The following is a 57,671-nucleotide window of genomic DNA, read 5'->3' on the forward strand; positions in this document are numbered from 1 at the left end:
TACGACGCCTGGCCGGAGAAGCCGGCGGCCGGAGTGAAGACCGGGTTGCCGGAGTTCAGAGCGACGGTGCCGTGCGAGGGGCTGCCGACCGCGGTGACCGCGAGGCCGGATCCCGCGTCATTGCCGAGCAGGGATGCCCCGGCTGCGGTCACTGCCGTGTTGGCGGTCGTGGTGACGGAGTCGGCCGCGGCCGTCGGACGCACCGTGATCGTCACGGTGCTCGAGACTGTTGCGCCACTGGCGTCGGTGGCCGTGTAGGAGAAGCCGGCCGCGCCGGAGAAGTTGCTCGCCGGGGTGAAGATCGGGCTGCCCGCATTCAACACGACGGAGCCGTTGGTGGCCGAGCCGACCGCCGTGACCGTGAGGACCGAGCCCGCGTCATTGGACGTGAGGGTCGTGAGGGTCACCGGCGTGTTCGCGTTCGTGCTGGCCGCATCCGGCGCGGCGACCGGGAGCACGGTGACGGTGACGGTCGCCGAGGTGGTCTTGCCCGCGGCATCCGTGGCCGTGTAACCGTAGGACGCTTGGCCGGAGAAGCCTGCCGCCGGGGTGAAGATCGCATTGCCCGCGTTCAGCACGACGGAGCCGTTGGTCGCGGATCCGACGGCGGTGACCGTGAGACCGGAGCCCGCGTCGTTACCGACCAGTGCGCTGCTCGTCACGGGGGTGTTCGCCGTGGTGGTGGCCGTGTCGGCCGCGGCGACCGGAAGCACCGTGACCGTGACGGCGGCGACCGCGGTGAGGCCGGATGAATCGGTGGCCGTGTAGGCGAAGCTCGCGCTTCCCGAGAATCCCGTCGCGGGCACGAAGGTGGCGATTCCCGAGGCGAGGGAGACCGTTCCGTGCGTGGGCGCAGACACCGCGGTCACCTGCAGTCCGGACCCGAGGTCGTTGCCGACCAGGTCCGTCGCGGCGACGTCGACGGCGGTGTTCGCGGGGGTAATGGCCGAGTCGTCGACGGCGAGCGGACGCACGGTGACCGTGACGGTCGCGCTGGCGGTCTTGCCGGAGGCATCCGTCGCCGTGTACTGGTAGCTGGCGGCACCGGAGTAGCCGGGCGTCGGCGTGAAGCGCGGGTTGCCGGAGTTAAGAGCGACGGTGCCGTGGCTTCCGTTCGCGACGGCGACGACGGTCATTCCGGTGCCGAGGTCGTTGGAGGTCAGATCCGTGCCGAGGGTGGTGACCGAGGTGTTCGTCACCGTCGAGGTGGCGTCCGCGGTCGCGGTCGGGAGCACGCTGACGGAGACGGTCGCGGTGGAGGTCGCGCCCGCGGCATCCGTCACCGTGTAGTCGAAGGAGGCCGGGCCGGAGTATCCGGCGGCGGGGGTGAAGACCGGGCTGCCGGCCGTCAGGACGACGGTGCCGTGGCTGGCGCCGCCGACGGCCGTGACCGTGAGGCTGGTGCCGCGGTCGTTGCCGGTGAGGGCGGATGCGGCGACGCCGAGCGCGGTGTTGGCGGTGGTGGTCGCGGTGTCGGCGACCGCCTTCGGCAGGACCGTCACGGTGACGGTGGCGGACGAGGAGGTGCCGGTGGAATCGGCGACCGTGTACTGGAAGCTCGCCACACCCGAGAAGTTCGCGGTCGGCACGAATACCGGGTTGCCGCTCGCGTCGAGGGAGACCGTGCCGTTAACCGGGGAGGAGACAGCCGTGAGGTGGAGGCCGGATCCGCTGTCATTGGCCAGCAGGTCCGAGGCCAGGATGGTGGTCGTGACGTCGACCGTGGTGATCGCCGTGTCGTTGCCCGCTCCCGGCGTCACCGTGACGGTGACGGTGGCGGAGCTGGTCGCGCCGGCGGAGTCGGTGGCGGTGTAGACGAAGCTCGCGATGCCCGAGAAGCCGAGGGCCGGGGTGAACCGGGGGCTGCCACCGTTGAGAACGACGGTGCCGTTCACCGGGGACGAGACGCCCGTGACGCTGAGGCTCGAGCCGGCGTCGTTACCGAGCAGGGTCAATCCGAGCAGCGTGACCGGCACATTCACGCCGGTCGTCGTCGAGTCGGCGCCGGCGACGGGGAGCACGGTCACCGATACCGTGGCCGAGGTGGTCTTGCCGCTCGCGTCGGTGGCGGTGTAGTCGAAGGATGCCGCGCCGGAGAAGCCTGCCGCCGGGGTGAAGATCGGGCTGCCCGCATTCAGGGCGACCGTGCCGTGGCTGGCGGATCCCACCGCGGTGACGGTGAGTGCGGTTCCCACGTCGTTGCCGGTGAGGGTCGGGAAGGTGACGGGGGTGTTCGCGGTGGTCGAACCCGCATCCGTTGCCGCGACGGGCAGAACGGTGATCGTGACGGTCGCGGAGCTCGTCTTGCCGCTGCCGTCGGTGGCGGTGTAGCCGAAGGATGCCGTGCCGGAGAAGCCTGCCGCCGGGGTGAAGATCGGGCTGCCCGAGTTCAGCACCACTGTGCCGTTCACCGGGGAGGAGACCGCGGTGACGGTGAGCGCTGATCCCGCATCGTTCGCGGTGAGGGTCGACAGGGTCAGCGGGGTGTTCGCGGTGGTCGAACCGGCATCCGCCGCGGCGACCGGCAGAACCGTGATCGTGACCGTGGCCGAGCTGGACTTGCCGCTGGCGTCGGTGGCCGTGTAGCCGTAGGACGCGGTGCCGGAGAAGTTGTTGGCCGGCGTGAAGACGGGGCTCCCGCCGCCCAGGACGACAGTGCCGTTGGCCGGGGTCGAGACCGCGGTGACCGTGAGGCCGGTGCCCGCGTCGTTCGCCAGCAGATCGGAGCTGACGAGCGGGGTGTTCGCGTTGGTGGTGCGCGCGTCCGCGACGGCGGTCGGGAGCACGGTGATGGTCACCGTTGCCGTGGAGGTCGTGCCGGTGCCATCCGTCGCGGTGTAGAGATACGAGGCGGTGCCGGAGAAGTTGGTGGTCGGGGTGAAGATCGGCGATCCGCCGTTGAGGGCGACGGTACCGTTCGTCGCGGCCGAGACCGCGGTGACGGTGAGCCCGGTGCCGATGTCATTGGCGGTGAGGTCGCCGGTGGTGATCGCGACGTTCGCGGTGGTGGTGCGGGCATCGGCGACCGCTCCCGGCAGCACGGTCACGGTGACCGTCGCCGAGGTGGTCTTGTTGTTGCCATCGGTGGCGGTGTAGACGAAGGTCGCGACGCCGGAGAAGCCCGCGGTCGGGGTGAACGTGGGGTTGCCGCCGGCCAGGGAGACCGTGCCGTGAGTGGCGCTCGAGACGGCTGTGACGGTGAGGCCGGTGCCCGCGTCGTTGGCGACCAGGGTCGATCCGGGCACGGTCACCGCGGTGTTCGCCGCGGTGCTGGTGGAATCGGCGGCGGCGACCGGCAGCACCGTGACGGTGACGGTGGCGCTGCTCGTGCGGTTGGCGGCATCCGTGGCCGTGTAGGAGTAGGAGCCGACAGCGGAGAACCCGGCGGCCGGGGTGAAGATCGGCGCGCCACCGTTCAGGGCGACCGTGCCGTTCACCGGCGCGGAGACGGCGGTGACGCTGAGGCCGGTGCCCGCATCGTTCGCCGCGAGGGTGGAGGAGGTCACCGGCGTGTTGGCGGTCGTGGTGGCGGTGTCAGCGGCGGCGACCGGAAGCACGGTGACGGAGACGGTGGAGGAGGCGGTCTGGCCCGCGGCATCCGTCACCGTGTAACCGAACGATGCGGTGCCGGAGAAGTTGTTCGCCGGTGTGAAGACCGGGCTGCCGTTCGTGAGCACTACAGTGCCGTTGACCGGGGCCGCGACCGCGGTGACGGAGAGCGAGGTTCCGGCGTCATTTGCGGTGAACGTCGAGACGGTGACCGGGGTGTTCGCGTTGGTGCTGGCCGTGTCCGGTGCCGCGATCGGGCGAACGGTGACGGTCACGGTCGCGGAGGTGGTGCCACCGGTGGAGTCGGTGGCGGTGTAGAGGTAGGTGGCGGGACCGGAGTAGTTGGCGTCCGGGGTGAAGACGGCGTTGCCCGCGGTCAGGACGACGGTGCCGTGGCTCGGCGACGAGACCGCAGTGACTGTGAGGCCGGTGCCCGCGTCGTTCGCGACGAGGGCCGAACCGGCGGTCGAGACCGGCGAGTTCGCGTTCGTGGCGACGGCATCTGCGGCAGCGACGGGCACCACGGTGATGCTGACGGTCGCGGAGGTGGACTTGCCGGAGCCATCCGTCGCCGTGTACACGAAGCTGGCCGGGCCCGAGAAGTTGGTCGTGGGGGTGAAGATGGGCGAGCCGGCGTTCAGCGTGACGGCGCCGTTGCTCGCCGTGCCGACCGCGGTGACGGCGAGGCTGGTGCCCGCGTCGTTCGCGACGAGGTTGGACAGCGTGATCGCGGTGTTCGCGTTGGTGGAGCTGGCGTCCTCTGCCGCGATCGGCAGGACGGTGATCGTGACGGTCGCTGTGGTCGACGCTCCGGTGCCGTCTTTCGCCGTGTAGGGGAAGGATCCGGTGCCGGAGAAGCCGGGGCTCGGGGTGAAGATCGGGCTGCCGGCGTTCAGGACGACGGTGCCGTTGGTGGCGGCGCCAACGGCGGTGACGGTGAGACCGGTGCCCAGGTCGTTGCCGGTGAGGGCGGAGAGGGTGATCGCGGTGTTCGCATTCGTGGTCGCCGCGTCGTTGATCGCGGTCGGCAGCACGGTGACCGTGACGGTGGAGGTCGCGACCTGGCCGGACGCGTCGGTCACCGTGTACGCGAACGAGGCTGAGCCCGAGAAGCCTGCCGCCGGGGTGAAGACCGGGTTGCCGCCGGCGTTCAGGACCACAGAGCCGTTGACCGGGCTGCCCACCGCGGTGACGGTGAGGGTGGTGCCGACGTCGTTGCTGGTGAGGGATGCGGCGGGGATGGTGACGGCGGTGTTCGCGGTCGTGGTCTTGGCGTCCGGCGCGGCGGTCGGGGTCACCGAGACGGTGACAGTGGAAGAGACGATCGCCCCGCTGGAGTCGGTGGCCGAGTAGGAGAAGACGGCCGGGCCGGAGTAGCCGGCGGCCGGAGTGAACACCGGGTTGCCGGAGTTGAGCGCGACGGTGCCGTTGCTCACGGCGCCGACGGCCGTGACGGTCAGGCCGGTGCCGGCGTCATTGGCGACGAGCGACGCACCCGGGACGGTGACGGCGGTGCCGGCCGGGGTGGTGGCGACATCGGGGGTCGCGGTCGGAAGCACGGTGATCGTGACTGTCGCGTTGACAGCCTGGCCGGAGGAATCCTTCGCGGTGTACCCGAAGGATGCCGTTCCAGAGAAGCCCGTCGCGGGGGTGAAGATCGGGCTGCCCGCGTTGAGGACTACCGTGCCGTTGGTGGCGGAGCCGACCGCGGTGACGGTGAGGCCGGTGCCGGCGTCGTTCGCGGTGAGGGTCGAGAGGGTGACCGGGGTGTTGGCGGTGGTGGTCTTCGCATCGGCGACCGCGACGGGAAGCACGGTGACCGTGACCGTTGCGGAGCTCGTGCGGTTGGAGGAGTCGGTGGCGGTGTAGAGGAATGACGCGGTGCCGGAGAAGCCGGTCGCCGGGGTGAAGATCGGGCTTCCCCCGTTGAGGACGACCGTGCCGTTCGTGGCGGAACCGACCGCGGTGACGGTGAGGCCGGTTCCGGCGTCGTTCGCGGTGAGGGTCGAGAGCGTCACGGCGGTGTTCGCGGTGGTGGTGCGGGCATCCGCGGCAGCGACCGGCAGCACGGTGACGGTGACGGTGGCGGAGGTGGTCTTGCCGCTGCTGTCGGTGGCCGTGTAGGAGTAGCTGGCGGTGCCGGAGAAGCCGGTGGTCGGAGTGAAGATCGGCGACACACCGTTCAGCACGACGGTGCCGTTGACCGGGGAGGCGACCGCGGTGACGGTGAGGCCGGTTCCGGCGTCGTTCGCGGTGAGGGTCGAGATCGTCACCGCGGTGTTCGCCGCGGTGGTGGCGGAATCGGCGGCGGCGACCGGGAGCACCGTCACCGTGACGGAGGCGGAAGTGGCCTTGCCATTCCCGTCGGTGACCGTGTAGCCGTAGGCGGCGGTGCCGGAGAAGCCCGTCGTCGGGGTGAAGATCGGCGAGCCGCCGTTCAGCACGACAGCGCCGTTCACCGGGGAGGAGACCGCGGTGACGGCCAGTCCGGTACCGAGGTCGTTGCCGGTGAGGTCGGTGGAGGTGACCGGCGTGTTCGCGTTCGTGGTGCGAGCGTCCGAGACGGCGGTCGGGAGCACGGTCACGGTGACCGTGGTGCTGGAGCTTGCGCCCGAGGCATCCGTGACCGTGTAGTCGAAGGTTGCGATGCCGGAGAAGGAAGGCGCCGGGGTGAAGACCGGGTTGCCGGAGACGAGAATGATCGTGCCGTGGGTGGCGTTGGAGACGGCGGTGATGCCGAGCCCGGTGCCACGGTCATTCGCCAGGAGAGCGGATGCCGCGGTGGTGACCGCGGTGTTCGCGTTCGTGGTCGCGACGTCGGCGACGGCCCTCGGCACTACCGTCACGGCGACGGTCGCTGTGCTGGTGCGGTTGGACGAATCGGTCGCCGTGTAGACGAAGGATGCGGCTCCGGAGAAGTTCGCGCTCGGCACGAACACGGGGTTGCCGCTCGCGTTGAGGGACACAGTGCCGTTCACCGGGGAGGAGACGGCGGTGAGGGCGAGGCCCGATCCTGAGTCGTTCGCCAGCAGGGTCGCCGCCGGGATCGTGACTGTCACGTCGACGACGGTGCTCGTGGTGTCGTTGACGGCGCCCGGGGTGACCGTGACGGTCACCGTCGCGCTGGTGCTCTTACCGGCGGCATCGGTGGCGGTGTAGCCGTAAGAGGCGGTTCCAGAGAAGCCGAGGGCCGGAGTGAAGATGGGGTTGCCGCCGTTGAGGGCGACGGTGCCGTTGACCGCGGAACCGACCCCGGTCACCGTCAGGCCGGTGCCGGCGTCGTTACCGACGAGGGTCATGCCGAGGCTCGTGACCGGTACGTTCACGCCGGTCGCTGCAGCATCCGCGGCCGCGACCGGAAGAACTGTGACGGTCACCGTCGCGGAGCTCGTCTTGCCGCTTCCGTCAGTCGCGGTGTAGGAGAAGGATGCGGCGCCGGAGAAGTTGTTCGCGGGGGTGAAGATCGGGGCGCCCCCGTTCAAAGCGACGGTGCCATTCACCGCGCTGCCCACTGTGGTGACGGTCAGCGCCGTGCCCGCATCGTTGCCGGTCAGAGCCGATAACGTCACCGGGGTGTTCGCGTTAGTCGTGCCGGCATCCGGGGCCGCGATCGGGAGGACCGTGACCGTGACGGTCGCCGTGGTCGTGCGGTTCGAGGAGTCGGTGGCCGTGTAGCTGAACGATCCGGTGCCGGAGAAGTTCGCGCTCGGGGTGAAGATCGGCGAGCCGCCGTTCAGGGCGACCGAGCCGTTCGCCGGAGCGGAAACCGCCGTGACCGAGAGGGACGAGCCCGCATCGTTCGCGGTCAGGTTCGCGATCGTGAGCGGGGTGTTCGCGTTCGTGCTGCGAGCGTCCGCGACCGCGACCGGCACCACTGTGACGGTGACCGTGGAGGAGGCGGCCCTGCCCGCCGCATCGGTGACCGTGTAGCCATAGGAGGCTGTGCCGGAGAAGCCGGTCGTCGGCGTGAAGATCGGCGAACCCGAGTTCAGCGCCACGGTGCCGTTCACCGGGGAGGAGACCGCGGTGACGGTGAGACCCGTTCCGGCGTCGTTCGCGGCGAGGGAGGAGCTGGTCACCGGGGTGTTGGCGTTCGTGGTGGCGGTGTCGGCGACGGTGGTCGGAAGCACCGTGACCGCGACAGAGGCCGAAGTGGTCTTGCCCGAGGCATCCGTCGCCGTGTATCCGTACGAGGCGGCTCCGGAGAAGCCGGTCGTCGGCGTGAAGACCGGGCTGCCGCCGTTCAGGGCGACGGTGCCGTTGACCGGGCTGGAGACTGCGGTGACAGTGAGACCCGCGCCTGCGTCGTTGCCGGTGAGGGTCGCCACCGTGACTGCGGTGTTCGCGTTGGTGGTGACCGAGTCGTTCGCCGCGACAGGCAGCACCGTGACGGTCACCGTCGCGGTGGAAGTCTTTCCGGCCCCGTCGGCGACCGTGTAGGCGAAGGATGCCGTGCCGGAGAAGTTGTTCGCGGGGGTGAAGATCGGCGAACCGCCGTTCACCACGACCGTGCCGTTCACCGGGGAAGACACCGTGGTGACGGTGAGGCCGGTGCCCGCGTCGTTAGCGCGCAGGGCCGAGAGCGTGATCGCGGTGTTCGCGTTCGTGGTCGCGGTGTCGGCGGCCGCGACCGGCAGCACGGTGACCGTCACGGTGGCGGAGGTGGTCTTGCCGCTGCCATCCGTCGCGGTGTAGCTGTAGGAAGCCTGACCCGAGAAGCCCGCGGTCGGGGTGAAGACGGGGTTGCCGCCGCCCAAGACGACGGTGCCGTTCACCGGGGCGGAGACGACGGTGACGGTGAGGCCGGTGCCCGCGTCGTTCGCGGTGAGGTTCGTCGACGTGACGGCGGTGTTCGCGGTGGTTGTCGCGGTGTCAGCCGAAGCGATCGGCAGCACCGTGATGGTGACGATGGCCGACGAGGTCTTGCCCGCCGAGTCCGTCGCGTTGTACTGGTAGCTGCCGGTGCCCGAGAATCCGGCGGTCGGGGTGAAGCTCGGGTTTCCGCCGTTGAAGGCGATGGTGCCGTTGACCGCGGCGCTCACCGAGGTGACGGTGAGGCCGGATCCGCCGTCATTCGCGACCAGGGTGGCGCCGGGGATCGTGATCGCGGTGTTCGCATTGGTCGTGCCGCTGTCGTCGACCGCCTTCGGCGTGACCGAGATGGTGAGGATGCTCGAGGAGCTGCCGCCCGCCGCGGTGAGGGTGTAGCTCACCGAATCGGGACCGGAGTAACCGGCGGTCGGGGTGTAGGTGTACGCGCCGGTGGTGGCGGTGAGGGTGAGCGTCCCATGGCTCGGACCGGATGTCACGGCCACGGATTTGCCGGTGCCCAGGTCGTTCGTGAGCAGGTTGCCGGCGGCCGCGGTGTCCACCGGTGTCGAGAGTGTGTCGGCGACGGCAACCGGGGTGACCGTGATCGTCACGGTGGCCACAGCGGTTCCGCCGTCGCCGGTGAGCGTGTAGGTGAAGGAGTCGGTGCCGGAGAAGCCGGCGTTCGGGGTGTAGGTGCCCGTGCCATCCGCTGCGAGCACGACGGTGCCGTTGCTCGGGTTCGTGAGCTTCGCTGCGGACTTGTTGGTGCCCTTGTCGTTTGCGAGCACCGAGAGCGCTGCCGGGGTGCCGGCGGCGGTCGTGTAGGCGTCGTTGACGGCAAGCGGCGTGACCGTGATGGTCGCGGTCGCGGTCGATGTGCCGCCATCGGCCGTGAGGGTGTAGGTGAAGGAGTCGGTGCCCGTAAAGTTCGCATTCGGCGTGTAGGTGTACGCCCCGGGCGCGGAGAGAGTGAGCGTGCCGTTGGTCACGGTGGTGCCGAGCGCGACGGACTTGTTGGAGCCGTTGTCATTGATGGTGACATTGCCCGAGACAGCGGTGTTGACTCCGGTGGTGATGGTGTCGTTGACCGCGGTGGGCTTGACCGCGATCGACACGGTGGCCGTGGCGGTGCCACCATCGGCGGTGAGCGTGTAGGTGAAGACATCCGCGCCGGAGAAGGTTCCGGTGGGGGTGTAGGTGTACGCCCCGGTCGTGGGGTCGAGCACGACGGTGCCGTGGGTGGGTGCGGTGGTCACCGCGACCGATCGGTTTGTGCCGTGGTCGTTGGTGAGTACGTTTCCGGAGACGGCCACCGTCGACGTGGTGGTCGCCGAGTCGTTCGCCGCCGTCGGTGTGACGAGGATGCTGACGGTGGCGGTGGCCGATCCCCCGGTGCCGCTCAGCGTGTAGGTGAAGGTGTCGGTGCCGGTGAATTCCGCGTTCGGCACGTAGGAGCCCGTGCCATTGCTCGCGATCGTCACGGTTCCGTGGGCCGGATCGGTGAGCTTCGTCGCCGTGATGCTCGTGCCCTTGTCGTTGGCGAGCACGCTCACCGGCACGGCGGTGTTGACCGGGGTCGTGTACGAGTCGTTCACGGCGAGCGGGGTGACGGTGATGTTGACGGTCGCGGTGGAGGTGCCGCCGGTGGCCGTCTGCGTGTAGGTGAAGGAGTCGGTGCCGGAGTATCCGCTCGCCGGCGTGTAGGTGACGGTGCCGTTCGGCGCGAAGTTGAGCGTGCCGTGGGTCGGGTTCGTCGCGACCGCTGCGGTCTCGCTCGCCCCCGGGTCGTTGGCGAGCACGTTGATTGTCGCGGGGGTGTTGGTGGATGTCGCGATCGTGTCGTTGTACGCCTTCGGGGGCACGGTGACGGTGACGGTCGCGGTCGCGACCTGGCCGTACTGGTCCGTCACGGTGTAGGTGAAGCTGTCGGTGCCGGAGAAATTGGCCGCCGGGGAGTACGTCACGGTGTTTCCGACACCGGTGCCGGTGACGACGGCGATGCCGTTGGCGGGGGTGGACACCGCGGTCACGGAGAGTCCCGTGCCGGTGTCGTTGGCGAGCACGCCGATGTTCACCGGTGTCGCGGTGGTGGTGACCGCGGCCGGGTAGGTAGTGGATGCTGTGTCGTTGACGGCCTTGATGGCGGTTGGAGCGACTGTGGTCGTTACGCTCGCCGTGTTGTTCGAGAGGTCGGTGTCGGCTTCGTTGCCGGTGACCTTCGCGGTGTTCTTGAGGGTGGCGAATCCATTGGGAGCCGTGGCCTTCACGGTGATAACGACACTCGCACCGACGGCGAGCGCCCCGCTCGTACAGTCGAGATTCGATCCCGCGATGGTGCAGTTCGCGTTCGTGGACGTGGCCGTCACCGCGGAGATGCCGGTCGGCAGGGCGTCCTGAACGACGAAGCCGGAGCTGAGCCCGGGGCCCGCATTGTTGACGGTGATGGTCCAGGTGACCTGCGTCGAGACGAGCACGGCGGCCGGGCCGGTCTTCGTGATCGAGAGGTTGGCGGGAAGGCTCAGGCAGTTCGTCGCGTCACTGCGCGCGTTCGCGGGGGTGGTGATCGCCGTTCCGACGAGAGCGAGAGTCGGTGCCGCCGAGGTGGGGTTGGTCACAGCGACCTGGTACATCGTCGCGGCTGTCGAGATGAAGGCGAGGTTGCCGTTGTTCATCGCGAACACCGAGCCGTACCCGTTCACGGGGATGATCGTGGACGAGATCGTCGTGACATTTCCGGAGAAATCGATGCGGTAGAAGTTGTTGTTCGTGTTGTAGTCGTGGCCCCAGAGGTAGCCGTCCTTGACCGCGAGGTCGGCGAATCGGATGTTCGGGATCGTGATCGTCGTGCGGGTGAGGGCGGCGCCGGTGGCGAGGTTGGCGATCTTGTAGATCGCGGTGGTGCCCGCGTTTCCGTTGGCGACATAGTAGTTGCCGGCGCTGTCGAAGGTGCCGCTGTCCCACAGCGAGCTCGGCGCGGTGCCGAGAGCCGGGGAGGCGGCGAAGGTGGCCACGATGTTGCCGGTGCTGTCGATCCGCACGATCGAGCCGTTGATCAGCGTGCCGTAGAGGAAGTTGTCGACGGGGTTGAAGGCGAGGGCGTTGTAGTTGGTGGTCGCGGTGCCTTGATTCGGGCCGAAGGCGGTGAAGGTGGAGCTGCCATTCGAGTTGTAGGTGCCCTTGTAGAGCTGGGTGCTCGTGCCCGAACTGGGGCCGTACTGGGCGAAGAAGGTGGGAACGACGCAGTCGAACTTGAGTCCGGCGCCGTCGGCGACCGCAGCCTGCGGTGTGGTGACGACCTCGGAGACGACGGTGATTCCGAAGACGGCGATGCTGAGCGCAAGGGTCGCCGCAAGGAAGCGGGTGAGGAGCGCTGAACTTCGGGTCGCGATAGTCACGGGACTATGCCTTTCGGGTATTCCCCGACACGGGTGAGGCGTCGAGCAGAATCCACCTCCCTGGGCGGGGAAGCGAACAATTCGGGTGTGCTGCGGGCAGAGCGCGGCAGAGAGTCGGCCGACGTCACAGTCGGCCAGATAGCCCCCAACCACCCCCGAGCCTATTGACGCCGCCGCGCCGCGACACTCCCCAATGCGGGTGTCGTGTAATAACTTGCACAGTCTTGTGCAAGTTATTACACTGGAGCCATGACCACCGCCTCCCCACTGCGTGCACCGCGCCGCGATGCCGCCGAGAATCGCGAGTCCCTTCTCGCCGCGGCGCGCGTCGTGTTCAACCACGATCCCTCCGCCTCACTCGAGGCGGTGGCCGCTCAGGCGGGCCTCAGCCGTCGCTCGGTCTACGGGCACTTCGCCAATCGCGAGGAGCTGCTGCTGGAGCTCGTGACCACCGGCGCGCGCCGGGTGGCGACGGCGCTGGAGTCGGTGACCCATCCCGATCCCCTCGTGCGCCTCGCCCTGATCGCCTCGAGCCTCTGGCGCGAGGTGGAGAGCGTGCGCGTGATGGCGCTGGTGGCCGTGCGTGGCCCACTCGCGGTCCACACCGCCGCGACCCTTGGTGCCATCAGGGCGAACGTGCGTGCCGCGATCACCGAGGGCCAGGCCGACGGATCGATGCGAACAGACCTCGCGGTCGAGCGCCTCGCCCGGCTGGTGGAAGACACTGCTCTCGTCGTGCTCGAAGACTCGACGGAGCATCCGCTCGGCGCGCAGGAGGGCGACCGCCTCGCCATGCTGATGACCCTGGCTGTCGTCGGTCTCGGCTGGCGCGAAGCCGGCACCTTCATCGACGGGCGACCCGAGCTCGCCTGGCCCGCCGCCACCGAACCAGCCGCCGATCTGCGAGCAGACAGGGCGGGCCAGTGATGCGCATAGAACTCCAACAGGCCGCCATCGGGCGGGGGCTCGGCGCTTCTGTGCCCGCTCTCGACCTGATCGTCGACGGACCGGTTCCCGTCGTGGTGGCCGTCCAGACCGATGAACGCCCGATGCTGGTGTCGATGCTGCTCGCCGGGCGGGTTCGCTGCGACACCGGGCGCGTGCTCGTCGATGGCACGGAGGATGCCGACCGGCTTCGTCGCCGCACGGCCCTGGTCGACACCCCGATCGTCGCAGAGCCCGGCGCGGGAATCGCCCTCTCCACCATCGTCGCCGAGGAGTTCTCCTTCGCCGGATTGCCCACCTCCGGGCGGGCCGTACGCCGCTTTCTCGCCGATCACGGGCTGGCCGACTTCGCCCCCCTCCCGGTGCGCGCTCTTCCGCCGGCCGATCGCATCCGCCTCTTCAGCGAACTGGCGGTGCTGCGTGCGGGAGTCGACGGCATCATCGTCACCTCGCCGGAGCGCCACGGCGGCGCACCCGCCGAGTGGTTCGGGCACCTGGTGGACCTTGCCGACCGCGGCGTGACCGTGGCCATCGTCACCGACTACGCCACCGCCAAGATCCTCATCGGCCTGGGAGCGCGGGACGGCGCAACGCCGGAAACCCCACCCGACCAAGAACCAGCAGAAACAGAAACGGATCCAGAACCGTTGCTGGCCCCCACGGATCCCCCGGAAAGCGACCTGTCGTGAAGATCTCCCCTCTCATCCGCGCCGAATTCGCGCGCCTCACCTCCAGCCGAATCGGCATCGCATCCCTCATCGCCCTCATGACGGTGCCGCTCGTCTACGGCGGCCTCTACCTGTGGGGCAACCAGGACCCGTATTCGAGCCTCGACAAGGTGCCCGCCGCGCTCGTCGTGCAGGACACCGGAACCACTGTCGACGGCACGCGGACCAACTACGGCGAGAAGGCCGCGAAGTCCCTGTTGACAGACGAGAAGTTCGGCTGGGTCGAGGTCACCGCCGCGCAGGCGGCCGCCGGCGTGAAGAACGGCACCTACGACTTCGGCATCACCTTTCCGTCCGACTTCTCCGCCCGGCTCTCCTCCGCATCGGGTGACAGCCCTCGGTCCGCCCAGTTGAAGGTCACGACCGACGACACGAACAGCTACCTCTCCACGACCATCGCCAAGCAGGCCGCAGAGGCCGTGCGGGTGGAGATCGCCAAAGAGGTCGGCGCAGAGGCATCCCTCACCCTGCTCGCCGCGGTGGGCGACCTCCGCGACGGCCTGGTGAAAGCCGACGACGGGGCGAGCACGCTGGCGGATGGCGCGGCCTCTGCCGCGACCGGTGCGGCGTCTCTCAGCTCCGGCAGCTCGACCCTCGCCAGCGGAGCGGCGTCGCTCTCGAGCGGGATCTCCCGGCTCGACGCGAAGGCCTCGAGCCTTCCGTCTTCGGCCACACAACTCAGCAGCGGCGCATCGAGCGTGGCATCAGGGGCGGCAGCGGCCTCATCCGGCAGCGCGACGCTCGCCGGCAAGGCCACCCAGGTGGCGACCCTCGCCGCTGGCACCCGGTCCCAGGTGGCCGCCGAGCTGGCCGACGCGGGAGTGGATCCGGCCGTCGCCGCGACTGTCGACGCTCAGCTCGCCGGGGTCTCCGGCGCGACCGCCCAGGTCGGAGCGGGAACCTCGTCGCTCTCGACGAGTCTCGGCACTCTCGCCGCCGGCGCGGCGCAGGTCTCGGCGGGAGCGGCCACCCTGAAGGCCTCCGCGCCGGCCCTCTCCTCTGCGGTGCATTCGGCAGCGACCGGGGCCACGAGCCTCTCGAGCGGAGCCGGCGAGCTGGCGAGCGGGGCATCCGCTCTCGGCAGTGGCACGGCGGAACTGGCGAGCGGATCGGCGACGCTCGAGAGCTCGCTCTCCGACGCGGTGGCCAAGGTTCCCGTCACCACCGCCGCCGATCGCCAGGCGACAGCGGATCTCATCGCCAACCCGCTCGCGGTGAAACAGAGCGCGATCACGCAGGCGGCCAACTACGGAGCCGGCCTCGCGCCGTTCTTCCTCGCGCTGGCCTCATGGATCGGCATTTACGCGCTCTTCCTGCTGGTGCGACCGCTCTCGCGCCGGGCCCTGACCGCGGTGCGCCGCCCGATCCGCACCACCCTGGCCGGCTGGCTGACGCCCGCCATGCTCGGGGTCGTGCAGATGGTCGGGCTCTTCGCTCTGGTGACCCTCGCTCTGCACCTGCCCGTGGCGAACCCGGTGGGCCTCGTCGCCTTCATGGCCTTCGTGGCGATGACCTTCGCCGCGATCGTGCTTGCCCTCAACGTGCTGCTCGGCAGTGTCGGGCAGTTTCTCGCGCTGGTCTTCATGGTGGTGCAGCTGGTGACCGCCGGCGGAACCTTCCCCTGGCAGACCCTCCCTGGTCCGCTCGCCGCGCTGCACCAGGCGCTGCCGATGAGTCATGCGGTGGATGGCATCCGCCAACTCATGTACGGCGGTCTGAGCGCGAGCGTCTGGTCTTCGATCCTGCCGCTCGTGCTCTGGCTGGTCGGCTCGTTGGTGGTCTCCGTGCTCGGCGCGATGCGCCAGGGGCGGTTCCGCATCCTGCGCGAGCTGCGACAGTCGCCGATCGGGGCGTGAGCCACTCAGGCTGAGGCCCCGCCCGGGGCCGGGCCGCCTGAGGCCGGACGGCCTCAGAAGGTGGCGTGCTGCGTGATCCACGCGTGCATGGCGACGGCAGCGGCAGCCGAGGCGTTGAGGCTGCGGGTGGATCCGAACTGGCTGATCTCCACGATGTGCGACGCGGCGGCGATCGCCTCGGCACTGAGCCCCGGACCCTCCTGCCCGAACAGCAGGATGCAGGCCGGCGCGAATGAGAAGGTCTCGATGATTACGGAGCCGGGCACGTTGTCGATGGCGATGATCGGGAGGGCGGCATCCGCTGCCCAGCTGGCGAAGCTCGCGACATCCGGGTGGTACATCACGTGCTGGTAGCGGTCGGTCACCATGGCGCCGCGCTTGTTCCAGCGCTTGCGACCGATGATGTGCACGGTGTCGGCCCCGAAGGCGTTCGCGCTGCGCACGATCGAGCCGATGTTCATGTCGTGCTGCCAGTTCTCGATCGCCACGTGGAAGGGATGCCGCGACTCGTCGAGATCCGCCACGATCGCCTCCATCGTCCAATAGCGGTAGCGATCGACGACGTTGCGTGAGTCGCCCCTCTCGAGCAGTTCGGGATCGTAGAACGGCTCGGTGGGCAGCGCACCCTTCCACGGTCCGACGCCGTTGGTGGTGAGCTCGACGCTCGGGTTGGGCTCTGGCGATGTCACTCCGTCAGGGTAGCCGGGATCCTCCGCCGCAATTGCTGTTGGGAAGGCTGCTGACAAGCTGACGAAGAGACCTCGGCCCGTGGCCGGGGTCCTTTCTCGCGCTGCGCTCCACAGCTACTCTCCTGACAGACGAGGGATGATAGACGCGATGTTCACGCCCACCCGAGCCGCGGGACTTGAGTTCCTCGCCGATTTCCTCCCTCGTGCGGGACGCGATTACGCGCGCGACCGTAACCATGACCATGGACCGTCGCGCACCAACGTTTCCGGTCTCTCCCCCTACCTCCGTCACAGGCTCGTGGCAGAGCGCGAGGTGGTCGCGGTCGTGCTCCAGCAGCATCCGCTCGGATCGTGCGAGAAATTCGTGCAGGAGGTATTCTGGCGCACCTACTGGAAGGGATGGCTTGAACAGCGTCCTGAGGTGTGGCGGCGGTATCGCCGTGACCTCGCAGAACTCGAACTCCTCGGCGACTACCCGTCTGCCGACTACGAAGCGGCCATCGCCGGACGCACCGGCATCGACGCGATGGATGCCTGGGTGCACGAACTCATCGACACCGGGTACTTGCACAACCACACCCGCATGTGGTTCGCGAGCATGTGGATCTTCACCCTCGACCTGCCCTGGCAGCTCGGCGCGGACTTCTTCTATCGACACCTTCTCGACGGGGATGCCGCGTCGAACACGCTGTCGTGGCGCTGGGTCGCCGGGCTCCAGACCGCGGGCAAGACCTATCTCGCGACGGCGTCCAACATCGCTCGCTACACCGACGGTCGGTTCTCGCCCGTGGGGCTTGCGACATCGGACCGGGCGCTCGTGGAGGATCCACTTCCGTCTCCCCAGGGCATCGCGCCGGTGGAGTCCGCCGCGGTCGGAGGACGCGTCGGGCTGCTGCTGCATGAGGAGGATCTCGACGCGGTGAGCCTGCTCGACGAGCATCCGGGACTCGATGCACAACGGCTCGTAGCGGTCGCCGGATACGCGGATCCGGATGCTCGATCACCACTGGGCGCATCGCATGCTGTTCGTCGATTCACGACATCCGCGCTCGAGGACGGGGTCGCGCGGGCATCGGCTCACTTCGGACAACCCGGTCGGGTTCTGCAGGACGCCTTCTCGTCGACGGTGCTCGAGTGGGCGGCATCCGAAGGCCTCGATGCAGTTGCCGTGCCGTACGCCCCGGTGGGCCCGGTGGAGGAACGGATGCTGGCCCTCCAGGCCGCGCTCGCGTCAGAGGGCGTGGCCCTCACGTCGGTGCGGCGACGCTGGGATACCCTCGCCTGGCCGCATGCCGCGCGGGGCTTCTTCCCCTTTCGCGAGCAGATTCCCGGGCTGCTGCGCCAGCAGGGTCTGTAAACCCGAGGCTGCGGATTTCGCGCCCCACCGGGCGATTGTTGCCGTCACCCCAGCAGGGCCGCCACCACCACGAGCACCGGGATCGATCCGATCGTGGTGATGAGCACCGTGTCGCGGGCGATGATCTCCCCCCGGCTGTAGCGCGAGGCGTAGTTGAAAACGTTCTGGGCGGCCGGAAGCGCGGCGAGCGCCACCACCACGAACAGCGGATGCCCGTGCACGCCGAACACGAAACGACCGAATATCCACGCCGCCACGGGCATCCCGACCAGCTTGATCGCGGATGCCACCAGCACGTCGCGACGCCCGCTGCCGGCCTGAAGCAACTTCTGCCCGTGCAGGGACATCCCGAACGCGAGGAGCACGACCGGCACCGCTGCACCCCCCAGCAACTCGAAGGGCTTGAGCACCGCATCCGGCGGATGCCATCCCGTGACCGCCAGCACCACGCCGAGCACGGATCCGATGATGAGCGGATTGCTGATCGGCTTCAGCAACACCCTCCAGACCGACACGCGCCCGGTGGTGGCCACATCGAGGATCGTGAGCGCGATCGGCGCGAAGACGAGCAGTTGCAGCAGCACGACCGGGGCGGAATAGGCCGCGCTGCCCAGCACGTACACGGCGACCGGGATGCCGATGTTGTTGGCGTTCACGTACCCGGCGCCCAGCGCCCCGACGACCATCTCCGGCACTTCGCGGCGCCAGACGAAGCGCGCTATCGCCGTGTAGGCCGCGAAGGCCACGAGTGCCGCGACGAGCGACACCACGAGCAGGGAGGAGAACAACACCGAGACCTTCGCCGACTCCAGCACGGTGAAGAGCAGGCACGGCGACAGCACGAAGAACACGATCCGATTGAGCACGAACCCGGCATTGGGCCCGAGGATGCCGATGCGGCCCACGAGATATCCCACCGCGATGATGAAACCGATGATCGCGAATCCGACGAGTACCCCGCCCATGCCCCCCACTATCTCCGGGCTGCTGCGCGCGAGACCAGTCACCTTCAGGATAGGTGCGCTCGCTACGATGGGCGCATGACCGATCGCGGCGAAATCGAGTGCTGGCTCACCGACATGGATGGTGTGCTCGTCCATGAGAATCATCCCGTGCCCGGTGCATCCGCTCTGCTCGAGCAGTGGCGCGACCAGGGCAAGCCATACCTCGTGCTCACCAACAACTCCATCTTCACCCCGCGGGACCTGAGCGCCAGGCTCAAGGCATCCGGCCTCGACGTTCCCGAAGACCGCATCTGGACCTCCGCCCTCGCCACCGCCGATTTCCTGGCGTCGCAGGCGCCCGGCGGGTCGGCCTTCGTCATCGGCGAGGCGGGAATCACCACGGCGCTGCACGAGGCCGGCTTCATCATGACCGAGACCTCACCCGACTACGTCGTGATCGGCGAGACCCGCAACTACTCTTTCGAGGCGATCACCAAGGCCATCCGTCTCATCGTGGCCGGGTCCCGCTTCATCGTGACGAATCCGGATGCCACGGGCCCGAGCGCCGACGGACCCTTGCCGGCCACCGGAGCCGTCGCCGCGCTCATCACGAAGGCCACCGGCAAGGAGCCCTACGTGGTCGGCAAGCCGAACCCGATGATGTTCCGCTCAGCGATGAACAAGATCGGTGCGCACTCCGAGAACACGGGCATGATCGGCGACCGCATGGACACCGATATCGTCGCCGGTATCGAGGCCGGGCTGCACACCATCCTCGTGCTCACCGGCATCAGCGATCAGAACGAGATCGACAAGTATCCGTTCCGGCCCGACGAGATCCTCAACAGCGTCGCGGATCTGCTCGAACCGGGACCCATCGAGTCCGACGAGATCTGAGACGCCGCTCAGGCCGCTACTTGGCCGGGGTGCCCGCGACGCTGCCGGTGATGGGCTCCCCGCCGGAGCGGTTGACGAAGCAGAAATAGTCGTGCTGCCCCTTCGTCCACTCGTCCGCGGTCGCCGCATACGAGGCCTGGAACTGGATGTCGTTGTACGCCCCGGCTGTCGCCAGGTCGATCACGCCCGGGGCCGTGCAGAGCAGGTTGATCTGCGACTGAAGTGAATCCAGCCCGGGGTAGGCCGCCGTCGCTTCCCCGGGGAAGGTGCCACGGAACACCATCTGGGCCGGATGCGCCGCCGCGCAGTCCACGACGGTGAAGCGCAGGTCGAAGGGGGTGGAGTAGGGGTCGACGCACTCGCCCCCGCGCAAGTCGCTCCACAGGTGCACGCCCACGGCCGCCGGAACCCCCGGCACCGCTGTCGCGCTGGGAGATGCCGACGGCGAGACCTTCGGGGCCGCGCTCTTCGTGGCGGCGACCGGCTCCGAAGGGGGCGCGATCTTGATGCCGATCACGAAGAGGAGAGCGAGCACGAGAAGGGCGATCACTCCCCCCGCGATCCAGAACAGCAGCTTCTGGTCGCGGGTGAAAGGTGCGCGCGGCTCGCGTGGTGCTACTCGGCTCGGCTCACGCGCACTCTCACTCTCGGCGATCGGGTCTTCGGCGAGCGCTGACGTCTCGAAGCTGGCAAAGGGTCCGGCGACCGCGGCAGAGGGCGTCGAGGCGGGAGGCGATGCGGCGAAGGGGTTGAGCCTCCCCGGGATCGCACCGACCAGAGGCTCTCCCTCGTAGTCCTTGAATTGCGTCTCGCCGAACAGGGAGTCGATCGGAGTCGTCGGGTCGACGTCTTCGTCCGAGTCCGAGCTGAAGTACGGCTCAGGGCGCTGCGGCGATGCGGATGCCGCCGGCCGGGGCGTCGCCGGAATCAGTTCGGTGGCGGGCGCGGGTGAGTCAGGCAACTTCGGGGTGGTCGAGGCGGGCGCGGCCCTCCCGGGCGTGGCATCCGGCACGCTCGCACTGCCGAGTCCCCAATCGAAGGGGGAGGTGATCGGGTGGGGTCCGGTGTTCTTCCCGGTGCCCTCTCCGGTGTCGTCGCCAGCGGCCATCGTGCGATTCGCTACTTCGAGAGCCCGAGGTCGGCGAGGCCGATCGCAGCGAAATAGGGGTACCCGGCGGCCTCGATGACCTCACGAGCGCCCGTGTCACGGTCGACGACGACGGCTACGCCGGCGATCTCCGCCCCCACCTTCTTGAGCGCCTCGATGGCGGCGAGCGGGGATCCGCCGGTAGTAGAGGTGTCTTCGAGCACGATCACGCGCTTTCCGGCCAGGTCCGGTCCCTCCACCTGGCGGCCGCGCCCATGATCCTTGGGTTCCTTGCGCACGACGAAGGCGTCGTAGGAGAGCCCGCGGGCAGCACCCTGGTGCAACACCGCGGCGGCGATCGGGTCTGCCCCCATCGTCATGCCGCCGACCGCGGAGACCTCCGCGACATCCGCGATCAGGTCGAGCATGACCTGGCCGATCAGGGGCGCGACGCGGTGGTCGAGGCTCACCTTGCGCAGATCCACGTAGTAGGTGGCCTTCTTGCCGCTCGTGAGCGTGAAATCGCCGTGGAACACGGCTCCCTCGGAGATGTAGTCGATGAGCTGCTGTCTGGCGTCGGTCACGGCCCCGATTCTACTTGGCAGTTTCCGGCCGGGCTCCGTTGCGGGTCGAAGGGGCAGGCTTCCCAGCGATTAAAGTGGGCGCATGCGTGTTGCCACCTGGAATGTGAACTCCATCCGAACGCGAGCCGCCCGAGTGGTCGACTGGCTGGGGCGTGAAGACATCGACGTGCTCGGTATGCAGGAGATCAAGTGCAAGGAGAGCCAGTTTCCGTTCGAGCTCTTCGAGGAAGCGGGCTACGAGGTGCAGCTTCATGGCCTCAACCAGTGGAATGGCGTCGCCTTCGCCAGTCGGCTGCCCATGGACGATGTGCAGATCGGATTCCCCTCCGCTCCCGGCTTCAGCAAGACCGAGATTGAGGGCGCGCCGCCGCAGGAGGCCAGGGCGATGGCCGTGACCGTGGAGGGAGTGCGCCTCTGGAGTCTCTACGTTCCGAACGGACGCAGCCTCGACGACCCGCATCTCGCCTACAAGCTGGACTGGCTGGCGAAGCTCGCCTCGGACACGAGGGCGTGGCTCGCCGAGCATCCAGACACTCCGCTCGCCCTCATGGGTGACTGGAACATCGCTCCCTTCGACACCGACGTCTGGCCGACCTGGGACTTCGCCAACAGCACCCACACCTCGGCACCCGAGCGAGCGGCCTTCGCCGAATTCGAGACGATCGGGCTCTCGGATGTCGTGCGGCCCCTGGTGCCGGACGGCTTCACCTACTGGGACTACCAGCAGCTGCGCTTCCCCCGCAACGAGGGAATGCGCATCGACTTCATCATGGGCTCCGCCCCCTTCGCCGAACTGGTGACGGCGGCGAGCATTCACCGCGACGAACGCAAGGGCGACGGTCCGAGCGACCACGTTCCGGTGGTCGTCGACCTCGAGGTCGACGTCGAGGACGACGAGGATCGGCCGATGATCTTTTGAGTCCCGCGGGGTTGCCCGATCCGGCACGACGGGGCCGGTAGGGTCGGAGAGTGAGTGACAACCGAACCTCCAGCGCCGCCGGCGATAGAGACAAGTCGTCTTTCGCCACGAGCCCGGTGGTCAACCTCGTGTTCGAGCGGGTTCTGACCTCGGTGCACGAGGGTCGCCTGTTGCCCGGCCAGCGCATCAGCGATTCGGAGCTCGCCGAGCAGCTCGGGGTTTCGCGAACCCCCGTGCGCGAGGCGCTCCAACGCCTCCGCGACATCGGGATCATCGAGGCCTCCGCCAGCCGGTTCACGCGCGTCGCGCTCGTCACCCCGAAACAGACCGCGGATGCCATGGTCGTCTGGGTCGCGCTCTACAGCGCTCTCGTCAACGAGGTCATTCCTCTCGTGACGCCAGAGATGGTGGCCGCCATGCGCGCCGACCACGCGCTCTTCCTCGAGCACGTGAGCTGGGCGCTCGACCCGAAGCGGATGGCCGAACTGCGCGCGAATCCGCAACTCGTGCATGAGCACGTCGCCGAACTCGTGCCGCAGAAGATCGCCATGGCCAACGCCAAGTTCTTCAATCACCTGGTGGGACTCTCGCAGAATCCCTCACTCGTGCGCGGCATCAACTCCGTGGTGCACCTCATCCAGCTCGGCAGCCTCTACCTGCCCGACTATCTCGACTTCCGAGCGCTCAGCGAGTCCCAGCAGCTGCTCATCGCCGCCGCGCGGGACCACGACCGCGCAGCGGCCCAGGGCGCGCTGCGAATGCTCGGTCTGATCAGCGTGCCGACAGCGGCGCTCGAGGCAGAGGCGCAAGCCGAGCTCTGAGGTGTCCCCGAACGGGGGGTTCTGTCCTCCTTTCGGAGGACCAATATACTGCTAACGTATACCTACGCATGAAAGTGCGGAGTCGGTTTCGACGTCTGGAATTCCCACTCGATGCATCACCCGAATCGAGTGACGACGCCGAAATTCTAGCCACGTCGCCCCTTACCCAGGCGATCCAGCGGACTGGTCGCCCGAATGACCAGTCCGCTGACGTGCATCCGGGGAACGCCGCCCCCGCGCACGCCTCATGCGTCTCAGGGGCCCTCCTGTGCAACTTTTCCGCGCCGATGACAACCAAACGGCGCGATTGCGCAGATATCCTCGAGAGAGGCGCATTCGCGCCGTCTTGTCGTTTCTCTCGGGATCGGAGGTCGAACCATGTCATACGCCGCTTCAGCACCACAGAGCGCAATCGTCGGGGAGCCTGAGGTCCTCGAGGACGGCCCCGTCGAAACGAGCGCGGCGTGGCTCGAACTGAAGGCCGCGGTCGCGGCGCTCCGCCCGCTGCAAGTGCAGGACGGGAGCATCCCGAACAGCGCAGACCATGCGGATGCCCGCGGCCTGGTCGCCACCATCGCCGGCACGCTCCGCGCCTTCGTGCCGGTCTTTCCGCACGATGAGGCCTACCTGCATGCCGCTGCCCTCGACTTCGAACAGTGGGCGGCGTCCGGATTCGGCGTGCCAGACTTCTTCGACTCCCTCGCCGCCTTCCAGCCGCAGCTCCACCGCGTGGACGGCCTGCGTCACGTGGTCGTGTTCCCCATGTACACGCAGAATGGCAGCACGGACCGCCTGGTCGAGGCCGTGATCGTCGAGGTGATCTGGCCGCAATTCGTGGCCGCCCTCGAAGCTGGGGAGTACTCGAACGCGCTCTTCGTTCCCATTCGTTTCGTCGACTTCACCGCGGGCTACGACACGAACTCCGCGGTGCTGTTCCCCGAGACGATCGCCCTGCGCGCGGTGCCGACCTTCACCTGGGGAGCGATCTTCGCCGACCGGGAGGCCGCGCGGTTCCGCCGGGTCGTGCGCGAGGCATCCGCCGTCACGAAGCTCGACCTGCCGGCGGACGCGCTGCGGCTGCTCGACGATCAGCACCTGGCCGAAGAGACCTTCGTCATGTGGGACCTCATCCACGACCGCACCCATATGCGCGGAGACCTGCCCTTCGATCCGTTCATGATCAAGCAGCGCATGCCGTACTTCCTGTATTCGCTCGAGGAACTGCGCTGCGACCTCACCGCCTACCGCGAGGCGGTGCGCCTGGAGCGTGCCGAGGACACGGATGACGTGACCCGCGACCACGCGAAACTGGTGCAGTACACCGTGCTCTTCGACCGGATCTTCCGGTTCGCGATCACCGGCACCCGGGTGCGCAACTACGACGGGGTCGGCGGGCAGCTGCTGTTCGCCTGGCTGCACCAGCACCACGTGCTGCACTGGACCGATACACGCCTCACCATCGACTGGGCGGACGTGCCGGAGGTAGTCATCGCTCTCGGACGGGAGATCGAGGAGCTGTACTGGCGCTCGATCGACCGGCCGAAGACCGCGCACTGGCTGGCGGCCTACGAACTGGTGTCTGGCACCCTGACGCCGCATCCGGCATCGAACTGGGCGAAGCGGGACCTGCCGCTGGATGGACCGCCCAAGGGTTTCACCGATGCCGTGCTGCCCGACGAGTTCCCCCTGTCGATGTTCTACGAGGCGCTCTCCAAGAAGATGGCCGACGTGATCGAGTCGACCGCTGGCCTGACCGGCCGCAGCTAGCGGCCGCGGCGGCGGCCGGCACTTCGCGTCGACCATCCATGCCGTGCGCGCGTCATCATTCAGGAACATGTGAGGCGGACGATGCGGCTGGGCATCCCTGAGGTGCGCAGCCGCATCATCCGCCCCGTCTGTCCCGCATCGTCCTGAATAGCGGAAATGCTTCCGGCGCTAGCGCGTGACCACCGCGAATCCACCGGGCCTCAGCAGGATCGTCGACGAGCCCGAGATCACCCGAGTTTGCAGGAGTCGTCCGCCGGAGTCATAGGTGCGCACCGTCGTGCGCTCCCCCGCGGTGCCGACGCGGGTCGGTAGCGGAAGCACGGATGTCGAATGCACCAGTTCCGTCGAGGCAGAAGCACCCCCTAGCACCAGCCGCGAGACGAGCGGTCGCACGATCACGGCATCGAGCTGCACCGTTCCAGAGGTTGCCCGAACGGTGACGGTCGTCGCCCCGGCGCCGATCGGCAACGTGAGCGTCTGCGGCAGCAGCGCCCCCGGCACCGCGGTGATCCCCTGTGCGCCGACGCCGTCTCGGATGATGCCGAGCGGAATCCGGCCGGCCGTCCACACCGAGGATGCCGAACCCGGGTTGGGCTCGAAAGTCACCGGCTCGAGGTGCCGAGCACCCGATCCGGCCGGTATCGCCAGGCTCGCGGTCGACTTCGACGGCAGAGAGAGGTAGGCACCTCCCCCGAACTGCGACTCACCGGTCCAGGCCGAAGCCGGGGTGACGATCGTGCCGGTGGTGGCCGTCGCGGACTCGGCCTGCACCACGGTGAGACCGTCGTGCGAGACGGTGGCCGGGGTCGCGACAGCACGCGCCGCGACATCCGGATTCGCGTCGAGCGCGAGCATGGAGAGCAGGCCGTGAATCGTGCTCTCCGCCCCGGAATTGGGGTTCACCGTGCCGTCGGGTTGCACCCCGTCGAAGGTGACTCCCGTGGCGCGATCGTAGGTCGGCCTCCCGGAGGGATTCGCGCCGAAGAACCACGACCCGGCGATGCCCGCCAGCTGCCGGATGCCCGGCCGATCGCCCGCCGTGGCGACCGCGAGCAGCGACTGCAGCCGCGAATCGGCGCCGTAGGCGATCTGGGTGGTGTCGACCGGCGTCGGGTACCAGCCGTTGTCGGGGCCACCAGCCGCGAGCAGTTCTGTCGTGAACCCGACCGAATCGGCCACGGCGGGCTCCAGCAGCGCCGGGTTCTTCAGCACGGTGGATGCCACGGCGAGGGCCGCCGGCATCTGCGAAGCGTACGCGTGCCACATCGAGCGGGACTCCGCCCAGGGGAGGATGGCACCGTAGGGCCATTGGGTGGATGACCCGGCTCCCCTCTTCGAGATACCCTCGGCGAGCTGCGCGAGCGCGGTGCGGGAAGCGGTGTCGCCGGGGGCAGCCGCCGAATACGCGCTGAGGCCGAGGACGGCCTCGGCAGAGGCATCCGCCCCGTCGATGATCAACCAGGCCGGCACTCTGGCACCGTCCGCGATGGCGTAGGTGCCGTACTTGTTGAGCACCTCCCGGTCGAGCGCCGCGACGCCGAGTTGGAGACGCTGCTGGAGGAAGCTCGCGAAGGCCGGATCGGAGTCCTTGAAGTCGGCGTACCCCTCACCGAAGGCCCAGAGGCTGCGAGCGAGCCAGTAGCTCGGCCCGCTGTCGGAGGGATCGGGAAGCTCCACCGGCACAGGCGACGTGTTGAAGGTGCCGTCGGACTGCATCCAGAGCACGACGTTTCCGGCATTCGGACCGCTGGAGGTCTGGAAATAGGCGACGGATCTCAGCAGCTCGTACGCCTTGGTGCGGCTCGCGGCGGAACCGCTCTGCTTCCAGTCCCGCAGGTAGACGACGGCGGCGCGGGTGATGTCATCGGCGTTGTAGGCGCCCTGGCCGTAGTGTCCCGTTGCGGGGTCGAGTGGTCCACCACCGACACGGGCGAAGGTGCCTCCGGGCCGGGAGTCCGCGTAGGTCCATGGCATGGTGATGGCCGGCTCCTCCGCGAGGCGGTAGGTGCTGTGGCCGTCTACGGCACCGGGCGAGGCCGTGTCGAGCAGGAAATCGAGGTGCGCGAGGTTGGTGAGGCGTGCCGGGGCAGCTGAAGCGCCGGCCGCACTCGACGGGCTGGCAACCGCCGGGCTCGCGACAGCCGCAGCACCGACCATCGCGGTTGCAGCCAGTGCGACAAGCCAGCGCCGGGAGAGGGAGTTCGTCATCGAACGTGTCCTTTTCTGTGAGTTGTGTGCTTTCAGAATTCAGGAGGATGTGGTGCTGATGTGGTGGATGGTGCAGGTGTCGACCTCAGGAGGGCTCGGCAGCCCCATCCGTGCCGCGCCTTCCTGAATGATGAGAGCGGCAGGGCGGGGCTAGAGACGGTCGATGCGCGCGACCCCGATCTTGGAGTCGGCCATGCCGTAGAAGACGAAGAGCTGGCCGTCGATACGCTCGATAGCGGTGGGGAAGACCACGTTGGGCACGATTCCGCTGCGCTCGTCCTCCGTCTCCGCCGCCAGCAGCGGCTCGGTGGTGCGAGCGAGGATCTTCGTCGGATCCGCGGCATCCAGGATCATGCCGCCCGCGGAGTAGTTCACCTTCTGCTGCTGCGTGAACGCGTTGTCGATCTCCCCGGTGACACCGTGGTAGAGCACCAGCCAGCCTTCGTCGACGAGCACCGGCGGCGGTCCGCCCCCGATCTTCAGTTGCTCGAAGGGGGATTCCGGGGCGGCGAGCATGCGGTGTCCGCGCCACAGCACGATCGAGCGTATGTCTTCCATCACCTCGGCCACGGGAACGTAGCTGATCCAGATGCTCTGCCGATCGTCGGCGGTGCCGGCCGGCACGGTGCGAAGCTCCCCCGGTTTGATCTCGCCGAGGTCCCACATCGGGCGGTGGAGCACCGCGAAACTCTCCACCCCGTCGGGGGCGGTCACGGGCTCGGGAAAGAACACCGTGTCTTTGTTGTGGAAGAGATTGAGATCGATGTCGAGGGAGTCATCGAACTCGAAGAGCGCCGGGCCGAGTCTCGTCCATTCGCGCAGGTCGGTGGATGTCGCGATCGCGGTGCGCGGACCCAGCGGCCCGAACGCCACGTAGGTCATCACATGGAGGCCGAGCCGCGGGACGAACGTGACCCGCGGATCCTCGGTGCCGGAGTTCTTCGCGCCGCGCTCCCACGAGCGCTCCGGCTGCAACACGACTCCCTCGCGTTCCACCCCGACCGGCACTCCGTGCTCGATCACCACCCGCGCAAGACCGACCCGGCTCACGTTTCCGGTGGCGACCATGCGGGGAAGGAGGTAGAGCGTGCCGTCATCCGAATGTCCGGTGGCCGGATTCAGCACCCCCTCGGCCTCCAGCTCGTCCCCGGGGGTCGGAGACATGATCACTCCGGCGCGGGTGAGGGAATAGGGGAAGGGGAACATGGTCAACCTTTCACGCCCGAACCGATATTGGTCGAGACGAAGTACCTCTGGAACACGATGAAGAGCACGACGACGGGCGCCGCAAGAACGACAGCGCCCGCGAGGGTCGCGCCGAACGGGTTGGACGCGGAGGCCGCGACATTGGAGATGTAGTTGGCGAGGGAGACGGCCAGCGGTTGCAGGCTCGCCTCCTTCGTCACGAGGAATGGCCAGAGGAACTCGTTCCACGGACCGATGAACGTGAGCAGCACCACGGTGATGATCGCGGGGCGCACGAGCGGGATCGCGATGCGCCAGAGCAGCACAAGCTCACTCGCCCCGTCGATCCTGGCCGCCTCGAAGAGCTCTTTGGGCAGCTGCAGGAAGTACTGCCGGAAGATCACCACCGCCGTCGAGTTGATGAAGAACGGCAGGATCATGCCCAGGTAGTTGTCGGCGAGCCCGTAGTCGCGCGCGATGAGCACATACAGGGGGATCATCAGCAACTGGAACGGGATCACCTGCACCAGCAACGCGAGAGCGAAGGTGACCCCGCGGCCGCGCCACTGCAGCACGGCGAGCGCGTAGCCGGCCAGGAGTCCGAACACCATGGTGCCGAGGAGGACGCCCCCGGTGAAGATGCCCGAATTGAGCAGCCCCTGGAAGAGGTTGATGCGGTCGTTGATCTGCACATAGTTCTCCCCCGTGATGTTGGTGACGTTGGGGAAGGCTCCGGCGACCGAGGGATCGGGCTTGGCCTGCAGCGACCCGATCACCATGTAGTAGAACGGGAACAGGAAGACGAGGGCGCCGAGGGCGAGCACCACACCCCTCAGAGTGCGCTGGGGGCGTGACATCCGGGTGTGCGCGAAGTGGTCCGTGCGCTGTTTGGTGGCCATCAGTCGTTTCCTCCGGCGAATCGGTTCTGCAACCAGGCGATGACGAGCACCACGAGCACCAGCACGACCCCGATGGCCGCGGCGGTATCCGGATGCCCCTGCTGCAGCCCGTCCTGGTACATGATCAGAACCGGCGAAGCGGATGCCCCGTTGGGACCACCACCGCCGGTGAGCAGGTACGGCTCGGTGAACAGGTTCGCTCCGGTGACTGTCGAGACGAGCAGCACGAGCACGGTGGCCGGTCGCACGCCCGGCACGGTGACCGAGAAGAAGCTGCGCACGGCACCGGCGCCGTCGGTTGAGGCCGACTCGTAGAGCTCTTTCGGCACCGCCTGGAGGGCGGCGAGGTAGAGCAGGATGTAGAAGCCGAGTTGCTTCCACGTGACGAACAGGGCAATGGTCGGCATCGCCCAATGCGTGTTGACGAGCCAGGATGGGCTCGGCGCGAGCGGGCCGAGCACCTGGTTGACGATGCCGTTTCCGTTGAAGAGAAACAGCCACACGGCCACGACCGCCACGCTCGCGGCGAGGTAGGGCACGTAGAAGCTCACCCGCAGGAATGCCCTGAATCGGGTCACCTTGTTGAGCGCACTCGCCAGCAGCAGCGACAGCACGACCGTCAGCGGCACGTTGATCAACAGGAAGATGCCGACATTGCCGAAGGAACGGATGACCGCCGGGTCGGAGAACGCGGTGATGTAGTTCTGCAGCCCGACGAATGGACGATCGACCTGCGCGCCGGGGGCCGCGAAGAAGAAGTCGTGGAACGAGATCCAGACCGAATAGATCAGCGGATAGGCGAACACCAGGATCACGAACGCCAGATACGGTGCGCTGAACAGCAGCCCGAGCGGATGCTTGCCGAGAATGCCGCCCCGCTTGCGTTTGCGCGTCGGCGAGGCACCCGGCTCCGGTGGCCGCGAGGCCACCGGAGACGTCAGGGTGGTGGTCATGACTACTTCTGCTTCGCGATCGTGTCGATCTTCGACGCGGCGTCCTTCAGGGCGCTCTTCACATCTCCGTCGCCCGTGACCACTGTCTTGGTCCAGGCGTCACGGAAGGTCCGAAGCATCTCGACCGTGTTCGGTCCCGGCGGGACCTCGACGGTGCGGGAGGCCTGGTCGCCGAAGGCCTGGTAGGCGGGATTCTTCGCGAAGTAGTCCGCGTAGGTGGTCTGCAGGTCGCTGCGGAGCGGCATCTGACCCGTGATCTCCAGCAGCTTCTGGTCTTGCGCCTTGCTGGTCGAGAACTTGAGGACATCCCACGCCGTGCCCTGGTTCTTGCAGGCGGAGTAGAGGCCGATGTTCTTGGCGTCGCTGAAGGTCCACGTCTTGTCAGCCGCGATCCCATCCTTGGTCGGAACCGGCACGGAGCCCCAGTTCACGTCCTTGTAGACAGAGACGGCCCACGGGCCGACGATGGCCATGGCCGAGTTGCCAGAGGCGAAAGAGTCTCCCGTGTACTGCTCCGGGCTCGAGAGCTTGTCCTTGTACATCGTCTGCCAGAAGTCGGCGACGTCGAAGCCGTCCTGGGTGGCGAAGGTCGCCTTGTTGTCTGCGACGATCTGCTTTCCGCCCGTGGCCGCGGCATAGAGCGGATAGAAGTCGAACTGGCTCTGGAAGAACTCGCTCGTGGGCGCCGGCTGGATCGCGACCTTGGAGACTCCCGCCGCGACGAGTTTCTTCGAGGTGTCGATGAAGTCGGCGTAGGTCGAGAGCTTCGGGTTCTCAGGGTCGAGTCCCGCCTTGGCGAACATGTCCTTGTTGTAGAAGATCACGACGGGGTTCGACTTCCACGGCATCTGGAAGTAGTCACCGGAGGTGTTCTTGTACTGGTCGGCGACCTTGCCGCTGCGAGCTTCGATGTAGGACGCGCCATCCGAGATCTTGGAGATGTCGACGAGACCGCCCTGCTTCTCGAATTGGCCGACAGCGGAGGGGGCAGTGTTGTAGATGAGGCAGGGAGCATTGCCCGCCGCGATGGCGGCACCGATCACCTCTTCGCTGCTCTTTCCGGCCGGGATCTCCTGGCCCTTGACCTGCTCCTTCGGGTGGTCGGCGTTCCAGGCAGCGACCATCTGCTTGCCCCAGGCCACCTCCTGCTCGTTGTTCGAGTACCAGATCGTGATCGCACCCTTGCCGGTGGTCGAGGTGGTTCCGGCGCCGCTGCTGCAGGCCGTGAGGGCGAGCGCGCCGGCGAGCACCGTGGCGGCGATAACTGTTCTTCTTTGCACAGTCTTTCCTTTTCTTCGTGCGGCTAGAGAGCCGCGGTGGGGGTTGGGGGGATCGGAGCGACAGCGCTGGATTCGCGGATGACGAGGCGCGCCGGCGGAAGTTCGATGTCGTCGACCGTCTCGCCGGCGATCACTCGCAACAGCAGTCCAGCGGCTTGGCGACCCCATTCCTGCACCGCGGTGGTCACCGTCGTCAGGGAGGGGAAGAGGTGGGCGCCGATGTCGCTTCCGTCGAATCCCGTGATGGAGAGGTCACGGGGAACGGAGAGCCCCGCCCGCGCAGCCACGCCGAGGCCGGCGATCGCCATCACATCGTTCGAATAGACAATCGCCGTCGGCCGGTCGGCGAGCGCGACGAGCAGTTGGGTGGCGCGGGCCCCGCCGGCCGCGGTGAAGTCGGTCTCGATGATGAGCCCGCCGTCCAGGCCGTGCGAGTGCATGGTGTTCGTGAAGGACACGCTCCGGCGCACCCCGTGCAACATGCGTGAGGGTCCGGCGACGTGCGCGATCCGACGATGTCCGAGGGCGATGAGGTGCTCGACGGCCGCGACGATGCCCGGGGTGTCTTCGACGTTCACCGAGGGCAGATCAGACGGCACATCCGGATGCCCGATGGTGATCGCCGTGAGCCCGAGCCGAGCGACGAGCGCGATGCGGGGATCGTCGCGACGGAGGTCTGTGAGGATCACCCCGTCGACACGGTCGTGATCGGAGAGCTGGCGGTAACTTGCCTCTTCGTCGGCTTCGCTGCCGACGACGCTCAGCACGAGTGCCTGCCCCGCCGGCGCCAGGGCGGATTCGATGCCCGAGATGAAGGCCGGGAAGAACGGATCGCCCGACATCACCTCGGGGTCGCGTGCGATCACGAGTCCGAGCGCGAAGGACCGATCGGTACTGAGCGAGCGTGCCCGAACGCTGGGTCGCCACCCGAGCTCATCGGCGACGAGAAGAATGCGGTCACGCGTCTCCGGCGATACCCCGGGACGATCGTTGAGCGCGAAGGAGACCAGCCCCTTGCTCACACCGGCGGCACGGGCGACATCCGTGATCGTCGCGCGCTGTTTCGCCATGAGTACTCCACCCTGAGTGTTCGTGTCGCCGGCAGTGTTCTGAACCGGTGTCGTTCCGCGCCAGTCGGTGCTGGCCGCACGTGGGCCGCCGGCAGTCGTCTGAACCGGTGGCGCTTCGATCTCGGTCGTGCTTTTTCGTGCGTGGTGCGGATCGAATCGCACCGTCCGGCAGGTTTCTGAACCGGTTTAGTCAACCTAAACCCGATCGCGGGAGAAAGCAACCCCTCACGAACAGGTCCACTGGCAGGGCAGCCTCCCCCTCGCGGGGGATGCCGCTCGGTGCGGCGCGGACTAGCGTTGTCGGGGTGACCGAACCGTCGAGCGCCCGCCGCTGGAGCGAACCCCGGGGCGACGTCGACCGGGAATGGGTGCGACCCGGGCCCGAACGTCAGGAGTACGTGCGGGATGCCGCGCTCGCCGCGGTCCTGCTGGGAGCCACTGCTCTCAGCACGCTGCTCTCCCAGAGCGCGGGCTTCTCCGAGCATCCTTCTGCGATCTGGATCAGCGCGCTCTACGTGGTGATGTGCACGGCTCCGCTGGCGTTGCGGCGTCGGTGGCCGGAAGCGGTCGCCGTCGTGGTTGGCCTCGTGTTCGCGCTCTCGCAGATCCTCTCCGTACCGGAGATGCTCTTCGCCAACATCTCCCTCTTCATCGCCCTGTACTCGGTGGGCGCCTGGGGTCGCCATCGCCTGCGCGCCACGATCGTGCGCGTGGTGATCGTCATCGGGATGTTCGTGTGGCTCTTCACCGCGCTCGTCGCGCATGCCTCCGATCCCGGCTCCTTCGCGAACATCCCTCGCAACGGTGCGATCTCGCCGATCGTCGCCCTCGGCCTGCTGCAGATCGTGACCAACCTGCTGTACTTCGGCGGCGCCTTTTACTTCGGGGATCGAGCCTGGGCCGCCGCCCGCGAACGCTCGGCACTCGTTGCCCGCACGGCAGAGCTCGCCGCCGAACGGGAGCTCAACGCTGAGCGGGCGGTGTCGCTCGAACGCGTGCGGATCGCGAGGGACCTTCACGACATCGTCGCGCATCATGTCTCCGTGATGGGAGTGCAGGCGGGGGCCGCCCGCCGGGTCGTGGGTTCCGATCCGGAGGGAGCCGCGGCATCCCTCCGCTCCATCGAGTCGAGCGCCCGCACCGCCGTCGCCGAGCTCCACCGCATGCTCACGACCCTCCGGGACGATGAGCAACCGCCCGGCGACGCCCCGAGCACCCGCGGCCTCGACCAGCTCTCGACCCTGGTCGCGGATACCCGGGGAGCGGGCGTCACGATCCTCTCGCGCACGGTCGGCACCGAGCGCCCGGTGCCGCCCACCATCGGAGCGACGCTCTACCGGGTCGCGCAGGAGGCCATCACCAATACCCTCAAGCACGCCGGCCCGGGCGCCGAGATCGACCTCCGGTTGCGTTATCTCGACGACGCCGTCGAGCTCGAACTCGGCGATTCCGGCTCCGGCTCGGCCGTCGCCGCCCCGGGCACGGGCCACGGGCAGCTCGGCATGCGAGAGCGGGTGGATGCCGTCGGCGGCACCATCCAGATCGGCCCGCGCGCCCGGGGCGGCTACCTCGTGCGTGCGCGAATCCCCACCGGGGAGGCGGGGTGATGGCCGACCTGCGCGTGCTCATCGTCGACGACCAGGACCTCGTGCGCGCGGGATTCTCGGTCATCCTGCAGAGCGAGCCCGGAATCACGGTCGTCGGCGAGGCGAGGAATGGCGAGGAAGCCGTCGCGCGAGTGCTCGAACTTCGCCCCGACGTGGTCTGCATGGACGTGCAGATGCCCGTCATGGACGGACTCGAAGCCGCTCGCCGGATCGCCGCGCGGGCCCCGGGTACCGGTGTGCTCATCCTCACCACCTTCGATCGCGACGACTACCTCTTCGATGCGCTCACCGCCGGAGCGAGCGGTTTCCTGCTGAAGAACTCGACGCCCGAGAAGCTCATCGAAGCGGTGCAGATCATCGGCCGCGGAGACGCTCTCCTTGCCCCGGATGTCACGCGGCGGGTGATCGAGCGCTGCGCCGGTCGGTCGACGATTCCGCCGACGGCGAGCCCGGAACTCGACGACCTGAGCGGGAGAGAACGCGAAGTCCTCGGCCTGCTCGCGCGGGGGATGAGCAACTCCGAGATCGCACTCGCGCTCTACGTGGGCGAGGCGACGGTCAAGTCCCACGTCTCGAAGGTGCTGCAGAAGCTCGGCCTGCGGGATCGGGTGCACGCCGTCGTCTTCGCCTACGAGAACGGCGTCGTGGCGCGCACCTGAGACTCCCCCGCGAGGCGGAGCGGGAATCCCCCCGCGAGGCGGATGCCCCGCGCCGTGCCACCTCCTACGGTTGAGAGCAGACACGAGGGAGCACGATGCTAGAGGTAGACAGGGTGACCAAGACCTACGGCGGTCGAACGGCGATCAACGAGGTGAGCTTCACCGTCGGCGACGGGCGCATCACCGGATTCGTCGGGGGAAACGGCGCCGGCAAGACGACCACGATGCGCATCATCCTCGGGGTGCTCTCGGCCGATTCCGGCGCGGTGAGCCTGGGCGGGTCGAGGCTCAGCGGCGACGACCGGCGCATCTTCGGGTACATGCCGGAAGAGCGTGGCCTCTACCCGAAGATGAAGGTGGCCGAGCAGATCACCTACTTCGGTCGACTGCACGGCATGACCGCCCGCGATGCGGCGGCGAGCACGACCCGCTTGCTCGACAGGCTCGAACTCGGCGCGAGGGCCAACGACACCGTCGATGCCCTGTCCCTCGGCAACCAGCAGCGGGCACAGATCGCCGCAGCCCTCGTTCACCAGCCGGAGGTGCTGATTCTCGACGAGCCGTTCTCCGGTCTCGACCCGATGGGCGTCGACACCGTTCTCGGGGTGCTGCGGGATGCGGCCTCCGACGGTGCCCCCGTGCTGTTCTCCAGTCACCAGCTCGACCTCGTCGAGCGCCTGTGCGACGACCTGGTGATCATCGCCAACGGCGAGATCCGGGCGAGCGGTTCGCGCGAACAGCTGCAACGCGAGCACGGTCACGACCGCTACCAGCTCGATGTCGACGGGGATCTCGGCTGGCTGCGCGAGGTGCCGGGCATCACCGTCGTCGACTTCGACGGCGGCCACGCCCTCTTCGAGGCAGCGGATGCCGCAGCCGCCCAGTCCGTGCTGAAGCGCGCGGTCGCGGATGGCACCGTGCAGCGATTCGCCCCGCAACATCCATCCCTCGCCCAGATCTTCCGGGAGGTCATCCAGTGAGCACCACCGCCCCCTCATTCCTGCAGAGCACTCTTCTCGTATCGAACCGCGAGATCACCATGCGACTGCGCAGCAAGGCCTTCCTCATCTCGACCGGCATCCTGCTGCTCGCGGTGCTCGCCTCCATCGTGATCGGCAGCATCGTCAGCGCGAACGCCGAGCCGACCAAGATCGCCGTCCAGCGCTCGGTGGTCAATGCCCTGCCCGACCTCCCCCAGTTCGCGGTGACGGATGTCGACACTCGCGCCCAAGCGCAGAAGCTGGTGCGATCGGGCGCGGTGGAAGCGGCGATCGTGTCGAACTCCACGGTCTCGAAGCTCGGCATCACCGTGATCGGGCTCGATTCGCCGCCGACCGCCGTGATCGCGGCGGTCAGTGTTGCGCCAGACGTGAAGATCCTCGATACCTCGAAGAAGAATCCGCTGCTCATCTACTTCGTCGCTCTCGGCTTCGGGCTGGTGTTTTTCATGTCGGCCGTGACCTTCGGATCCACCATCGCGCAGAGCGTCGTGGAGGAGAAGGCGACGCGAGTGGTCGAGATCCTCATGTCGACGATCCCGGTGCGCACGCTGCTCGCCGGCAAGGTGCTCGGCAACAGCATCCTCGCCTTCGGCCAGATCGCGCTCATCGCCATCCTCGCCGGGGTGGGGCTGCTCGTCACCGGGCAGTCCACCCTGCTCGGCGCGCTCGGGCCGTCGATCATCTGGTTCGTGGTCTTCTTCGCTTTCGGGTTCGTGTTGCTCGCGGCGCTCTTCGCCGCCGCCGCGTCCCTGGTCTCCCGCCAGGAGGACATGGCATCGGTCACCACCCCGGTCACGATGCTCGTCATGGTGCCCTACGTGCTCGTGATCGTCTTCAACGACAATCCGATCGTGCTCGGCATCATGTCGTACGTGCCGTTCTCGGCGCCGGTCGGCATGCCCATGCGCATCTTCCTCGGCACCGCCGAGTGGTGGGAGCCACTGCTGTCCCTGGCGATCCTGCTGATCTCGACCGCCCTCGTCATCGCCATCGGCTCCCGCATCTACGAGAACTCCCTGCTGAGGATGGGCGGCAGGGTGAAGTTGCGCGAGGCGCTGGCGCGCTGACTGCGTCGGGCCCGAGCGCGGCCCACCGCGCACGTGCAACGCGCAATGGCAGACTGGACCCATGACCACGCTTCACGACACGAACTACCGCGGATTCGCCTCTGACAACTACGCGGGAGCCCACCCAGAAGTGCTTGCCGCTATCGCCGACGCCAATGGTGGCCACCAGATCGCGTACGGCGAAGACGTCTACACGGCTCGTCTGCAAGAGGTCATGAGGGAACACTTCGGCGACCAGGCCGAAGCCTTCCCGGTCTTCAACGGCACCGGGGCAAATGTCACGGCCCTGACATCCGTTCTTCCCCGATGGGGAGCCGTGATCGCCACTTCGACCGCCCACATCCACACGGATGAGAACGGAGCTCCCGAGCGCATCAGCGGGCTCAAGCTGCTCACCGTTCCGACCCCCGACGGCAAGCTCACGCCGGAGCTCATCGACCGCGAAGCGTGGGGCTGGGGCGACGAGCACCGCGCGCAGCCGCTCGCGGTGAGCATCACCCAGACCACCGAACTCGGCACGCTCTACTCCGTGGACGAGGTGCGGGCCATCGCCGACCACGTCCATTCCAAGGGGATGGTGCTTCACATGGACGGGGCGCGGATCTCGAATGCCGCGGCGGCCCTCGATGTGCCGCTGCGGGAGTTCACGACGGATGCCGGCGTCGACATCCTGAGCTTCGGGGGCACCAAGAACGGGCTGCTCTACGGCGAGGCGATCGTTCTGCTGAACCCGGATGTCTCGGACGGGCTCGTCTTCCTCCGAAAACTCAACATGCAACTGGCGTCGAAGATGCGCTTCGTCTCCGCGCAGCTGATCGCCCTGCTCAGCGACGACCTCTACCGCCGCTCGGCGAGCCACGCCAACGTGATGGCGGCCCACCTTCGCTATTCTCTCGACAACGCGATCGCCGATGGCCTGGTGAGCAACCTCTCCTTCAGCCAAGAGACGACCGCCAACGCGGTGTTCGCGGTTCTGCCGAACGAATCCTCCGACCGACTGAAGCAGAAGTTCCGCTTCTACGACTGGGACCGGGCCGCGAACGAGGTGCGCTGGATGACAGCGTTCGACACGACGGAAGCGGATGTCGACGCCTTCGTCGCCGCGATCGTTGAGGAACTCGGCCCCAACCCGTCGGTCGAGTAGCGCCGAGACCTCACCCGCCGGTTCCGCTGGCGCTCGCTACTCGACCACCGTGTGCGGACTACGGGCGCAGCAGCACCTTCACCGCGCGACGGTCATCCATGGCGTCGTAGGCCTCGGCCACATCGGCGAGCGGCAACTCCAGGTCGAAGACCCGTCCGGGAGTGATCGCTCCGGAGAGCACCTCCGGCAGGAGCTCCTCGATGTAGTTGCGCACCGGAGCGACTCCGCCCGCGACGCCGACGTTCGCGCCGAAGAGGGAGCGGATCGGCAGCTCTGATCCGCCGTTCGGCACGCCGACGTACCCGATCTTGCCGCCCGGACGGGCGGATCGGATCGCCTGGTCCATCGACTCCTTGGTGCCGACGCACTCGAGAACGCGGTCGGCCCCGATGCCGCCGAGCAGTTCCTTGATGCGGGCGACGCCCTCATCGCCGCGCTCCTCGACGATGTCGGTGGCGCCGAATTCGGTCGCGAGCGCCTGCCGGTCGGCGTGGCGCGACATGGCGATGATGCGGGTGGCCCCGAGTCGCTTGGCCGCGATGATCGCGCAGAGACCGACCGCGCCATCTCCGACCACCACGACGGAGTCGCCGGCCGAGACCCCCGCCGAGTGGGCCGCGTGATGCCCCGTGCCCATGACGTCGGCGAGGGTGAGGAGTCCGGGGATCTGCTCGGGGCTGGGCTGTTCTGGCGTCGCGACGAGCGTGCCGTCCGCGTTCGGCACCCGAACGAATTCGCCCTGGGCCCCATCGACGAAGTCTCCGTTGCGGTCATCCGCTCCCCACCAACCACCGGCGAGGCAGGAGGTGCTCACCCCGTTGAGGCAGTTCACGCAGGTCATGTCGCAGTGGTAGAACGGGGCGATCACGAAGTCGCCGACGCGGATCTTCGACACGCCCTCGCCGATCTCCGTGACGACTCCGACGAACTCGTGTCCGATGCGGTGGGCATGCTTGGTGGGGGTGACACCCCGGTAGGGCCAGAGGTCGGAACCGCAGACGCAGGCGGCGACGACCTTGACGATCGCGTCGGTGCCGGTGATGAGCTGGGGGTCGGCCACGTCTTCGAGTCGGATGTCCCGCTCGCCGTGGATCAGTGTTGCACGCATGCTTCCAGCTTATTTGGATGACCGGGTGCCCGATGACGTTCGGCGTCGTCCCGGCCGGCTACTCGACCGGCGCGTCCCCCTTGCGGATACTGAGCGTGTCGTTGTCGGAGTCGAGGTCGACGATCACGAAGTCGCCATCGCGGATCTCCCCACTGAGCAGCGCCGTCGCGAGCTTGTCGTCGATCTCGTGCTGCATCAGCCGGCGCAGCGGTCGCGCACCGTAGATCGGATCGTACCCGCGTTCCGCGAGCCAGCTGCGGGCATCCGGAGTCACCGCGAGGTCGAGCCGACGGTCTTGCAGGCGCCGGGTCAGCCGGTCGATGTACAGCTCCACGATCTGGGCGAGGTCGTCTTTGGAGAGGGCGCTGAAGATCACGATGTCGTCGAGGCGGTTGAGGAACTCGGGCTTGAAGGCCTGACGCACCATCGCGTTGACGGCATCCTCTTTCGCCTCCGCGCTGAGGGTGGGGTCGACCAGGTACTGGCTACCGAGGTTGGAGGTGAGGATGAGGATCACGTTGCGGAAGTCGACGGTGCGGCCCTGGCCGTCGGTGAGTCGACCGTCGTCGAGCACCTGGAGCAACACGTCGAATACACCGCTGTGCGCCTTCTCCACCTCGTCGAGCAGCACTACCGAGTACGGGCGTCGGCGCACGGCCTCGGTGAGCTGGCCGCCCTGTTCGTAACCGATGTACCCGGGAGGGGCACCGAGCAGGCGCGCGACGGAATGCCGCTCGCTGTACTCGCTCATGTCGATGCGCACCATCGCCTTCTCGTCGTCGAAGAGGAATTCGGCGAGGGCCTTGGCGAGCTCGGTCTTGCCGACGCCGGTCGGGCCGAGGAACAGGAACGAGCCGGTCGGCCGATCCGTGTCGGCGATGCCCGCGCGTGAACGACGGACCGCATCCGCGACCGCACGGACCGCGGGCTTCTGGCCGACCAGCCGCTTGCCGAGCTCGTTCTCGAGATTGAGCAGTTTGTCCGTCTCGCCCTGCATGAGACGCCCGACCGGGATGCCCGTCCAGGCCGCGACGACGGCGGCGATATCTTCCTCCGTCACCTGCTCGTTCACCATGCGCGGGCCGGTCGTCTCCATGGATTCGGCCGCGGCGATGTCGCGCTCGATCTTCTTGATCACTTCGTAGTCGAGGCGCGACGCGTCTTCGTAACGCCCCTCGCGCATGGCGCGGTCGAGTTCGATGCGCGCATCGTTGAGACGCATCCGCAGGTCGCCGACGCCCTGGAGCGAGGCCTTCTCCGCGGTCCAGCGTGCGTTGAGCCCGTCGAGCTTCTTCTGCATCTCGGCCATCTCGTCGCGGAGCTTCTGCAGGCGCGCCTTCGAGGCGGCATCCTTCTCCTTCTTGAGGGCGAGCTCTTCGAGCTTCATGCGGTCGATGGCGCGCTTGAGCTGATCGATCTCCACCGGGGAGGAGTCGATCTCCATCTTGAGTCGGCTGGCCGCCTCATCCACAAGGTCGATCGCCTTGTCAGGAAGCTGACGTCCGCTGATGTAGCGATTGCTGAGGGATGCCGCGGCCACGAGCGCGGTGTCGGCGATGGCCACCTTGTGGTGCGCCTCATACCGTTCCTTCAGGCCGCGCAGGATGGCGATGGTGTCTTCGACAGAGGGCTCGCCGACGAACACCTGCTGAAAACGGCGCTCGAGAGCGGCGTCCTTCTCGATGTATTCGCGGTATTCGTCGAGGGTGGTGGCGCCGATGAGACGCAGTTCACCGCGCGCGAGCATCGGCTTCAGCATGTTGGATGCGGCGACGGATCCCTCGCCGCCTCCCGCTCCCATGAGCGTGTGCAGCTCATCGACGAAGGTGATGATCTCGCCGTCGGCGTCGTTGATCTCCTTGAGCACGGCCTTGAGCCGCTCCTCGAACTCTCCGCGATACTTGGCCCCGGCCACGAGGGCGGCCAGGTCGAGGGAGACGAGCTTCTTTCCCTTCAGCGAGTCGGCGACATCGCCGGCCACAATGCGCTGGGCGAGCCCCTCGACCACCGCGGTCTTGCCAACGCCGGGTTCGCCGATGAGTACCGGGTTGTTCTTGGTTCGGCGGGTGAGCACCTGGCTCACGCGGCGGATCTCGGCATCCCGACCGATCACCGGGTCGAGCTTGCCGGTGCGCGCGATCGCCGTGAGGTCGACACCGTACTTCTCGAGAGCGGTCTGCTGCTCTTCGTCGGTGGCGGGAGCGCCCTGGAGGTTGGCCATTCGCGTTACCTTTCTGTGCGCGGATCGGAGGTACCCGTGCTGTTATCAGCGGATGCGGTCACGCGTCTCCGAGACGACGTGACCGTGAACTTGGTGTTGCGCACCACCTCACGGGTGGAGCCGATCACCGACTCGAGGGTCGGCCGGTACGCGAGGTGCGAGTTGTAGACGGTCCAGAGCTCTCCGCCGGGACGGAGCACGCGCGCGGCATCCCGGAACAGGCGGTCGGCGAGCCCGGTGTGCACGGTCGCGCCCACATGGAACGGCGGGTTGAGCACGATGAGGTCGGCGCTCGCGTTGGGCTGCGATTTCAGACCGTCGTCGCGAACAACGGTGACCCGATCGGCGAGCTCATTCGCCTGCACGGTAGCCAAGGAGGATGCCACCGCGGCGGCGGACTGGTCGGTGGCGATCACCGAGAGGGAGGGTCGCGATTTCGCGAGCATGGCCGCGAGGATCCCGGTGCCGCTGCCGAGATCGATGGCGGTGGTCGCATCCGCCAGCGCGCCATCGAGCACGGAGAGGAGCAACCGGGTGCCGAGATCGAGTTTCGCGCCGGCGAAGACGGCACCATGAGCGCATACCCAGAGGCCGAGCTCGTCGTTGTATTCCCGCACCGGGAATTCGCTCGTCGCAGCGAGAGGCTCCCTGGCGATGAGCACCCGGGACTTCTGGCGCGCGAGGGAGACATCCAGCCTGCCGAAGTGTTTCCTGAGCACGGCGTTCATCGTCAGCGAGAGATGCTTGATTCGACCGCCGGCGAAGACGACGACGGAGGGGTGGGCCCAGCGCGCGATCTCCGCGGCGATCTCATCGAGTTCGGCGAGCGAGCGCGGCACCTGCAGCAGCACGACCGTCGCGCCCGAGAGCAACTCCCGACCGAGCGGCAGGCTCCGCAGCTCCTCGGTGATCCCCCGCGCGTTGGCGGCGAGCGCGGCCTCTGACACCAGGGGATCCTGGAACACCCGCACCGCGGTGGCCCCCAGGTTCGCGGCGGCACCGATGGCGAGCGCGCCGTAGTGGTCGTTGATCACCACGACGGTGCCGGCGGGTGCCGCGGAGATGGCGTCGGATGCCTCGTCGAGAATCAGGCGGTCGCTGGCGTCGACCGCGAACAGGTTGGGAGCCTCTACGTCGGGCCAGCGGCGCAGCGTGTCCAGGTCGACGTCAGGCATTCGAACCCGTCAGGACGGCACCGGGGAGGGCGGCGGGACGCAACGCGTGCGCCATCCACCACCAGCTCAGCCAGCCGATCACGGCGTTGAGCGCCACGGAGAGTACGCCCGAGACCACCAGTACGGTCACCAGCGAGGATCCGCCCGACGACGAGTTCCAGTCGATCCCGCCGAGACCGACCCTCGTGAAGATCCCGCCGATCCCCGAGACGACCCAGGATGCCACGATCGCGACGCCGACTCCGGCCCAGGTGACCGCCACGGGGCGCCGCACCTCGTGCGCGGAGAGCACACGAGCGCTCACCACGATCGCGACCGCCATCAGCGCGACACCGAGGATGCCCACGAGCACCAGCGGCGCGATGAATGGGCGCAGATCCAATCCGGCGAGCACTCGGACGAGGCCGGAGTACCACTCGCTCGTGGACGAGCGTGCTGCACGCAGGATCAGCCCGATGAAGGCCGCCAGAAGCGCGATCCCGAGACTGAACGCGACCAGGGCGTAGCCGATGCTGAGCACGACGAACCCGACGGCCCCCGCGATGGCGGCGCCGCGCTTCGCCCGCGGAGTGAGGGGCGGTCGTACGGCGCGGGGTGCGGGGGGCAGCGCGGCGTAGCCGGGCGGCGGCGAGACAGTCATCGTCGGGTTCTCAATCGTGGTCGAGTGGTCGCCAGACCACGAGTTGGGTGTTGCGCTGTGCGCGGGTTCCCGCCCGCAACGACACAACCTCGCCGGTTCCTCCGCCCGCGAAGACCCGGCTGCCCGGGCGCGAGAGCAGCTCGTCGGCGAGTGCATGCTCCAGTTCGCGAAGGCGGTCGGAGAGTGCCGCCACCTGGTTCTCGAGCTGCAGTATCCGCTTGATGCCCTCGAGACTCACGCCCTCGGTTCCGAGGCGCGCGATCTCCCGCAACTGCATGACGTCCCGCATCGAATAACGGCGGGACTGCCCGGAGGTGCGTTGCGGGATCACGAGCTCGAGACGGTCATACTGGCGCAGCGTCTGCGGGTGCATCCCCGCGAGTTCGGCCGCGATCGCGATCGCGAAGACGGGATCGGTCGCTTCCATTGCTGTGCCTCTCCGCTCAGACCCGCGACTTGGCGATCAGGTCGGCGCGAGGATTCTCGTCGGGCTGCAGAGAGGCGAACTTCTCGAGGGCCTCGCGGGCATCCGTGGTCAGGTGCGATGGCACGGCCACCTGCACGGTCGCCAGCAGGTCGCCGACGCCCTTGTCGGTGGTCACACCGCGTCCCTTGACGCGCAGCACGCGCCCGGACGGTGTTCCCGCGGCCACCCGCAGTTTCACCGGGTCACCGCCGAGGGTCGGCACTTCGATGGTTGCGCCGAGCGTCGCCTCGGTGAAGGTGACGGGCACATCCACCCGCAGGTTGAGTCCGTCGCGTTCGAACACCGGATGCCGGCGCACGGTCACGGTCAGGGTCAGGTCACCGGGGGGCCCGCCGTCGTAGCTCGGCTCACCCTTGCCCTTGAGGCGGATCTTCTGCCCGTCGCTCACACCGGCCGGGATCTTCACGCTGATCGGCTTGCCCTCCGCGGGCTGGAGCTTCACGGTGTCCCCGTTGATGGCGGTGAGGAAGTCGAGAGTGGTACCCGCGGTCTGGTCGCGGCCCTTCGTTGGGCCACCGGCCCCGCGGAAACCGCCGGAGGACTGGCCGAAGCCACCCTGGCCGAACATGCCACTGAAGATGTCGTCGAACCCGCCGGAGCCGCCGGAGCGCTGGCCGCCGCCCTGGCCGAACATGCCGCCGAAGACATCCTCGAAGCCCGCGCTCTGGCCGGGAGCCCCGGAGGTGAAGCGGGGGCGACCGGGGCCCATGGCCCGCATCTGGTCGTATTCCTTGCGTTGTTCAGCATCGGAGAGCACCGAGTTGGCCTCGCTGATCTCCTTGAACTTCGACTCGGCAGCGGCGTTTCCCGGGTTGGAGTCCGGGTGGTACTTGCGCGCGAGCTTGCGGTAGGCCTTCTTGAGGTCTGCCGCGGTGACATCTTTGGAGACGCCGAGAACGGCGTAGAAGTCCTTGTCGAACCAATCCTGGCTGGCCACAGGCGCCTCCTTTCATACGATTTTGTTGGTCGAGCAGGCCGCCCGACGACCGAATCGAGACCGGATGAAGGATCTCGATACGGTCGCTAGGGCGACCTACTCGATCAGCAGTGGTTCTATTCTGCGGGAACTGCGACTGCCACCTTTGCGGGGCGCAGCAGGCGTTCGCCGAGCTTGTAGCCCGGTGCGATCACGTCGGCGACGGTGTTGACCGTCACCCCCGGAGTCGGCAACTGCACGAGCGCCTCGTGCTGGTGAGGGTCGAACACGTCGCCCTTCTCGCCGACGACGGTGAGCCCGAACTTCTCGAGACTCGCCCGCAACTTGGCCACGATGACGACCATCGGGCCCTCGGTGAGGTCGCCGTGCGCTTCCGCGAGCGACAGGTCGTCGAACACAGGAAGCAGCGACTTCACCACTTCGGCGATGTTCGACTCCCGGTTCGCTTCCCGGTCACGCTCGACGCGCTTGCGGTAGTTGGCGAATTCGGCCTGCACGCGCTTGAGATCGTCCAGGATCTCGGCCGCGGGGTCCTTCGCAGCTCCCGCTGCCGAGGCGCCCTTCGAACCGGCATCGGCGTCTCCGGCGAGGAAGGCGAGATCGTCGTCGGTGAACGAGGTCTCGACATCCGGTCCCTCGAAACCCTCGGAGGCGCCGTTGTCCGGCTCCTCCGGGTCGCCCTTGCCCTTGCCGGGCTTCGGATTCTTGTTGGCTGCCATCAGCGCTACTTCTTGCCCTTGGGCTTGGAGGAGTCCGGCTTGTCGGCGTCGGGCTCGTCTTCGACGACCTCGGCATCCACGATGTCCTCGTCGTCAGCGGCCGGTGCCTGCTCGCCTTCCGCGGCTCCTTCCGCCGAGGCGGCGGCCTGCTCCTGCGAGTAGATCGCCTCGCCCAGCTTCTGCTGGCTCTCGCTGAGCTTGTCGAAGGCGGTCTTCACGGCCGCCTCGTCTTCTCCGGCGAGGGCGCTCTTGAGGGCGTCGACATCGGCCTGCACGTCTGACTTGACGTCATCCGGCAGCTTGTCGGCGTTGTCCTTGATGAGCTTGTCGGTGGAGTAGGCGAGCTGCTCTGCGGTGTTGCGGGTCTCGGCGGTCGCGCGGCGTTCCTTGTCCTCCGCGGCGTGCTCCTCGGCCTCGCGCACCATGCGCTCGATGTCGTCTTTCGACAGCGACGAGCCGCCGGTGATGGTCATCGACTGCTCCTTGCCGGTGCCCTTGTCCTTTGCAGACACGTGCACGATGCCGTTGGCGTCGATGTCGAAGGTCACCTCGACCTGCGGGATGCCGCGGGGCGCCGGTGCGATGCCCTGCAGCTCGAAGGTTCCGAGGTTCTTGTTGTCGCGGGTGAACTCGCGCTCGCCCTGGAACACCTGGATCGCCACTGACGGCTGGTTGTCGTCAGCGGTGGTGAAGGTCTCACTGCGCTTGGTGGGGATGGCGGTGTTGCGCTCGATGAGCTTGGTCATGATGCCGCCCTTGGTCTCGATACCGAGGCTCAGGGGGGTGACGTCGATGAGCAGCACGTCCTTGCGCTCACCCTTCAGCACTCCGGCCTGGAGGGCGGCGCCGACGGCGACCACCTCATCCGGGTTGACGCCCTTGTTCGGGTCCTTGCCACCGGTGAGCTTCTTGACGAGCTCGACGACGGCGGGCATGCGGGTCGATCCACCGACGAGCACGACGTGCGCGACATCCGCGACCTTGATGCCGGCCTCTTTGATGACGTCGGTGAAGGGCTTGCGGGTGCGCTCCAGCAGGTCCGCGGTCAGCTCTTCGAACTTGGCGCGGGTGAGCGTCTCGTCGAGGTTGGCCGGGCCGTTCTCGGTGAGGGAGAGGTAGGGAAGCTGGATGCTCGTGCTCATGGAACTCGAGAGTTCCTTCTTCGCCTGCTCCGAGGCCTCCTTGAGGCGCTGCTTGGCGATCTTGTCACCCGAGACGTCGACACCGGTCGAGTCCTTGAACCGCTTGATCAGGTAGTCGACGACGCGCTGGTCCCAGTCGTCTCCACCGAGGCGGTTGTCACCGGAGGTGGAGCGCACCTGGATGGTGGAGAAGTCGTCGTCCTTGCCCACTTCGAGCAGCGAGACGTCGAAGGTTCCGCCACCGAGGTCGAAGACCAGGATGAGCTCGTCTTCCTTGCCCTTGTCGAGGCCGTAGGCGAGGGCGGCCGCGGTGGGCTCGTTGATGATGCGCAGCACGTTGAGTCCGGCGATCTCACCGGCCTCCTTGGTGGCCTGGCGCTCCGCGTCGTTGAAGTAGGCGGGCACGGTGACGACGGCGTCGGTCACGGCCTCACCCAGGTACTGCTCGGCGTCGCGCTTGAGCTTGGCGAGGATGCGCGCGGAGATCTCCTGCGGGGTGTACTTCTTGCCGTCGATGTCGACGGTCCAGTCGGTGCCCATGTGACGCTTGACCGACGAGATGGTGCGGTCGACGTTGGTGACGTTCTGGCGCTTCGCGGTCTCACCGACCAGCACCTCGCCATCCTTGGTGAATGCGACGACGGACGGCGTCGTACGGAATCCCTCGGCGTTGGTGATAACGGTGGGTTCTCCGCCTTCGAGAACCGAGACGACGGAGTTCGTGGTTCCGAGGTCGATACCTACTGCTCGAGCCATATGCTCTTTCTCCTTGTTTGTGCGGTGCTTCTTGAGGTCTAGTGATAGATCTGGGGTGAGACTTGAGTCCCACGTACTCAAGTTTGAAACCTGTGGATAACTTTGTCAAGTCGAACTGGCAAAACTTGAGTCGGTCTGGCTCAACTGTCAGTTTCGAGTCACGCGGCTCCGCCGCCTCACGACCGGCTCGACCGGGGAAGCAGGAGGCGGACCCTCCCAGAACGAGGTTCCTGATCCGGTATCGACCGCGCTCCCCCTGATGTTCTCCCTCGACCACTAACCTGTGCACATGACGGACAGCGCTCCTCTTCCTCCGACGGTTCCGAAGCCCGCCCGCACCGGCGCGATCGCCGTGGCAGGCCTCGACCTGCAGGAGGGCAAGAAGATCCCTCGCGGCTGGGTCGTGGCCTGGGCATTCTGGGACTGGGGAGGCGCAGCGTTCAACGCCGTCATCACGACCTTCGTCTTCACGGTCTACCTCACCTCGAGCTACTTCGTGGATCCGGCGATCGTCGCCGCCCGGGACGCCGAGAGCTCGCCCACCGGCGCCGCACACCGCGCGTTCACCGCGGCCGAGGCATCCCTCACCTCGAGCCTGGGCTTCGGGCTTGCGATCGCCGGCGTCATCGTCGCCCTCATCGCGCCGGTACTCGGGCAGCGGACGGATGCCTCGGGCCGCCGCAAGCTCTGGCTCGCCATCAACACCGGGGTGGTCGTGGTGATGACCGCCCTCATGTTCTTCGTCGAGGGAAAACCCGCGTTCTTCTTGCTCGGGGTCGGACTCGTCTCGGTGGGAACGATCTTCTACGAGATCGCCACCGTCAACTACAACGCCATGCTCATCCAGGTCTCCACGCCAAGGACCGTCGGCAAGGTCTCGGGGCTCGGCTGGGGTGCCGGGTATCTCGGCGGCATCGTGCTGCTGCTGTTCGTGCTTCTCGGCCTGGTGGGGCTCACCGCGGATTCCGGCGGGTTCTTGGGCATCTCGCACGACGATGGCCTCAACATCCGTCTCATCGCAGTGATCGCGGCCCTCTGGACGCTCGCCTTCTCCCTGCCGATCCTCTTCACCGTGCCAGAGATCAGCCGAGAGAATCGTCGTGACAAGGTCGGATTCTTCGAGGCATATGTCGTGCTGTTCCGTGACATCGCGAACCTCTGGCGCGAGAGCCGCAACACTGTGCTGTTCCTCATCTCGAGCGCGCTGTTCCGCGACGGCCTCGTGGGTGTGTTCACCTTCGGCGGCATCCTTGCGCAGGGGACCTTCGGTTTCTCCAGCAGCCAGGTGATCATCTTCGCGATCGCGGCGAATGTGGTCGCCGGGGTGAGCACCTTCATCTCCGGCCTCTTCGACGACAGGTTCGGAGCGAAGCCGGTGATCGTGGTCTCGCTCATCGGACTGATCCTCGCCGGGCTCGGTGTCTTCTTCGCCCACGACCTCGGCTCGAACGCGTTCTGGGTGGGCGGCCTCATCCTCTGTCTGTTCGTCGGGCCGGCCCAGTCCGCGAGCCGCACCTTCCTCGCCCGGGTCACTCCGGCGGGCCGCGAGGGCGAGGTGTTCGGCCTCTACGCCACCACCGGTCGCGCGGTGAGCTTCCTCGCTCCCCTGCTGTTCTCCACCTTCGTCGCCGTCGCCGGGGCCCAGTACTGGGGCATCCTCGGCATCGTGATCGTGCTGTTCGTCGGGCTGATCCTGCTGATCCCGGTGAAGGCGCGCTCGAACTAGATTCCCTCCCGCCCGATCTCCCTCTGCGCACATGGCAGGGTGGAACCATGACCTCCACTGCCGACAAGGCCGCCCTGCTCAGCTCACTCCACCGCCCCGGTGAGCCGCTCATCGTCACCAATATCTGGGATGCCGTCACCGCCCGCATCGTGGCGCAGGCCAAGGGCGTCAAGGCTCTCGCGACCGCCAGTCACGCCGTCAGCTTCGCCCACGGCGTGCCAGACAACGAGGGGCTCACGGTCGAGCAGGCGCTCGAGACCGCGCGGATCATCGCCGCTGCGGTGTCGATCCCGGTCTCGGTGGACTTCGAGAAGGGTTACGCGGCGGATGGGGCGGGGGTTCGCGAAAACGTGGCGCGATTGATCGAGGCCGGGGCCGCCGGCCTCAACATCGAAGACTCGCTTGAGGCGGCATCCGGTCCGCTGCGCGACCTCGAGAGCTCCGTTGCCCGGGTCGCCGCGGCACGGATCGCCGCCGATGAGGCTGGCGTGCCGCTCGCGATCAACGCGCGCGTCGACTCTCTGGTGAGCAATCCGGCCGACTGGGCGGGAGCCATGGAACGCGCCAACCGCTACCTGGATGCCGGGGCCACCAGTATTTTCGTGCTTCGCCTTCCCACCGAGGGGCTGGTGGAGCGTGCCATCCGCGACGTCAACGGTCCGGTCTCGGTGATCTCCAATCCCACCTCGGTGTCGCTCAAGAAGCTCGCCGAACTCGGCGTCGCGCGCGTCAGCTTCGGACCGGGCGTGCTCGGCCTCACCCTCGCGCACCTGCAGAGGGCGGCGACCACCCTGACCGCGCTCGGCGACTACCCCGAGGAGCTCGGCTTCGAGTACTGACTGACCCGCCGAGAGTTCTCCACGCCCCGCGCTCCGCATCGCCGAGCGGCGAGGCGCTCCCACTACCCTGTGCTCATGACCGATCACCGCCCCATCGGATTCTGGCTCAAACTCGTCGACCGTCTGATCGACGAGCGGTTCGCCGACACCCTCGAGGAGCACGGAGTCACCCGCCGCCAGTGGCAGTTGCTCAATGTGCTCTCTCGCGGCCCCGCCACGGGTACCGAACTGGATGCCGCGCTCGCCCCCTTCCTCTCTGCGGTCGATGGCGAGACGGTGCAAGAGAACCTCGCCGAGCTGGTGGAGAGCGGATGGGTCGCACTCTCGCCGTCGGGATACTCCCTCGCCGATTCGGGGCGAACCGCCCTCGCCGCACTCTCTTCCACCGTCGACAAGACCCGCGCTATCACCGCGGACGGCATTTCCGCGGAGCAGTACGCGCAGACCCTCGACACCCTCGAGCGGATGGCGCGCAACCTCGGCTGGAACGAGTAGCGCGCGGGCAGCCCCCTCCGATCAGCCTGCGGGCAAGTGCTTCGCCATGGGAGTTGCGATCGAAAAGCCCCGGGCTCGAGATCCCCTCGGTGGGACCATCCAGTCCTCAAACCCACGACCACAACCCTCGTGGCGGGGGATACGCTCGCTCCCGGAGCAGTATCGCTCTCGCGGAGGGAGATACGCCTCCCGCCGTGAGGGTATTCGCCCGCCGCGACTCGCTGCGCGCCCTCCCACACGGATGCTGCGGTGCGCGAGCGCTCAATCCGGGCACGATCGTGCCCGCCCCTGCCCGCCCCGCCCCCGCCCGCCCCGCCCCGATGTCACGCCGGCGGCAATCACACTCGCGGAGTGTGCAGGCCCTCGCGGCGGGAGGCGTAACTCACTCCGCGAAGTCCTGAGTCCTCCGCGAGGGGGCGTATCCCCCGCCACGGGACTCAAGTCCGATGCCTGAGTCGAGCGGGAACGATCAGGCAGTCACACCCCGTTGGCGCGCGCCACAGCGCCGTACCACGAGGCACTCGGTTTCGGCGTGCGGGCGAAGGACCGCTTGTCCCAGCCGATGAGAGTGGTCCCCATGTCGGTGGCGACCGGAACGGGACCGTCCGGTCCGATGAAGGTGCGCGTGTAGGCCTGGACCTCCACGAAGTCGTCCCCGGCGGTGTTCTCGAGGTACCTGTCGTCGCGGGGATAGCCCTCGGCGGCGAGCGCCTCCTCCGCGCCCGGCTCGACCGAGCCGTCGGGCAGCACCGAGCCGTCGGGCAGCGTGGTGGGGGCGAATGTCTGGGTCGCCACCGTCCAGCCGGTCTTGAGGCCCGACCCAGAGGAGAGCACCTCGCGCGACCGCTGATGAGAGGCGAGAAGGGCATCCGCGACCAGCAGGTCGAGGTTCGGAAGCTCGAAGGCGACCAGCTTTGATGAGTCCCCTCGGATGCTTCGACGGCTTGCGCGCCATCGACGATTGTTGCTCGACTCCCGAGTGTATTCGGTGGGGGATCGACCCCGCCGAGAGTCCGGCGTGGCTCCGGCGCCGGTCGGAACTCAGACGGACGGATCAGCGCCCGGCCGCCCAACCGGTCAGCGGCAGGCGACGAAGTCGCGGGCGGGGCCCATCTCGGACTGCGCCACCCGCAGCGGCTCATACGATCCCGAATAGTGCACGGTCGTGCCCGCGCAGCCCACGGTGAGCAGCCCGTACCAGATGAGCAGCATCGTCACGAGGAATCCGGCGGCGAAGTTGATGGTGAGAAAGCGCCTCCAGCCACGGTTCGCGGTCTCGGCGTCGGCATCCGTGATGTTCCAGTACGGCAGCACCGTGATCGCGTACGGCAGCACGAGCACCGCCGCGAACGGCCCGGGAAACCGCGTGAACAGCAGCAGGATGCCCGCGAGCAGGTAGGCGCAGAAGGCAAGTCGCACGGTGGCCCGCCCGCCGATCACTGTGGCGATCGACGCGATGCCCCCCTCGCGGTCGGCCACGATGTCTTGCACCGCGCCGAACGCGTGCGACGCGATGCCCCAGAGGAAGAACGCGGCGAGAACCGCCCAGAGGGCCGGGGTGAACACGGTGGCGGCGAGCACGAATCCGTACACGGCCGGCGAGACGAAGTGGGTGCTCGAGGTGAGCGAGTCGACGAATGGCCGCTCCTTGAAACGCAGGCCAGGGGCCGAGTACGCGATCACCGCGAAGACGCTGATCGCGAGCACCAGCCATGACAGCGGACTTCCCACCGCGATGAGGAACACGAGGAACGGCACGTTGAGCACGATGGCCGCGCGCAGGGTGAGCCGGTGCACGCTCGGGTCGAGCAGCGCGCCCTCCACCCCGCCCTTGCGCGGATTTCGCAGATCGGACTCGTAGTCGAAGACGTCGTTGATGCCGTACATCGCGAGGTTGTATGGGATGAGGAAGTAGATCGTGCCCACGATGAACACCACGTCGATCTGACGCGTCGACATGAAATAGGCCGCGGCGAACGGAAACGCGGTGTTCACCCAGCTGAGGGGCCGGGACGACACGAACAGGCTCTTAAGATTCTTCACGAGACCTCCCGGGCAGCAGCAGCCACAGCGAGGGCAGCAGCACCGCGGCGGCCACGGCGTAGGCGAAGTCCTCGAGCGGTGCGATGCCGATGAAAGCGCCGCTGATCTTGGCGGCGTCGTAGCCGACGAGTCCGATGCCGATCATGACGTTGTCGAAGACCGCGGTCACCAGCAGCAGGATGCCGAGGGTGCCGAGAATCGGCAGCACGGGCATCGCACGCCGGGATTTCGCGATCGCGAGGCATCCGACCACCGCCACGGCGGCGAGGAAGATCGCGTTGAGCTGCCAGTAGTTCATCGAGAATCCGCCCCCTCGCTCGATCTCGTCACGACCGCGGACGGCCCGCTCGACCGGCGGGAGAGGAAGCCGAACAGGTTCATCACGAGGTAGCAGAGCAGGGTGAGGAAGAAGAGCTCCTCGAGCGGGAACTCCGGCGCCACGACCAGTCCGGTCATGAATGAGGTCTCCCCACGGAAGAAGATCCCCAGGCCGATGCCGGAGAGATCCCAGGCGATGAAGAAGGCGAGCCCTGCCGCCAGCACTATCGCTGCTCGTCTCGCATCCCGCCAGAAGAACAGCGTGAAGCGCCGGTCGAGCATCACCATGCCGGTGAGCGCGACCGCGAGCGCCGCCAGGTACAGGATCGCCATCAGGCCAGGGTGCGCTGCAGCGGCTCGGCGAGAGGTTCGGTCGAGCGGTCACCGCGGATGCGCTTGAGCACGACCTCGGCGCTGATGAGGCACATGGGCAGGCCGATTCCCGGAATCGTGGATCCCCCGGCGTAGAACAGCCCCTCGACTTTGCGACTCTTGTTGCCCGACCGGAACATCGCGCTCTGTCCCAGCGTGTGGGCAGGCCCGAGGGCCGTGCCCCGCCAGGCGTTGAGATCGCTCACGAAGTCTCCCGGCCCGAGCGTGCGGCGCAGAGTGATGCGCGAGGCGAGGTCGGGGATGCCCGCCCAGACCGAGATCTGCGTGATGACCCGATCGGCAAGGGTCTCGATACGCGTATCGCCGTCGCCGTCGACATCGCCCTTGCCGATGCTGGGATCGGCGGGAATGGGCACGAGCACGAAGAGGTTCTCGTAGCCGTCTGGCGCGGTGGAGCGATCGATGCCGCTCGGCTTGCAGACATAGATGGATGCCGGATCGGGAATAGACGAATTCTTTCCGAAGATCTTCTCGAATCCCGCCTTCCAGTCACGTGCGAAGAACAGCGTGTGGTGCTCGAGTTGCGGCAGTTCGCCCTTGACGCCCAGGTAGATCAGCAGAGCGCTCGGCCCGGGCACCTTCTTGTCCCAGTACTCCTGGGGGAAGGTCTGCAACTCGACCGGCAGCAACGCGGTCTCGCTGTGGTGCAGGTCGGCGGCGGAGACCACGATGTCGGCGACCAGCGTGCGGGTGGCGCCGGTGGCATCCGTGTAGTCCACCCCGGTGACCACGGCGTCACGGGTGTTGATCGCGGTGACCGGGGAACCGGTGAGGATGGTGACCCCCTGAGCCTCGGCGAGAGCCTCGATGCGCCCGATGAGCTGGGTGAAGCCGCCCATCGGATACATCACCCCGCCCTCGAGGTCGAGGTGGCTCATCAGGTGGTACATGCTCGGAGCGATATACGGCGAGGAGCCGAGGAAGACGGCGGGGTATCCGAGAATCTGCTGGAGTCGGGCATCCTTCACCGTGCGCCGCACGAGGGTGGCGAGCGGGGTGAGGAGCAGCGAGACGAGCGTGCCCGTGCGGGTGAGCACATCTTTGCGCAGCAACGGGCGGATGTCAGCGAAGCTCGAGTAGAGGAAGCGCTTCTTGGCGATCTCGTAGACGTCGCGAGCGGAGTCGAGGTACTTCACCATCTTGCGACGGGTGCCCGGCTCGATGCGCTCGAACAGCTCGAGGTTCTCCTCTCGGCTCGCGGTGATGTCGATCGGTTCCGCCACCCCCTCGAACAACACCCGGTAACCGGGATCGAGCGTGACCAGTTGCAGCTGCTCGTCTGCCGTGGTCCCGAGCAGGCGGAAGAAGTGGTCGAAGACCTCCGGCATGAGGTACCAGCTTGGCCCGGTGTCGAAGCGGAAACCGTCGCGCTCCCAGGATCCGGCACGACCGCCGACGCTCGGGCGGCCTTCGAGCAGGGTCACCTCGTGACCGTCTTTCGCGAGGAGGGCGGCGGACGCCAATCCGGCGATTCCCCCGCCGATGACGACGATGCTGCTCATGATGCTGCTTTCGGTGTGGTCGTGCGGGAGGAGAGTGTGGTTCGGGGAGTGCGGCCGGCAAGCGCTCCGGCGGCGATGCGGAGCTTCACCGGGTTCGGCACTCGAACGCGGGAGGTCACGAGCCGGTCGGCCGGGGTCGCCCGCAACCGCACGGCGAGCTCGGTGAAGAGCCCCTGGGCGAGGGCGACGGCGCGACGAGAACTGGCGGGAAGCAGGGGAACGACCGCAGCGGAATCGCGCAGGTCGGAGTCGATGTCCTCGAGCAGGCGGGTCTTGTCCGCCTCGCTGAACGATTCGACGCTCACCCCGGGGAAGTAGCTGCGGCCGAGCGTCTCGAAGTCGGCGGAGAGATCGCGAAGGAAGTTGACTTTCTGGAAGGCTGCGCCGAGCTTGCGCGCGCCGTGTTCCAGCCGGGCCAGCTCTGCGGGGGACACTGTGCTGCCCTGCAGGAAGGTGGCGAGGCACATGAGTCCGACGACCTCTGCAGACCCGTAGACGTAGGCATCGAAGCTCTCGGCGTCGTGCTCGGTCTGCACCAGATCCATGCGCATCGACTCGAAGAACGGCTGAGTGAGCTCGCGGCCGAAGCCGGTGGCTCGTGCCGTGCGGGCGAAGGCGTGGATCACGAGATTGGTGCTGTAGCCGCAATCGAGTGCGGCCTCGGTGTCGCGCTCGAAGTCGTTGAGCACTCGCGCAGCGGCCAGCGGATCGAGTCCGGCATCCGCCGCTCCCCCATCCACTACTTCGTCGGCCACCCGCACGAGGGCGTAGATATTCTCGACGTGACGGCGAACCGGCGGCGCGAGCAGGCGGGAGGCCAAGCCGAATGAGGTGGAGTAACGCCGGATGACTACGCTCGCGGTCTCTTCTGCGACCTGATCGTAGAGGTTCGGCCCCGAGTCTCGCGGCGGTCTCGGATGGTTGCTGTCGTCGGTCATCGCGCAGTCCTGCCCTGTTCAGCGGCGGTTAGGCTTGAGCGACGCCTCAGCACGGCTTCGATCCGGAAATCGCTTCCCTTCGAGGGAACTTTCAGGTCATGGCCGGTCACAACTTCAGGGTAACGGACACACATGGAAACCAGCACAGGGCTTGTGCAGAGTGGTACAGAGTTTGTAGTACTTCTGGATGATTCGGGCGCGCCCATCGGCGAGGCCGACAAGTTCTCGGTACACGGGCCTTCCACGCCGCTCCATCTCGCGTTCTCCTGTCACGTCTACGACCCGGCCGGGCGGGTGCTTGTCACTCGCCGTGCACTCTCGAAGCTCACCTGGCCCGGCGTGTGGACCAACTCGTTCTGCGGGCACCCCTCCCCCGGAGAGGACCACGAGAAGGCCATCGCTCGCCGCGCGGCGTTCGAACTCGGAATCACCGTCACCGACCTCGAGGTCGTACTCCCCGATTTCCGTTACCGTGCGGTCGACGCGTCAGGCATCGTGGAGAACGAGGTCTGCCCGGTCTATCGGGCGGTGACGACGGATGTCCCGAAACCCAACGCCGCGGAGGTCTCCGAGTTCGCGTGGCTCGAGCCGCACCTGCTGCACGGTGCGGTCACTGCGGCGCCTTTCGCCTTCAGCCCGTGGCTCGGCTGGCAGTTGGAGCAACTCGGCGCCTAGCGCGGCCGCTGGTCGAGTCGCACCGTCTGCCGAGCGTGTCGAGACTCGCCTCAGTCCAGCCGGCTCTCATCCCGCGAGATGTCGGTGCGGTGAAAATTCTGGAACGAGCGCGACGCCGTCGGCCCACGCTGCCCCTGGTAGCGCGAGGAGTACTCGGCAGACCCGTAGGGCTTCTCGGCCGGCGAGGTCAGCCGAATGAAGCAGAGCTGCCCGATCTTCATCCCCGGCCAGAGCTTGATCGGCAGCGTCGCGACGTTCGACAGTTCGAGCGTGACATGCCCGCTGAAGCCGGGATCGACGAATCCTGCGGTGGAGTGGGTGAGAAGGCCGAGCCGGCCGAGCGAACTCTTGCCCTCGAGGCGCGCCGCCACGTCATCCGGAAGCGTGACGAGCTCGTAGGTCGAACCGAGCACGAACTCGCCAGGGTGCAGGATGAACGGCTGGTCGGGTGCCGCCTCCACGAGCCGGGTGAGGTCGGGCTGGTCTTCGGCGGGGTCGATGAAGGGGTATTTGTGGTTGTCGAATAGCCGGAAGAAGCGATCGAGCCGCACATCGATGCTCGACGGCTGGATCATCGAGGGGTCATAGGGCTGCAGCCCGATGCGTCCGGAGTCGAGTTCGAGCTTGATATCGCGGTCCGAGAGCAGCATGCACAGAGCCTATCGAACCCGTCGTTGCTAGTATTCATGAGTGCCACCGTCCGGTTTCGGGCGCGGCCGTGCGAGCGTAGTTCAATGGCAGAACTCCTGCTTCCCAAGCAGGTAGTGCGGGTTCGATTCCCGTCGCTCGCTCCACTGGTAGTTCTTGTGCTTTTGTGGATTCTCAGGGCAGATGAGACTTGCCTCAACACAGATGAGTCTCGGAAAACCGGTTACTTTCTGACGCGGCCACAATTCGCACACGGCGGTGCTCGACTCCCATAGCCTGAGCTTGGCTTGATCTGCCTGTCACCGTGTTTGTCGGAGCTTGCTCCGATCACAGTTCGCCCTGGTGGATGTGAGATCCGTCCATAACGGTCGACACTTTACATACCGGCGGTTATCGGTGAAATAGAAAGCCCAGGTCAGAAGGAGTTTATGTGGCTACTAGTGCAATACTTAGCTAAGTTCGTCACTCGTGACATAACGCCCCTTCGCGCTGTCTCCTGAGCGCCGCCGTTAAGCCCATCCGCAAGGCGCCCGGTCATCGGGCTTCATGTCGCTGGCATGTATCGACCTCCTGAGGTGCGATTTCGTCAAACGATCACGCCCCATGGGGCTTGCTCTGCCGACTTGCCTGGTTAGCTCGGGTATTCCACAGCGGCGACCTTGTCGCCCCATTCGGTTTCGGGTTCGTCGCTGGGTGCGGGGGCTTCCCACATCGCGAGGTGGGACATGAAGTTGTCTGCTTGTGCTCCGTGCCAGTGCCATTCGCCGGGCGGTGTGTAGACGGTGTCACCTGGATGCAGTTCGATGACCTGTTCGCCGCGGGTCTGGACGTATCCGAGGCCCTCGGTCACGTGGAGTGTTTGGCCAACGGCGTGGCGGTGCCAGGCTGTATGCGCACCTGGCGTGAAGCGCACCAGATTCAGGCGAACACGGGATGGCTCCTGACCCGTGTAATAGGCGTTGAAGTAGACGTCTCCGGTGAACCACTCATCTGGGCCCTTCACGGTGGAAGTCTTGGGTTGTAGTTGCGTGCTCACAGTGTCGCTTTCTGGTTGGTGGTCTGGGTGAGGTTGGCGAGGAGCTGTAACCGCTCGGGACTGCCCCGAGTTCAGTTGACTCGGTGGGTTAGTGGTTTCACGCGGCGTTGAGGGCCATGTTTATTGTCTCAAACTCGATCGGGGTGAGTTTGCCGAGGCGGCGTTGCCGACGCTTGCGATGGTAGGTTCGCTCGATCCAGACCACGATCGCGAGGCGTAGCTCTTCCCTCGTGGCCCATCGTTGCCGGTCGAGGACGTTCTTTTGCAGGAGGGCGAAGAAGGACTCCATCGCGGCGTTGTCGCCGCATGCGCCGACGCGGCCCATCGACCCGGTGATGGCGTTGTTCTTCAACACCCGCACGAAGGCGTTGGAGCGGAATTGAGAGCCGCGGTCGGAGTGCAGAATCGTGCCGGCGATGTCGCGTTGCCCGATTGCGTTGCGGGCCGCAG

Annotated in this window: 45 protein-coding genes and 1 tRNA gene (2 of these 46 cut by a window edge); 18 read left to right on the forward strand and 28 right to left on the reverse strand. The window is 67.4% G+C overall.

Translation table 11 applies throughout. The annotated features are described in order from the left end of the window. A protein-coding gene (locus F1C58_RS17045; RefSeq protein WP_185201903.1) for an Ig-like domain-containing protein crosses the window boundary here: on the reverse strand, positions 1–11,756 show its 5' portion. It extends 4,135 nt beyond the left edge of the window; the window shows 11,756 of its 15,891 coding nt (coding positions 1–11,756); its start codon is at positions 11,754–11,756; the stop codon falls past the left edge of the window. A gap of 249 nt (positions 11,757–12,005) precedes the next feature. Between F1C58_RS17045 and F1C58_RS15335 the strand changes: the two genes are divergently transcribed. Genes F1C58_RS15335 through F1C58_RS15345 form a run of 3 tightly spaced genes read left to right on the forward strand, consistent with a single transcriptional unit; the run spans position 12,006 to position 15,285 of the window. Beyond that, positions 12,006–12,683 carry a TetR/AcrR family transcriptional regulator gene (locus tag F1C58_RS15335; protein WP_185201904.1) on the forward strand — a complete coding sequence of 226 codons (678 nt, stop codon included), beginning with the start codon at positions 12,006–12,008 and terminating at the stop codon, positions 12,681–12,683. Next, positions 12,683–13,390, forward strand: a complete 708-nt coding sequence (locus F1C58_RS15340) for a hypothetical protein (protein ID WP_185201905.1) — start codon at positions 12,683–12,685, stop codon at positions 13,388–13,390. The genes F1C58_RS15335 and F1C58_RS15340 overlap by 1 nt, the downstream gene beginning before the upstream one ends. Next, a complete protein-coding gene (locus F1C58_RS15345; RefSeq protein WP_185201906.1) occupies positions 13,387–15,285 on the forward strand; it encodes a YhgE/Pip family protein in 1,899 nt (632 codons plus the stop codon). The genes F1C58_RS15340 and F1C58_RS15345 overlap by 4 nt, the downstream gene beginning before the upstream one ends. A 53-nt stretch (positions 15,286–15,338) precedes the next feature. On the opposite strand, the gene F1C58_RS15350 is transcribed toward F1C58_RS15345, so the two are convergent. Continuing rightward, on the reverse strand, positions 15,339–15,974 hold the full coding sequence (locus F1C58_RS15350; protein ID WP_185201907.1) for a TrmH family RNA methyltransferase: 636 nt from the start codon (positions 15,972–15,974) through the stop codon (positions 15,339–15,341). A gap of 148 nt (positions 15,975–16,122) precedes the next feature. Between F1C58_RS15350 and F1C58_RS15355 the strand changes: the two genes are divergently transcribed. Next, on the forward strand, positions 16,123–17,331 hold the full coding sequence (locus tag F1C58_RS15355) for an FAD-binding domain-containing protein (RefSeq protein WP_185201908.1): 1,209 nt from the start codon (positions 16,123–16,125) through the stop codon (positions 17,329–17,331). 44 nt (positions 17,332–17,375) lie between these two features. On the opposite strand, the gene F1C58_RS15360 is transcribed toward F1C58_RS15355, so the two are convergent. Next, complete coding sequence (locus F1C58_RS15360; RefSeq protein ID WP_185204192.1) at positions 17,376–18,296, reverse strand: AEC family transporter; 921 nt, start codon at positions 18,294–18,296, stop codon at positions 17,376–17,378. A gap of 75 nt (positions 18,297–18,371) precedes the next feature. Here F1C58_RS15360 and F1C58_RS15365 point away from each other — a divergent pair, with 75 nt between their 5' ends. After that, positions 18,372–19,172, forward strand: a complete 801-nt coding sequence (locus tag F1C58_RS15365; protein ID WP_185201909.1) for an HAD-IIA family hydrolase — start codon at positions 18,372–18,374, stop codon at positions 19,170–19,172. Between the two features lie 16 nt (positions 19,173–19,188). Here F1C58_RS15365 and F1C58_RS15370 read toward each other — a convergent pair whose 3' ends face one another. Beyond that, the gene (locus F1C58_RS15370; RefSeq protein WP_185201910.1) at positions 19,189–20,280 is read right to left on the reverse strand and encodes a hypothetical protein; all 1,092 of its coding nucleotides are present in this window, start codon (positions 20,278–20,280) and stop codon (positions 19,189–19,191) included. Positions 20,281–20,291: 11 nt separating this feature from the next. Further along, the gene (gene pyrE / locus F1C58_RS15375) at positions 20,292–20,843 is read right to left on the reverse strand and encodes an orotate phosphoribosyltransferase (protein WP_185201911.1); all 552 of its coding nucleotides are present in this window, start codon (positions 20,841–20,843) and stop codon (positions 20,292–20,294) included. An 82-nt stretch (positions 20,844–20,925) separates the two neighbouring features. Here pyrE and F1C58_RS15380 point away from each other — a divergent pair, with 82 nt between their 5' ends. From F1C58_RS15380 to F1C58_RS15390, 3 genes are all read left to right on the forward strand, one after another. Beyond that, a complete protein-coding gene (locus F1C58_RS15380) occupies positions 20,926–21,762 on the forward strand; it encodes an exodeoxyribonuclease III (protein WP_185201912.1) in 837 nt (278 codons plus the stop codon). Between the two features lie 50 nt (positions 21,763–21,812). Continuing rightward, complete coding sequence (locus tag F1C58_RS15385) at positions 21,813–22,583, forward strand: GntR family transcriptional regulator (protein ID WP_219731992.1); 771 nt, start codon at positions 21,813–21,815, stop codon at positions 22,581–22,583. Positions 22,584–22,961: 378 nt separating this feature from the next. Next, complete coding sequence (locus F1C58_RS15390; protein ID WP_219731993.1) at positions 22,962–24,350, forward strand: DUF6421 family protein; 1,389 nt, start codon at positions 22,962–22,964, stop codon at positions 24,348–24,350. Positions 24,351–24,518: 168 nt separating this feature from the next. Here F1C58_RS15390 and F1C58_RS15395 read toward each other — a convergent pair whose 3' ends face one another. From F1C58_RS15395 to F1C58_RS15420, 6 genes are all read right to left on the reverse strand, one after another. Beyond that, positions 24,519–26,558: a hypothetical protein gene (locus F1C58_RS15395; protein ID WP_185201913.1), complete on the reverse strand. Its 2,040-nt coding sequence runs from the start codon at positions 26,556–26,558 to the stop codon at positions 24,519–24,521. 150 nt (positions 26,559–26,708) lie between these two features. Then, positions 26,709–27,764: a glycosidase gene (locus tag F1C58_RS15400; protein WP_185201914.1), complete on the reverse strand. Its 1,056-nt coding sequence runs from the start codon at positions 27,762–27,764 to the stop codon at positions 26,709–26,711. A gap of 2 nt (positions 27,765–27,766) precedes the next feature. After that, complete coding sequence (locus tag F1C58_RS15405) at positions 27,767–28,600, reverse strand: carbohydrate ABC transporter permease (protein WP_255461393.1); 834 nt, start codon at positions 28,598–28,600, stop codon at positions 27,767–27,769. A 41-nt stretch (positions 28,601–28,641) separates the two neighbouring features. After that, a complete protein-coding gene (locus F1C58_RS15410; protein WP_185201915.1) occupies positions 28,642–29,595 on the reverse strand; it encodes a carbohydrate ABC transporter permease in 954 nt (317 codons plus the stop codon). Between the two features lie 2 nt (positions 29,596–29,597). Further along, complete coding sequence (locus F1C58_RS15415; RefSeq protein WP_185204218.1) at positions 29,598–30,875, reverse strand: extracellular solute-binding protein; 1,278 nt, start codon at positions 30,873–30,875, stop codon at positions 29,598–29,600. A gap of 23 nt (positions 30,876–30,898) precedes the next feature. Next, a complete protein-coding gene (locus F1C58_RS15420; protein ID WP_185201916.1) occupies positions 30,899–31,945 on the reverse strand; it encodes a LacI family DNA-binding transcriptional regulator in 1,047 nt (348 codons plus the stop codon). A 305-nt stretch (positions 31,946–32,250) separates the two neighbouring features. Between F1C58_RS15420 and F1C58_RS15425 the strand changes: the two genes are divergently transcribed. The 5 genes from F1C58_RS15425 (at position 32,251) to F1C58_RS15445 (ending at position 37,423) form a co-directional block, all read left to right on the forward strand. Then, positions 32,251–33,552 (forward strand): sensor histidine kinase, encoded by a 1,302-nt coding sequence (locus tag F1C58_RS15425; RefSeq protein WP_255461154.1) that lies wholly within the window; start codon positions 32,251–32,253, stop codon positions 33,550–33,552. Beyond that, complete coding sequence (locus F1C58_RS15430; protein ID WP_185201918.1) at positions 33,552–34,211, forward strand: response regulator transcription factor; 660 nt, start codon at positions 33,552–33,554, stop codon at positions 34,209–34,211. Before F1C58_RS15425 ends, F1C58_RS15430 begins: the two co-directional genes overlap by 1 nt. Positions 34,212–34,306: 95 nt before the next feature. After that, entirely contained in the window at positions 34,307–35,191 is an 885-nt protein-coding gene (locus tag F1C58_RS15435) for an ABC transporter ATP-binding protein (protein ID WP_185201919.1), read from the forward strand. Beyond that, positions 35,188–36,279, forward strand: coding sequence for an ABC transporter permease (locus F1C58_RS15440; RefSeq protein WP_255461155.1), 1,092 nt, complete (start codon positions 35,188–35,190; stop codon positions 36,277–36,279). Before F1C58_RS15435 ends, F1C58_RS15440 begins: the two co-directional genes overlap by 4 nt. A 61-nt stretch (positions 36,280–36,340) precedes the next feature. Beyond that, entirely contained in the window at positions 36,341–37,423 is a 1,083-nt protein-coding gene (locus F1C58_RS15445) for a low specificity L-threonine aldolase (protein ID WP_185201920.1), read from the forward strand. A gap of 58 nt (positions 37,424–37,481) precedes the next feature. Here F1C58_RS15445 and F1C58_RS15450 read toward each other — a convergent pair whose 3' ends face one another. From F1C58_RS15450 to dnaK, 8 genes are all read right to left on the reverse strand, one after another. Next, a complete protein-coding gene (locus tag F1C58_RS15450) occupies positions 37,482–38,531 on the reverse strand; it encodes a zinc-dependent alcohol dehydrogenase family protein (protein ID WP_185201921.1) in 1,050 nt (349 codons plus the stop codon). 58 nt (positions 38,532–38,589) lie between these two features. Continuing rightward, positions 38,590–40,752, reverse strand: a complete 2,163-nt coding sequence (locus F1C58_RS15455) for an ATP-dependent Clp protease ATP-binding subunit (RefSeq protein ID WP_185201922.1) — start codon at positions 40,750–40,752, stop codon at positions 38,590–38,592. Between the two features lie 5 nt (positions 40,753–40,757). Next, complete coding sequence (locus F1C58_RS15460) at positions 40,758–41,927, reverse strand: methyltransferase (protein ID WP_185201923.1); 1,170 nt, start codon at positions 41,925–41,927, stop codon at positions 40,758–40,760. Continuing rightward, a complete protein-coding gene (locus F1C58_RS15465; protein WP_185201924.1) occupies positions 41,920–42,567 on the reverse strand; it encodes a hypothetical protein in 648 nt (215 codons plus the stop codon). Before F1C58_RS15465 ends, F1C58_RS15460 begins: the two co-directional genes overlap by 8 nt. Positions 42,568–42,577: 10 nt before the next feature. Next, positions 42,578–42,994, reverse strand: coding sequence for a heat shock protein transcriptional repressor HspR (locus F1C58_RS15470; RefSeq protein ID WP_185201925.1), 417 nt, complete (start codon positions 42,992–42,994; stop codon positions 42,578–42,580). Positions 42,995–43,010: 16 nt separating this feature from the next. After that, positions 43,011–43,991 (reverse strand): DnaJ C-terminal domain-containing protein, encoded by a 981-nt coding sequence (locus F1C58_RS15475; RefSeq protein WP_185201926.1) that lies wholly within the window; start codon positions 43,989–43,991, stop codon positions 43,011–43,013. A 116-nt stretch (positions 43,992–44,107) separates the two neighbouring features. Continuing rightward, positions 44,108–44,710: a nucleotide exchange factor GrpE gene (locus F1C58_RS15480; protein ID WP_185201927.1), complete on the reverse strand. Its 603-nt coding sequence runs from the start codon at positions 44,708–44,710 to the stop codon at positions 44,108–44,110. Positions 44,711–44,715: 5 nt separating this feature from the next. Then, positions 44,716–46,608 carry a molecular chaperone DnaK gene (gene dnaK / locus F1C58_RS15485; RefSeq protein WP_185201928.1) on the reverse strand — a complete coding sequence of 631 codons (1,893 nt, stop codon included), beginning with the start codon at positions 46,606–46,608 and terminating at the stop codon, positions 44,716–44,718. A 289-nt stretch (positions 46,609–46,897) separates the two neighbouring features. Between dnaK and F1C58_RS15490 the strand changes: the two genes are divergently transcribed. The 3 genes from F1C58_RS15490 (at position 46,898) to F1C58_RS15500 (ending at position 49,668) form a co-directional block, all read left to right on the forward strand. Next, positions 46,898–48,334: an MFS transporter gene (locus tag F1C58_RS15490; RefSeq protein ID WP_185201929.1), complete on the forward strand. Its 1,437-nt coding sequence runs from the start codon at positions 46,898–46,900 to the stop codon at positions 48,332–48,334. Positions 48,335–48,381: 47 nt separating this feature from the next. Next, the gene (locus tag F1C58_RS15495; RefSeq protein ID WP_185201930.1) at positions 48,382–49,173 is read left to right on the forward strand and encodes an isocitrate lyase/phosphoenolpyruvate mutase family protein; all 792 of its coding nucleotides are present in this window, start codon (positions 48,382–48,384) and stop codon (positions 49,171–49,173) included. A gap of 75 nt (positions 49,174–49,248) precedes the next feature. Continuing rightward, entirely contained in the window at positions 49,249–49,668 is a 420-nt protein-coding gene (locus tag F1C58_RS15500) for a MarR family winged helix-turn-helix transcriptional regulator (RefSeq protein ID WP_185201931.1), read from the forward strand. 477 nt (positions 49,669–50,145) lie between these two features. Here the strand turns inward: F1C58_RS15500 and F1C58_RS15505 are convergent, their stop codons facing one another. From F1C58_RS15505 to F1C58_RS15530, 6 genes are all read right to left on the reverse strand, one after another. After that, positions 50,146–50,463 carry a hypothetical protein gene (locus tag F1C58_RS15505; protein WP_185201932.1) on the reverse strand — a complete coding sequence of 106 codons (318 nt, stop codon included), beginning with the start codon at positions 50,461–50,463 and terminating at the stop codon, positions 50,146–50,148. Positions 50,464–50,745: 282 nt separating this feature from the next. Then, positions 50,746–51,711: a prenyltransferase gene (locus tag F1C58_RS15510; RefSeq protein ID WP_185201933.1), complete on the reverse strand. Its 966-nt coding sequence runs from the start codon at positions 51,709–51,711 to the stop codon at positions 50,746–50,748. Then, complete coding sequence (locus F1C58_RS15515) at positions 51,698–52,009, reverse strand: lycopene cyclase domain-containing protein (protein WP_185201934.1); 312 nt, start codon at positions 52,007–52,009, stop codon at positions 51,698–51,700. The genes F1C58_RS15510 and F1C58_RS15515 overlap by 14 nt, the downstream gene beginning before the upstream one ends. After that, positions 52,006–52,362, reverse strand: a complete 357-nt coding sequence (locus F1C58_RS15520; RefSeq protein ID WP_185201935.1) for a lycopene cyclase domain-containing protein — start codon at positions 52,360–52,362, stop codon at positions 52,006–52,008. The genes F1C58_RS15515 and F1C58_RS15520 overlap by 4 nt, the downstream gene beginning before the upstream one ends. Further along, complete coding sequence (gene crtI / locus F1C58_RS15525) at positions 52,362–53,924, reverse strand: phytoene desaturase family protein (protein WP_185201936.1); 1,563 nt, start codon at positions 53,922–53,924, stop codon at positions 52,362–52,364. Before crtI ends, F1C58_RS15520 begins: the two co-directional genes overlap by 1 nt. After that, positions 53,921–54,862, reverse strand: coding sequence for a phytoene/squalene synthase family protein (locus F1C58_RS15530; RefSeq protein WP_185201937.1), 942 nt, complete (start codon positions 54,860–54,862; stop codon positions 53,921–53,923). Before F1C58_RS15530 ends, crtI begins: the two co-directional genes overlap by 4 nt. Before the next feature lie 132 nt (positions 54,863–54,994). On the opposite strand from F1C58_RS15530, the gene idi reads away from it, so the two are divergent. Beyond that, complete coding sequence (idi, locus tag F1C58_RS15535; protein ID WP_185201938.1) at positions 54,995–55,537, forward strand: isopentenyl-diphosphate Delta-isomerase; 543 nt, start codon at positions 54,995–54,997, stop codon at positions 55,535–55,537. Between the two features lie 50 nt (positions 55,538–55,587). Here the strand turns inward: idi and dcd are convergent, their stop codons facing one another. Further along, complete coding sequence (gene dcd / locus F1C58_RS15540; protein WP_185201939.1) at positions 55,588–56,187, reverse strand: dCTP deaminase; 600 nt, start codon at positions 56,185–56,187, stop codon at positions 55,588–55,590. Positions 56,188–56,257: 70 nt separating this feature from the next. Here dcd and F1C58_RS15545 point away from each other — a divergent pair. After that, positions 56,258–56,331, forward strand: a tRNA-Gly gene (locus F1C58_RS15545). Between the two features lie 485 nt (positions 56,332–56,816). On the opposite strand, the gene F1C58_RS15550 is transcribed toward F1C58_RS15545, so the two are convergent. Beyond that, positions 56,817–57,188 (reverse strand): cupin domain-containing protein, encoded by a 372-nt coding sequence (locus F1C58_RS15550; RefSeq protein WP_255461156.1) that lies wholly within the window; start codon positions 57,186–57,188, stop codon positions 56,817–56,819. A gap of 130 nt (positions 57,189–57,318) precedes the next feature. Then, positions 57,319–57,671 (reverse strand): IS3 family transposase gene (locus F1C58_RS15555; protein WP_185200817.1) (it continues 792 nt past the right edge of the window). Within the gene, positions 57,319–57,671 belong to an annotated coding region that runs on past the window's edge; the region does not span the whole gene.

The organism is Glaciihabitans sp. INWT7 (assembly GCF_014217685.1).
GTDB lineage: Bacteria > Actinomycetota > Actinomycetes > Actinomycetales > Microbacteriaceae > Lacisediminihabitans.

What these genes read in the sequence shown, in the direction of transcription:
- F1C58_RS15335 (WP_185201904.1), top strand. Translation starts at nt 12,006, where the DNA reads ATGACCACCGCCTCCCCACTGCGTGCACCGCGCCGCGATGCCGCCGAG.
- F1C58_RS15340 (WP_185201905.1), top strand. Translation starts at nt 12,683, where the DNA reads ATGCGCATAGAACTCCAACAGGCCGCCATCGGGCGGGGGCTCGGCGCT.
- F1C58_RS15355 (WP_185201908.1), top strand. Translation starts at nt 16,123, where the DNA reads ATGTTCACGCCCACCCGAGCCGCGGGACTTGAGTTCCTCGCCGATTTC.
- F1C58_RS15360 (WP_185204192.1), bottom strand. Translation starts at nt 18,296, where the DNA reads ATGGGCGGGGTACTCGTCGGATTCGCGATCATCGGTTTCATCATCGCG.
- F1C58_RS15365 (WP_185201909.1), top strand. Translation starts at nt 18,372, where the DNA reads ATGACCGATCGCGGCGAAATCGAGTGCTGGCTCACCGACATGGATGGT.
- F1C58_RS15370 (WP_185201910.1), bottom strand. Translation starts at nt 20,280, where the DNA reads ATGGCCGCTGGCGACGACACCGGAGAGGGCACCGGGAAGAACACCGGA.
- F1C58_RS15380 (WP_185201912.1), top strand. Translation starts at nt 20,926, where the DNA reads ATGCGTGTTGCCACCTGGAATGTGAACTCCATCCGAACGCGAGCCGCC.
- F1C58_RS15390 (WP_219731993.1), top strand. Translation starts at nt 22,962, where the DNA reads ATGTCATACGCCGCTTCAGCACCACAGAGCGCAATCGTCGGGGAGCCT.
- F1C58_RS15395 (WP_185201913.1), bottom strand. Translation starts at nt 26,558, where the DNA reads ATGACGAACTCCCTCTCCCGGCGCTGGCTTGTCGCACTGGCTGCAACC.
- F1C58_RS15400 (WP_185201914.1), bottom strand. Translation starts at nt 27,764, where the DNA reads ATGTTCCCCTTCCCCTATTCCCTCACCCGCGCCGGAGTGATCATGTCT.
- F1C58_RS15405 (WP_255461393.1), bottom strand. Translation starts at nt 28,600, where the DNA reads ATGTCACGCCCCCAGCGCACTCTGAGGGGTGTGGTGCTCGCCCTCGGC.
- F1C58_RS15410 (WP_185201915.1), bottom strand. Translation starts at nt 29,595, where the DNA reads ATGACCACCACCCTGACGTCTCCGGTGGCCTCGCGGCCACCGGAGCCG.
- F1C58_RS15420 (WP_185201916.1), bottom strand. Translation starts at nt 31,945, where the DNA reads ATGGCGAAACAGCGCGCGACGATCACGGATGTCGCCCGTGCCGCCGGT.
- F1C58_RS15430 (WP_185201918.1), top strand. Translation starts at nt 33,552, where the DNA reads ATGGCCGACCTGCGCGTGCTCATCGTCGACGACCAGGACCTCGTGCGC.
- F1C58_RS15435 (WP_185201919.1), top strand. Translation starts at nt 34,307, where the DNA reads ATGCTAGAGGTAGACAGGGTGACCAAGACCTACGGCGGTCGAACGGCG.
- F1C58_RS15445 (WP_185201920.1), top strand. Translation starts at nt 36,341, where the DNA reads ATGACCACGCTTCACGACACGAACTACCGCGGATTCGCCTCTGACAAC.
- F1C58_RS15450 (WP_185201921.1), bottom strand. Translation starts at nt 38,531, where the DNA reads ATGCGTGCAACACTGATCCACGGCGAGCGGGACATCCGACTCGAAGAC.
- F1C58_RS15455 (WP_185201922.1), bottom strand. Translation starts at nt 40,752, where the DNA reads ATGGCCAACCTCCAGGGCGCTCCCGCCACCGACGAAGAGCAGCAGACC.
- F1C58_RS15460 (WP_185201923.1), bottom strand. Translation starts at nt 41,927, where the DNA reads ATGCCTGACGTCGACCTGGACACGCTGCGCCGCTGGCCCGACGTAGAG.
- F1C58_RS15465 (WP_185201924.1), bottom strand. Translation starts at nt 42,567, where the DNA reads ATGACTGTCTCGCCGCCGCCCGGCTACGCCGCGCTGCCCCCCGCACCC.
- F1C58_RS15470 (WP_185201925.1), bottom strand. Translation starts at nt 42,994, where the DNA reads ATGGAAGCGACCGATCCCGTCTTCGCGATCGCGATCGCGGCCGAACTC.
- F1C58_RS15480 (WP_185201927.1), bottom strand. Translation starts at nt 44,710, where the DNA reads ATGGCAGCCAACAAGAATCCGAAGCCCGGCAAGGGCAAGGGCGACCCG.
- dnaK (WP_185201928.1), bottom strand. Translation starts at nt 46,608, where the DNA reads ATGGCTCGAGCAGTAGGTATCGACCTCGGAACCACGAACTCCGTCGTC.
- F1C58_RS15490 (WP_185201929.1), top strand. Translation starts at nt 46,898, where the DNA reads ATGACGGACAGCGCTCCTCTTCCTCCGACGGTTCCGAAGCCCGCCCGC.
- F1C58_RS15495 (WP_185201930.1), top strand. Translation starts at nt 48,382, where the DNA reads ATGACCTCCACTGCCGACAAGGCCGCCCTGCTCAGCTCACTCCACCGC.
- F1C58_RS15500 (WP_185201931.1), top strand. Translation starts at nt 49,249, where the DNA reads ATGACCGATCACCGCCCCATCGGATTCTGGCTCAAACTCGTCGACCGT.
- F1C58_RS15515 (WP_185201934.1), bottom strand. Translation starts at nt 52,009, where the DNA reads ATGAACTACTGGCAGCTCAACGCGATCTTCCTCGCCGCCGTGGCGGTG.
- F1C58_RS15520 (WP_185201935.1), bottom strand. Translation starts at nt 52,362, where the DNA reads ATGGCGATCCTGTACCTGGCGGCGCTCGCGGTCGCGCTCACCGGCATG.
- crtI (WP_185201936.1), bottom strand. Translation starts at nt 53,924, where the DNA reads ATGAGCAGCATCGTCGTCATCGGCGGGGGAATCGCCGGATTGGCGTCC.
- F1C58_RS15530 (WP_185201937.1), bottom strand. Translation starts at nt 54,862, where the DNA reads ATGACCGACGACAGCAACCATCCGAGACCGCCGCGAGACTCGGGGCCG.
- idi (WP_185201938.1), top strand. Translation starts at nt 54,995, where the DNA reads ATGGAAACCAGCACAGGGCTTGTGCAGAGTGGTACAGAGTTTGTAGTA.
- dcd (WP_185201939.1), bottom strand. Translation starts at nt 56,187, where the DNA reads ATGCTGCTCTCGGACCGCGATATCAAGCTCGAACTCGACTCCGGACGC.